The 56,875-nt window shown below is 66.8% G+C and carries 60 protein-coding genes, 1 tRNA gene and 1 other RNA gene; 18 read left to right on the top strand and 44 right to left on the bottom strand.

The genetic code is table 11. The features are described 5' to 3' along the window. Nucleotides 1-184 precede the first annotated feature (184 nt). The 8 genes from NV2_RS08845 to NV2_RS08810 all read right to left on the bottom strand — a co-directional run bounded on the left by NV2_RS08845 (nt 185) and on the right by NV2_RS08810 (nt 9,929). Nucleotides 185-1,819 carry an SMP-30/gluconolactonase/LRE family protein gene (locus NV2_RS08845; protein WP_067871061.1) on the bottom strand — a complete coding sequence of 545 codons (1,635 nt, stop codon included), beginning with the start codon at nt 1,817-1,819 and terminating at the stop codon, nt 185-187. Nucleotides 1,820-1,970: 151 nt separating this feature from the next. Then, entirely contained in the window at nt 1,971-2,381 is a 411-nt protein-coding gene (locus NV2_RS08840; protein WP_067871060.1) for a Zn-ribbon domain-containing OB-fold protein, read from the bottom strand. Further along, on the bottom strand, nt 2,378-3,511 hold the full coding sequence (locus tag NV2_RS08835) for a thiolase family protein (RefSeq protein WP_067871059.1): 1,134 nt from the start codon (nt 3,509-3,511) through the stop codon (nt 2,378-2,380). Before NV2_RS08835 ends, NV2_RS08840 begins: the two co-directional genes overlap by 4 nt. Then, a complete protein-coding gene (locus NV2_RS08830; protein WP_067871058.1) occupies nt 3,508-4,491 on the bottom strand; it encodes an alcohol dehydrogenase catalytic domain-containing protein in 984 nt (327 codons plus the stop codon). Before NV2_RS08830 ends, NV2_RS08835 begins: the two co-directional genes overlap by 4 nt. A 284-nt stretch (nt 4,492-4,775) precedes the next feature. Continuing rightward, entirely contained in the window at nt 4,776-5,696 is a 921-nt protein-coding gene (locus NV2_RS08825; protein WP_067871057.1) for a TIGR03620 family F420-dependent LLM class oxidoreductase, read from the bottom strand. A gap of 327 nt (nt 5,697-6,023) precedes the next feature. Further along, a complete protein-coding gene (locus NV2_RS08820; RefSeq protein WP_168436134.1) occupies nt 6,024-7,355 on the bottom strand; it encodes an MmgE/PrpD family protein in 1,332 nt (443 codons plus the stop codon). Between the two features lies 1 nt (nt 7,356). Beyond that, a complete protein-coding gene (locus tag NV2_RS08815; RefSeq protein WP_245662514.1) occupies nt 7,357-8,706 on the bottom strand; it encodes an MFS transporter in 1,350 nt (449 codons plus the stop codon). 428 nt (nt 8,707-9,134) lie between these two features. Further along, nucleotides 9,135-9,929 carry a sulfite exporter TauE/SafE family protein gene (locus NV2_RS08810; protein WP_157102824.1) on the bottom strand — a complete coding sequence of 265 codons (795 nt, stop codon included), beginning with the start codon at nt 9,927-9,929 and terminating at the stop codon, nt 9,135-9,137. A 90-nt stretch (nt 9,930-10,019) separates the two neighbouring features. Here NV2_RS08810 and NV2_RS08805 point away from each other — a divergent pair, with 90 nt between their 5' ends. Further along, complete coding sequence (locus NV2_RS08805; RefSeq protein WP_067871053.1) at nt 10,020-10,778, top strand: AraC family transcriptional regulator; 759 nt, start codon at nt 10,020-10,022, stop codon at nt 10,776-10,778. A 435-nt stretch (nt 10,779-11,213) separates the two neighbouring features. Here the strand turns inward: NV2_RS08805 and NV2_RS08800 are convergent. After that, nucleotides 11,214-11,286, bottom strand: a tRNA-Ala gene (locus tag NV2_RS08800). A 123-nt stretch (nt 11,287-11,409) separates the two neighbouring features. Here NV2_RS08800 and NV2_RS08795 point away from each other — a divergent pair. Together NV2_RS08795 and NV2_RS08790 are read left to right on the top strand one after the other, a co-directional pair. Next, the gene (locus NV2_RS08795; RefSeq protein ID WP_067871052.1) at nt 11,410-12,051 is read left to right on the top strand and encodes a hypothetical protein; all 642 of its coding nucleotides are present in this window, start codon (nt 11,410-11,412) and stop codon (nt 12,049-12,051) included. A gap of 92 nt (nt 12,052-12,143) precedes the next feature. Beyond that, the gene (locus NV2_RS08790) at nt 12,144-12,326 is read left to right on the top strand and encodes a hypothetical protein (protein WP_067871051.1); all 183 of its coding nucleotides are present in this window, start codon (nt 12,144-12,146) and stop codon (nt 12,324-12,326) included. A gap of 112 nt (nt 12,327-12,438) precedes the next feature. Here NV2_RS08790 and NV2_RS08785 read toward each other — a convergent pair whose 3' ends face one another. The 5 genes from NV2_RS08785 to NV2_RS08765 all read right to left on the bottom strand — a co-directional run bounded on the left by NV2_RS08785 (nt 12,439) and on the right by NV2_RS08765 (nt 18,715). Beyond that, a complete protein-coding gene (locus NV2_RS08785) occupies nt 12,439-13,140 on the bottom strand; it encodes a DsbA family protein (RefSeq protein WP_067871050.1) in 702 nt (233 codons plus the stop codon). A gap of 81 nt (nt 13,141-13,221) precedes the next feature. Beyond that, nucleotides 13,222-14,436 carry an MFS transporter gene (locus NV2_RS08780; RefSeq protein WP_067871049.1) on the bottom strand — a complete coding sequence of 405 codons (1,215 nt, stop codon included), beginning with the start codon at nt 14,434-14,436 and terminating at the stop codon, nt 13,222-13,224. A gap of 13 nt (nt 14,437-14,449) precedes the next feature. Continuing rightward, nucleotides 14,450-16,108 (bottom strand): phosphoglucomutase (alpha-D-glucose-1,6-bisphosphate-dependent), encoded by a 1,659-nt coding sequence (pgm, locus tag NV2_RS08775; RefSeq protein ID WP_067871201.1) that lies wholly within the window; start codon nt 16,106-16,108, stop codon nt 14,450-14,452. Between the two features lie 47 nt (nt 16,109-16,155). Beyond that, nucleotides 16,156-16,560, bottom strand: a complete 405-nt coding sequence (locus NV2_RS08770; protein ID WP_084474189.1) for a DUF190 domain-containing protein — start codon at nt 16,558-16,560, stop codon at nt 16,156-16,158. A 637-nt stretch (nt 16,561-17,197) separates the two neighbouring features. Continuing rightward, complete coding sequence (locus NV2_RS08765; RefSeq protein WP_067871048.1) at nt 17,198-18,715, bottom strand: DHA2 family efflux MFS transporter permease subunit; 1,518 nt, start codon at nt 18,713-18,715, stop codon at nt 17,198-17,200. 129 nt (nt 18,716-18,844) lie between these two features. Here NV2_RS08765 and NV2_RS08760 point away from each other — a divergent pair, with 129 nt between their 5' ends. Beyond that, nucleotides 18,845-19,519 (top strand): TetR/AcrR family transcriptional regulator, encoded by a 675-nt coding sequence (locus NV2_RS08760; protein ID WP_067871047.1) that lies wholly within the window; start codon nt 18,845-18,847, stop codon nt 19,517-19,519. Nucleotides 19,520-19,658: 139 nt separating this feature from the next. Beyond that, the gene (locus tag NV2_RS08755; RefSeq protein WP_067871046.1) at nt 19,659-20,957 is read left to right on the top strand and encodes a D-arabinono-1,4-lactone oxidase; all 1,299 of its coding nucleotides are present in this window, start codon (nt 19,659-19,661) and stop codon (nt 20,955-20,957) included. 81 nt (nt 20,958-21,038) lie between these two features. On the opposite strand, the gene NV2_RS08750 is transcribed toward NV2_RS08755, so the two are convergent. The 10 genes from NV2_RS08750 to NV2_RS08705 all read right to left on the bottom strand — a co-directional run bounded on the left by NV2_RS08750 (nt 21,039) and on the right by NV2_RS08705 (nt 26,171). Beyond that, entirely contained in the window at nt 21,039-21,617 is a 579-nt protein-coding gene (locus NV2_RS08750; RefSeq protein ID WP_067871045.1) for an Asp23/Gls24 family envelope stress response protein, read from the bottom strand. A 136-nt stretch (nt 21,618-21,753) separates the two neighbouring features. Then, complete coding sequence (locus NV2_RS08745) at nt 21,754-22,314, bottom strand: DUF6286 domain-containing protein (protein WP_067871044.1); 561 nt, start codon at nt 22,312-22,314, stop codon at nt 21,754-21,756. Continuing rightward, the gene (locus tag NV2_RS08740) at nt 22,311-22,661 is read right to left on the bottom strand and encodes a hypothetical protein (protein ID WP_084474187.1); all 351 of its coding nucleotides are present in this window, start codon (nt 22,659-22,661) and stop codon (nt 22,311-22,313) included. The genes NV2_RS08745 and NV2_RS08740 overlap by 4 nt, the downstream gene beginning before the upstream one ends. Then, nucleotides 22,658-22,846, bottom strand: a complete 189-nt coding sequence (locus tag NV2_RS08735) for a hypothetical protein (protein ID WP_067871043.1) — start codon at nt 22,844-22,846, stop codon at nt 22,658-22,660. The genes NV2_RS08740 and NV2_RS08735 overlap by 4 nt, the downstream gene beginning before the upstream one ends. 1 nt (nt 22,847) lies before the next feature. Beyond that, a complete protein-coding gene (locus NV2_RS08730; protein ID WP_067871042.1) occupies nt 22,848-23,366 on the bottom strand; it encodes an Asp23/Gls24 family envelope stress response protein in 519 nt (172 codons plus the stop codon). A 16-nt stretch (nt 23,367-23,382) separates the two neighbouring features. After that, nucleotides 23,383-23,733 carry a hypothetical protein gene (locus NV2_RS08725; protein WP_067871041.1) on the bottom strand — a complete coding sequence of 117 codons (351 nt, stop codon included), beginning with the start codon at nt 23,731-23,733 and terminating at the stop codon, nt 23,383-23,385. After that, entirely contained in the window at nt 23,730-24,107 is a 378-nt protein-coding gene (locus NV2_RS08720; RefSeq protein ID WP_067871040.1) for an Asp23/Gls24 family envelope stress response protein, read from the bottom strand. The genes NV2_RS08725 and NV2_RS08720 overlap by 4 nt, the downstream gene beginning before the upstream one ends. Continuing rightward, the gene (locus NV2_RS08715) at nt 24,104-24,685 is read right to left on the bottom strand and encodes an Asp23/Gls24 family envelope stress response protein (protein WP_067871039.1); all 582 of its coding nucleotides are present in this window, start codon (nt 24,683-24,685) and stop codon (nt 24,104-24,106) included. Before NV2_RS08715 ends, NV2_RS08720 begins: the two co-directional genes overlap by 4 nt. Continuing rightward, on the bottom strand, nt 24,667-25,221 hold the full coding sequence (locus NV2_RS08710) for an RNA polymerase sigma factor (RefSeq protein ID WP_067871198.1): 555 nt from the start codon (nt 25,219-25,221) through the stop codon (nt 24,667-24,669). The genes NV2_RS08715 and NV2_RS08710 overlap by 19 nt, the downstream gene beginning before the upstream one ends. Nucleotides 25,222-25,349: 128 nt before the next feature. Further along, nucleotides 25,350-26,171, bottom strand: a complete 822-nt coding sequence (locus NV2_RS08705) for a helix-turn-helix domain-containing protein (RefSeq protein WP_067871038.1) — start codon at nt 26,169-26,171, stop codon at nt 25,350-25,352. 101 nt (nt 26,172-26,272) lie between these two features. Here NV2_RS08705 and NV2_RS08700 point away from each other — a divergent pair, with 101 nt between their 5' ends. Continuing rightward, nucleotides 26,273-26,812 carry a YceI family protein gene (locus NV2_RS08700; RefSeq protein WP_067871037.1) on the top strand — a complete coding sequence of 180 codons (540 nt, stop codon included), beginning with the start codon at nt 26,273-26,275 and terminating at the stop codon, nt 26,810-26,812. A gap of 109 nt (nt 26,813-26,921) precedes the next feature. On the opposite strand, the gene NV2_RS08695 is transcribed toward NV2_RS08700, so the two are convergent. Then, complete coding sequence (locus NV2_RS08695) at nt 26,922-27,797, bottom strand: helix-turn-helix transcriptional regulator (RefSeq protein ID WP_067871036.1); 876 nt, start codon at nt 27,795-27,797, stop codon at nt 26,922-26,924. A 57-nt stretch (nt 27,798-27,854) separates the two neighbouring features. Between NV2_RS08695 and NV2_RS08690 the strand changes: the two genes are divergently transcribed. From NV2_RS08690 to NV2_RS08680, 3 genes are all read left to right on the top strand, one after another. Next, entirely contained in the window at nt 27,855-29,531 is a 1,677-nt protein-coding gene (locus NV2_RS08690; RefSeq protein WP_067871035.1) for an AMP-binding protein, read from the top strand. Beyond that, complete coding sequence (locus tag NV2_RS08685; RefSeq protein WP_067871034.1) at nt 29,528-31,234, top strand: AMP-binding protein; 1,707 nt, start codon at nt 29,528-29,530, stop codon at nt 31,232-31,234. The genes NV2_RS08690 and NV2_RS08685 overlap by 4 nt, the downstream gene beginning before the upstream one ends. A 314-nt stretch (nt 31,235-31,548) precedes the next feature. Then, on the top strand, nt 31,549-31,740 hold the full coding sequence (locus tag NV2_RS08680; protein ID WP_084474185.1) for a hypothetical protein: 192 nt from the start codon (nt 31,549-31,551) through the stop codon (nt 31,738-31,740). 155 nt (nt 31,741-31,895) lie between these two features. Here NV2_RS08680 and NV2_RS08675 read toward each other — a convergent pair whose 3' ends face one another. Further along, complete coding sequence (locus NV2_RS08675) at nt 31,896-32,903, bottom strand: AraC family transcriptional regulator ligand-binding domain-containing protein (protein ID WP_067871032.1); 1,008 nt, start codon at nt 32,901-32,903, stop codon at nt 31,896-31,898. A gap of 238 nt (nt 32,904-33,141) precedes the next feature. Between NV2_RS08675 and NV2_RS08670 the strand changes: the two genes are divergently transcribed. Continuing rightward, nucleotides 33,142-33,522, top strand: a complete 381-nt coding sequence (locus NV2_RS08670; RefSeq protein ID WP_067871031.1) for a VOC family protein — start codon at nt 33,142-33,144, stop codon at nt 33,520-33,522. Between the two features lie 4 nt (nt 33,523-33,526). On the opposite strand, the gene NV2_RS08665 is transcribed toward NV2_RS08670, so the two are convergent. Further along, nucleotides 33,527-34,276, bottom strand: a complete 750-nt coding sequence (locus NV2_RS08665; RefSeq protein ID WP_245662513.1) for a helix-turn-helix domain-containing protein — start codon at nt 34,274-34,276, stop codon at nt 33,527-33,529. A gap of 89 nt (nt 34,277-34,365) precedes the next feature. On the opposite strand from NV2_RS08665, the gene mscL reads away from it, so the two are divergent. Further along, complete coding sequence (gene mscL / locus NV2_RS08660) at nt 34,366-34,896, top strand: large conductance mechanosensitive channel protein MscL (protein ID WP_307613315.1); 531 nt, start codon at nt 34,366-34,368, stop codon at nt 34,894-34,896. Here mscL and NV2_RS08655 read toward each other — a convergent pair whose 3' ends face one another. Then, entirely contained in the window at nt 34,897-35,472 is a 576-nt protein-coding gene (locus tag NV2_RS08655) for a TetR/AcrR family transcriptional regulator (RefSeq protein WP_067871197.1), read from the bottom strand. It lies immediately after the preceding gene. Between the two features lie 330 nt (nt 35,473-35,802). Here NV2_RS08655 and NV2_RS08650 point away from each other — a divergent pair, with 330 nt between their 5' ends. Next, nucleotides 35,803-36,564: a 3-hydroxyacyl-CoA dehydrogenase gene (locus NV2_RS08650; RefSeq protein WP_067871029.1), complete on the top strand. Its 762-nt coding sequence runs from the start codon at nt 35,803-35,805 to the stop codon at nt 36,562-36,564. Nucleotides 36,565-36,643: 79 nt separating this feature from the next. Here the strand turns inward: NV2_RS08650 and NV2_RS08645 are convergent, their stop codons facing one another. The 6 genes from NV2_RS08645 to NV2_RS31355 form a co-directional block, all read right to left on the bottom strand. Then, entirely contained in the window at nt 36,644-38,275 is a 1,632-nt protein-coding gene (locus NV2_RS08645) for an MDR family MFS transporter (protein ID WP_067871028.1), read from the bottom strand. Further along, a complete protein-coding gene (locus NV2_RS08640; protein ID WP_067871027.1) occupies nt 38,275-38,895 on the bottom strand; it encodes a TetR/AcrR family transcriptional regulator in 621 nt (206 codons plus the stop codon). The genes NV2_RS08645 and NV2_RS08640 overlap by 1 nt, the downstream gene beginning before the upstream one ends. Nucleotides 38,896-39,011: 116 nt before the next feature. Beyond that, on the bottom strand, nt 39,012-41,357 hold the full coding sequence (locus NV2_RS31710) for an MFS transporter (protein WP_168436133.1): 2,346 nt from the start codon (nt 41,355-41,357) through the stop codon (nt 39,012-39,014). A 261-nt stretch (nt 41,358-41,618) separates the two neighbouring features. After that, nucleotides 41,619-41,989: a transfer-messenger RNA gene (gene ssrA / locus NV2_RS08630) on the bottom strand. Between the two features lie 94 nt (nt 41,990-42,083). Then, complete coding sequence (gene smpB / locus NV2_RS08625) at nt 42,084-42,557, bottom strand: SsrA-binding protein SmpB (protein WP_067871196.1); 474 nt, start codon at nt 42,555-42,557, stop codon at nt 42,084-42,086. A gap of 165 nt (nt 42,558-42,722) precedes the next feature. Next, entirely contained in the window at nt 42,723-42,908 is a 186-nt protein-coding gene (locus NV2_RS31355) for a hypothetical protein (protein ID WP_157102809.1), read from the bottom strand. Between NV2_RS31355 and NV2_RS08620 the strand changes: the two genes are divergently transcribed. Next, nucleotides 42,901-43,266, top strand: coding sequence for a hypothetical protein (locus tag NV2_RS08620; protein ID WP_067871025.1), 366 nt, complete (start codon nt 42,901-42,903; stop codon nt 43,264-43,266). The genes NV2_RS31355 and NV2_RS08620 overlap by 8 nt on opposite strands. On the opposite strand, the gene NV2_RS08615 is transcribed toward NV2_RS08620, so the two are convergent. The 4 genes from NV2_RS08615 to NV2_RS08600 form a co-directional block, all read right to left on the bottom strand. Continuing rightward, nucleotides 43,267-43,509, bottom strand: a complete 243-nt coding sequence (locus tag NV2_RS08615; protein WP_067871024.1) for a WLR motif membrane protein — start codon at nt 43,507-43,509, stop codon at nt 43,267-43,269. A 15-nt stretch (nt 43,510-43,524) separates the two neighbouring features. After that, nucleotides 43,525-43,719, bottom strand: coding sequence for an Rv3103c transmembrane domain-containing protein (locus NV2_RS08610; protein WP_067871023.1), 195 nt, complete (start codon nt 43,717-43,719; stop codon nt 43,525-43,527). Between the two features lie 79 nt (nt 43,720-43,798). Continuing rightward, on the bottom strand, nt 43,799-45,841 hold the full coding sequence (gene recQ / locus NV2_RS08605; RefSeq protein WP_245662512.1) for a DNA helicase RecQ: 2,043 nt from the start codon (nt 45,839-45,841) through the stop codon (nt 43,799-43,801). A 160-nt stretch (nt 45,842-46,001) separates the two neighbouring features. Then, nucleotides 46,002-46,586, bottom strand: a complete 585-nt coding sequence (locus tag NV2_RS08600; protein ID WP_067871022.1) for a TetR/AcrR family transcriptional regulator — start codon at nt 46,584-46,586, stop codon at nt 46,002-46,004. Nucleotides 46,587-46,909: 323 nt separating this feature from the next. On the opposite strand from NV2_RS08600, the gene NV2_RS08595 reads away from it, so the two are divergent. Continuing rightward, a complete protein-coding gene (locus NV2_RS08595; RefSeq protein ID WP_067871195.1) occupies nt 46,910-47,788 on the top strand; it encodes an alpha/beta hydrolase in 879 nt (292 codons plus the stop codon). Nucleotides 47,789-47,816: 28 nt separating this feature from the next. Here the strand turns inward: NV2_RS08595 and ftsX are convergent, their stop codons facing one another. From ftsX to NV2_RS08570, 6 genes are all read right to left on the bottom strand, one after another. Beyond that, a complete protein-coding gene (gene ftsX, locus NV2_RS08590; protein ID WP_067871021.1) occupies nt 47,817-48,722 on the bottom strand; it encodes a permease-like cell division protein FtsX in 906 nt (301 codons plus the stop codon). After that, nucleotides 48,722-49,411, bottom strand: coding sequence for a cell division ATP-binding protein FtsE (gene ftsE / locus NV2_RS08585; RefSeq protein WP_067871020.1), 690 nt, complete (start codon nt 49,409-49,411; stop codon nt 48,722-48,724). The genes ftsX and ftsE overlap by 1 nt, the downstream gene beginning before the upstream one ends. Before the next feature lie 27 nt (nt 49,412-49,438). After that, nucleotides 49,439-49,597 (bottom strand): Rv3103c transmembrane domain-containing protein, encoded by a 159-nt coding sequence (locus NV2_RS31350; RefSeq protein ID WP_157102808.1) that lies wholly within the window; start codon nt 49,595-49,597, stop codon nt 49,439-49,441. Continuing rightward, on the bottom strand, nt 49,584-50,441 hold the full coding sequence (locus NV2_RS08580; RefSeq protein WP_067871019.1) for a mechanosensitive ion channel family protein: 858 nt from the start codon (nt 50,439-50,441) through the stop codon (nt 49,584-49,586). The genes NV2_RS31350 and NV2_RS08580 overlap by 14 nt, the downstream gene beginning before the upstream one ends. Nucleotides 50,442-50,600: 159 nt before the next feature. Then, nucleotides 50,601-51,713: a peptide chain release factor 2 gene (prfB, locus tag NV2_RS08575; RefSeq protein WP_067871018.1), complete on the bottom strand. Its 1,113-nt coding sequence runs from the start codon at nt 51,711-51,713 to the stop codon at nt 50,601-50,603. Between the two features lie 140 nt (nt 51,714-51,853). Next, entirely contained in the window at nt 51,854-52,711 is an 858-nt protein-coding gene (locus NV2_RS08570) for a helix-turn-helix domain-containing protein (protein WP_067871017.1), read from the bottom strand. Nucleotides 52,712-52,844: 133 nt separating this feature from the next. Here NV2_RS08570 and NV2_RS08565 point away from each other — a divergent pair, with 133 nt between their 5' ends. From NV2_RS08565 to NV2_RS08550, 4 genes are all read left to right on the top strand, one after another. Then, complete coding sequence (locus NV2_RS08565) at nt 52,845-53,432, top strand: NADPH-dependent FMN reductase (protein ID WP_067871016.1); 588 nt, start codon at nt 52,845-52,847, stop codon at nt 53,430-53,432. 189 nt (nt 53,433-53,621) lie between these two features. After that, a complete protein-coding gene (locus NV2_RS08560) occupies nt 53,622-54,431 on the top strand; it encodes an SDR family oxidoreductase (protein ID WP_067871015.1) in 810 nt (269 codons plus the stop codon). A gap of 67 nt (nt 54,432-54,498) precedes the next feature. Beyond that, nucleotides 54,499-55,284: a histidinol-phosphatase gene (gene hisN / locus NV2_RS08555; RefSeq protein ID WP_067871014.1), complete on the top strand. Its 786-nt coding sequence runs from the start codon at nt 54,499-54,501 to the stop codon at nt 55,282-55,284. Between the two features lie 189 nt (nt 55,285-55,473). Beyond that, nucleotides 55,474-56,856: an acyl-CoA dehydrogenase family protein gene (locus NV2_RS08550; RefSeq protein ID WP_067871013.1), complete on the top strand. Its 1,383-nt coding sequence runs from the start codon at nt 55,474-55,476 to the stop codon at nt 56,854-56,856. The last annotated feature ends 19 nt before the right edge of the window (nt 56,857-56,875 follow it).

Raw genomic sequence — 56,875 nt, 5'->3', positions numbered from 1 at the left:
CGATACGACGCAGGCCCCGGACCGCCGCCGGTTCCGCCCTTCGAGGGCCCACTCCCGCCAAGCATGTCGAATCGCAGTGCGGCGGTCTCCGAGCGGGTCGGCGCGATGCCGCTGAGAAGACCCGCACTCCCCTGTCCGGCGTCGCGCCCTGCGAAGGCGCAACACAACAAGCGGCTCGGCCTTCTCATACCCGGCGGAGAGCATAGACCGAGGTCTCCTTGTCGGCGGCAATGTACACGGTGCCGTCCGGGGTGACGGTCAGCCCCCCGGACCGCGGGTGCGGGGCGTCGAGATGTCCCACAGCCAGGCCCTCGACGAGAACGATCGGCCTGGTACTGCCAGGGTCGAGCCGGAGCACCCGCCCGCGGGCGTCGAGTACGACAGCCGCTCCGTCCGGTGCGATTGCGACACGGCGAGGTGCACCGAGGTCCGTGCCGACGACGGTGACGCCTCCGGCTTCGGGGTCGATGGCGAGCAAACGCCCCTCGGAAGCGTCGGTGACGAGGATCCGGCCGTCGCCGGCGACCGCGAGCCCGGTCGGGGTGCCGAGACCCGCTGCGATCGGTCGAGGCGCGGCGGCGCCGTCCACCCGGAGCAACCTGCCGTTCGAGGGCTCGGTCACGATCAGAGCTCCGTCGTCCAGCTCGATGGCGTGGCCTGGCTGCTGGAAGCCGGCCACCTGGCGCAGCGGATGACCGGTTCGGTCGAGGACCTGGATCGATCCGATCAGCGCAGAGGTTGCGACCAAATGGTCGCCGTGCACGCTGATCCCGGTAGGAAATTGGAGCTCCGAGGAGAGCCTACGCGCCAGCTCACGGACCTGCCCGGTCCTGGGGTCGACCACTCGCACAGCCGTGGCGTCGGCCACGAGCACGCCGTCCGGGCCTGCAGCGACGTCGGTGGGAAACGCCAGTGGGCTGCGTGTGATCACCTGCTGGGCACCGGTATCCAGGTCGACGTCGATCACGCTGCTGTCGGCCATGTTGCTGACGTAGGCATGATCGTTCGGCCCGATGACCATGTTGTCAGCGGCGGCCGGGACCGAGGTCACGGCCCGTTTCATGGCCGTTACGGGATCGACTCGGACAAGCTCGCCGGTGGCGCCGTCGAGGACGTACAACCGGTCCTCCGAGTCGAAGCGGACCGAGACCGGGTGCCGAAATCCGCTCACAACCGGTGTGGCAGCTCCGGTCTCGGGGTCGATTCGCGCGACGGTCTTGCTTGCGGAGAGTGGGGCATAGATCTGCCCGTCGGGACCGAAGGCGAATGCGTTCGGCTTGCCAGCATCCTCGGCGATGAGCCGTTTCGGCGACGCACCCGTGGGGTCTATCTCCCAAAGCCCGCTGCCGAGGTACGTCTGTCCGACGAAGAGCCGGACTCGCGCGCGGTCATAGGCAATGGAGTTTGCCCCGGGTAGGTCGTCCACGATAGTGCTTACGGTGCCGTCGGTTTCGCGGCGCCGTACAACACCGCCTGCGGGATCCGTCCAGATCAACTCCCCGGTCGGGGTGACGACGGCATCGTCGGACCTGCCGTCGGGCGAGCCGACCAACGGGGTGAAAGCACCGGTCGACGGGTCGATCTCGGTGATCGTCTCGCCTGCCAGGCTCGTGGCCACTAGCGTCCCGTCCGGACGAAGAGTGATCCCGTTGATGCTGTGCAGCGCGGTACCGGTGACGACCCGCTCCAGCCGGTAGCCCTCGGCTACCTTGGGACCGTCGTCCACGACGACCGAGCCCGGCCCGCTGGTCGAGCAGGCGGCAACCACGGCAGTGGTACCGATGATCAGGCCGGCTGCCAGGCGTTGTCGAGTGAGCATGTTCTGTCCTCTTTTTGTCTGACCAGCGGTCCAGCTGGGCGGCACTCACATAGCTGCCACCGGTTTCGGCTGGTATAGGGCTGGGGATTGTCTCGGCGAGCATCAGGGCCGTGGCTGTCGGGCGGGAGCACACGGTTTCCACCTGGGGAGTTCATCGCCGCAGCGTGACAGGTCGGAACCGAACCTCCGGTGCGCCATCGGGTCCGAATACGGGGGCTACCGAATCGCCGATCCGGAGGGTGTGCGGGTCCACGTCGACGATGTTGGTGACCATCCGAGGCCCCTCGGCCAGCTCGACTACCGCGACGGTGTACGGCGGCTGGGGAGCGGGCGGTGGCAAATAGGCCTTGTGGAATACGCAGAAGGACCAGATGGTGGCAAGGCCGCTTGCCCGCTCCCAGGTGAACGGCTCACCCGTATGACACTCGGGGCAGGATGACCGCGGCGGTAACTGCGCTCGCCGGCATACGGAGCATCGGGTGATTCGGATCTCGCCCACACGCAGGCCCTCGAGGTGGTATCGGATGCGAGCGGACAGGGGCTCGGGCAGCACGGTGGTCATAATTCCTTCCCGTAGATCACCGAGGTGACGATCGGCGCGGAGCAGACCCACTGGATCAGCGATGCGTCTGCGACCTGTCGTGGTCCGCACTCTCCGCGCAGCTGCCGGACTGCCTCGACGCTCAGCGCCCAGCCCTGCATGTAGCTCTCGGACAGATGCCCGCCCGATGTGTTGATCGGAAGCTCGCCGCCGAGGCCGATCCGACCTCCCTGAATGAATTCCCCGGACTCACCTGGTGCGCAATAGCCGAGGCCTTCCAGGGCGAACAGCACGTTGGGACTGAAGTTGTCGTAGATCATCAGGGCGTCCACATCGCGCTGGTCTCGCTCTGCGGCGGCCCAGGCGCGGGCGCCGACGGTCGACAGCGCACCGGCCCAGAAATCGTCCGGCGGGAAATCGGACTCGACGAGCTGCCCGGCCTGGGCGGCGCCGAGGACAAATACCGGAGGCCGGAGATGATCGGAGGCGGCCTCGGGGACCGTGAGAATCATGGCTGCCCCGCCATCGTTGATCAGGCAGTAATCGAGTAAGTGCAGAGGCTCCACCACGAACCGCGACGATCGGTATTCCTCCAGCGACACGGGCTTGCGCATCACCGCGTTCGGGTTCAGCGCGGCATGCTCGCGGAAGGTCATCGACACCGTGGCCAACTGCTCCTCGCTAGTCCCGTAGAGCGTGCGGTGGCGTTGCAGCATCATGGCGTAGAACGCCCCCGGCGAGGTCATCCCGTAGGGAGTGACGAGAGAGGCCGAGGTGCCATACGCCTCGCCTACGCCACCGCCGTAGGTGGCCCCGGCGGAGGCCCCGTCGTTGCCGTAGACGAGTGCGACAGTTCGGCATTGTCCCGTCGCGAGGGCGGCCAGCGCGGTGTGCACGGCCACTCCGGCCATCCGGCCCTCGGGTGGCAGGTGTGTCACCCACCGGGGCTGGATGCCGTGGTCGGCTGCGATCGCCTCGTAGTTGCTCACCCTGCTGGTGATCAGCCCGTCGATATGCCCGGGAGTGAGTCCGGCATCGTTCAAGGCCTCGCGTAGGGCCCAGCCGCCGAGATCGTCGGCGGTGCGTCCGGGCAGTTTGCCGAAGGGCGTCAGACCGACGCCGACGACGGCGGCACGGAGCGTGGCTGTCATATCGGGCCTCCTGCGGACGGAATGAGAACCGCGCGCCCGGTCACGCGGCGGTCGTCGAGGTCGCGGAACGCGCGGCCTACGTCGTCGAGCGAGTATCGGGCCACCAACGGGGTGACCCGGCCGGCCGCGACCATCGCAAGCGCTTCGGTGAATGTGGCCATCGAGGTGGAGCCGGACCCGGTGATCACCGCGTCCTTGGCGAAGAGGAAAGCGGGGTGCACTCGCAGTGGGGTCGGGCCGACCTGCCCGGTCAGGACATAGCGGCCGCGGTCGGCGAGGGCGCGGAAAGCTTGCCGGAAGATCTCTGGATGCCCCACGTTGTCGAGGACGATGTCGGCTCCGCGCCCGTCGGTGACGTCGAGGATCTCCTGCCAGGCGGTGTCCCCCGTCGTGATGACCTCGTCCGCACCGAGCTCTCGAAGCGATCCGGCCTTGCCCCCGTCGCCGGTCAGCGCGACCGGACGGGCACCGAGTGCCGCCGCGACCTGCACCCCGTGCAGGCCCAGTCCGCCGCCCGCGCCTGTGACCAGAACTGTCTCCCCTGGCAGCAACGCGGCACGGCTGCGCAGCGCCTGCAAACCGGTGCCGACTGCACAGGCAACCACCGACGCGGCGACGAGATCGACCTTGGGCGGCACGGCGAGCAGGGAGGTCTCGGGCAGCACAGCGTACTCGGCGTATCCGCCGTAGGTGAAAGTACGCTCCGGGCAGCGAAGCTCGTCACCGTCACGGCAGGATGAGCAGTGCCCGCAAGTTCCGAATTGCTTGCCGGCAACCCGGTCGCCGGGGACGAACCGGGTCACCCCGATACCGACATCCGCGACGATGCCGGAGATCTCGTGGCCCAGCACCGCGGGTAGCGGGATCTTCAGCAGGCCGACCCGGTCGGCCTGATCGTGACCGCAGACCCCACATGCGACTACCTGTACGAGCACCTGTCCCGGCCCCGGGACGGGCCGGGCGACCTCTATCAGGTCCAAAATCCCGGTCCCATCGGTACTACTCAGGACCGCGGCTCGCACCCGATTGCCTTCCCTGGATTGCCGACGGACCGAGCGGCAGGATCAAGTACTAGGCAGGAGGCGAAGGCCGCAGTTCTCAGACGCGCGCGTACGTCGTTCCGTCTGCTGCGGCACGGGCGTGCGACCAGGTCCTGCTCTCCCGTCGCATACCTCAGTGCTTCGGTGATGTGTCGGGAGATCTCGTGGGCATGGCAGGTCCGGAGGTGGGTATCCATCGTTGGTCCTTCGTTCGCGGGCAGCGGTCAGTCCTGGGCAACGGCGCGGATCAGATTCGGTGCGAGCTGTCGAAGCTGGGACAGGAGCCCGGCGGGCCCGGCTGCGGCACCGACGAGTGGGTGCACGGCCACGTGGTCAGCGCCCGCATCGAGGTGTGCGCGAACCCGCGCAACCACCGTGTCCGCGTCTCCCCAGGCCACCAGGTCATCGATCATGCGGTCGCTTCCGGAACTCGCGAGGTCGGCCTGGGTGTAGCCGATCGCTTCCAGGTGTGCCACGTAGTTGCGCAGCCGCAATCTGCTGGCGACGTGTGCCCGCGCGATCCCGCGAGCCACCACAGGATCCGGGTCGACGACAACGGCCTGCTCCGGAACGAGGAACGCGCCCGTACCGAGCCGCTCACGCACCGCAGCGGTGTGCGATGGCGGCACGAAAAATGTGTGCACCCCGTCGGCGCGGTCGCGACCCAGCTCCTGCATGCGTGGTCGCAGCGCAGCGAGCACCGTCGGCACCATAGCCTCCGACACCGGACCCCGGTAGGGCCGGGTATCGAGCACGTCGAGGTATTCGCGTAGCGCGGTGAACGGGCGGTCGTGCCCCTGCCCACGCCCGGCCTCGGCATGGCTCGCGCCCAGGCCGAGCACGAACCGACCCGGGTAGGCCTCGCCGAGGGTTTGGGCGGCGCAGTCTGCGGCAACGGCGTCCCTGCCCCAGATGGTGGCGATACCGGTTGCGACGACGAGGCGCTCCGTGGCTGCGAGCAGGAGGCCCGCATGAGTGAAGACCTCCTTGTGCGCAGGCGACTCACCGATCCAGAGGGCGCCGTACCCGAGCCTCTCGATCGTCCGCGCAGCATCGCGGGCCTGGTCGGCCGAGATCTCCGCCAACGCCGCGAGCCAGACGCCGACGGGCCCGACCCGGGCCGCCAGCTCCCGACCACCCGTCATGACCGCGCCGGTCCGAACTCGGGCCGCGCCACACCATAGGCGACCTCACTGGACGACACGGCGACCGCACCGACGATTTCCGGGTCGTCAGGGCCGACCCACGTAATGGTCAGCCGCGGACCGCTGTCGAGGCGGGCCTGCACAACCACACAGGGCACGTCGTCACCCGCGACGACGGAACCGCTACAGGTTGCACCGGTTCCGCAACCGATCTGAGTTGAATCTGAGGAGTGCACGTTGAGGTCCTTCCTGACTGGAGGAGCAGCGTCCGCTGGCCCACACCAGACGCAACAACCTGTTGGTTCAAACAACATACTGCCTATATAGCTAGGTCAAATAGCCTATGAGGTCACGGGCAGTCCACTCACTACTACGGCCGAGCAGCCGGATGACTTTCTCGGACACGTCGTCTCCGAGCTCCGCGCCGGCATGCATGCGAAATTTGTCGAGAACGCTCGCAGGTGCGAGGTCCACTCGATCAGCACTGACCGCCCAGGCCCGCCCACCATCGATTTGCAGTAGCTCCACCCGCGCGTCCAGACGAGATGGATACGTTCGGTCGTAGCCGGGGTCGACCACCACCCGAGTCCGCGCGGCAAGTGCAGCGAGCCGGCTATCGATCGTCCCCTCGTACCGGCGCGGCTCGAGCCGCCCGTCGACCAGCGCGGCAGCTACCGCGAACTGAAGGCTCATCTGGCGTGAGATCGACGTATCGAGCGAATCCGGATTATCGCAGCCCGGATACGTTGCAGCCGCGGACGAGGTGTAAACCGTCACCCCGATGACGGTGGCAGGTTCGATACAGCGGATGTGCAACTGCACCGCAGCGTCGATTGCAGCCTGGGTGAACGCGCAGGACGGGTGGGACTTGAAGAATGACCGTTCGATCGCCAGCCGGTCCGCCGCGATAGCGGGCCCGAGCACCCTGTCGGCTGCCCCAGCGAATGCGCGACGGAGACCAAACGGCCCATCGACAGCGCCGGCCGCCCCGGAGGCGCCGGCACGCGCCAGCAACACCGCGACGATCCCGTCCCGGGCCGCCGCCGCCGGCTGGAAGTAGACCTCGGTCGTTCCGTCTTGCGCCCACGCGCAAACACCGGAGGAGAAGCTGGCGGCAATACCGATAGCGTGCGCCGTCTTCGAGCGATCCAGCCCGTACAGGTACGCCGCGGCAGCGACAGCACCGAACGGCCCGAAAACACTGCTCGCCCGCCAACCTCGCGCGACGAACTCCGCTGTCATCGTGCTCGTTGCCACCTGCGCAATCGCCTCGTATCCAAGCACCACAGCCCGCAGTACGTCCGCCCCGGACGCGTCGACGAGTTCACCGACACCCAACGCAGCCGGAACCACAACGGTCCCGGGATGAACCCGACTTTCTGCGTGTGTGTCCTCATACAGCAGCGAATGACATCCGACCGAGTTGGCAAAGACCGCATCGACGAGTCCGCGACGTGTTCCGCCGCTGGCCCACACGCTGCTACCACCCGCACCTCCCACGTCTGCGACGGCCCGCGCCTGCGCAACCCACGGCATCCTCCGGCCGCCATAGACGCAGGCCAGAGCGTCGAGCACGCAAATACCCGCCCGTTCGAGGTGCGAATCCGACAGCTGTGGAACGAGAGCCTCGAGCTGCCCGGCCAAATCGTCGAGGTACACCTCAGACCCCCTCTGCCGCACGGTCGGACAGGACGGCTGTGGACATTCGGTCAGCGAGCAGCACCGTCGGCCGCCGGCGGCGGACCGCCAACGCCGCAACCAGGCTGAGCACCGCGCCGAGCATTACGAAGAAGGCCGGCGCGCGCTCGTCGCCCGTTGTTTCGATGAGGAATTGACTGATGTAAAGGGCAGGCCCGCCCAATAATGCGGCAGCCAAGGCGAACCCGACCGCGAAGATCGTGCCGCGCACCTCGGCAGGCAGGATCTCGATATATGTCGCCGGAGCCACCGACGTATACAGAGCCGGCAGAATGCCCAGTGCCACCGTCATCAGCGTGAGTTCTGGCACGCTCCTAGCCGAGGAGAGGCCGACGAAAAGTGGGTATACGACCACGATCATCGCGCCGGAAAGCCCCAGGAGCATCGGCCACCGGCCCACCCGATCAGCGATAGGCCCACCGACCGCGACCAACACAACGGCAACCGCGATGCTGATTGCCGTTGCGAGTGTGGCCTGCCCGTGCGTAAAGCCCAGCTCGATGATGTAGGACTGCGCATAGGTGAAGGCGACGTAATAGCCGATCTGCTGGAATGCCGCGACCCCGAAGACCAGTATGATCAAATTCCAGTGTCGGACAAAGGCTTTCTTCGCAGGTGAGGACGGGACCTCGCCGGCCTTCGCCATCGCCTGGAACTCCGGCGACTCTTCGAGCCGGGTACGAATATAGATGCCGAACAAGCCCATCGGCAGCGCGAGCAGAAACGGAATCCGCCAGCCCCACGCGGTCATCGCCTCATCGGAGAGAACGGTGTTGAGCATCAGGATCACGCCCGCCGCCAGCAGCAAGCTGACCACGCTGCCGAGCTGGACGCGACTGGTCATCGCGCCGCGTCGGTTCTGCGGGGTGAACTCGGCGGCGTAGACCATGGCAGTGCTGTACTCGCCTCCAGCCGCCAAACCCTGCAACAGGCGCATGAGGACGAGCAGGGCCGGGGCCCAGACCCCGATCGAGTCGACCGTGGGCAACAACCCGATCATCGTGGTCGCACCCGTAACCAGAACGAGTGTGCCGAGCAGTGAGGTGCGCCGACCGAAACGGTCGGCGATTGTGCCGAACAGCAAGGAACCGAGCGGCCGCACAAGAAATGCGACGCCGAAGACTGCGAACGTGGACAGAAGCGCAACGCCGGGCTGCGTGTTCGGAAAGAAGAGCTTCGCCAGGACGACGGCCAGAAACCCGTAGACGGCGTAGTCGTAGGTCTCGATTGTATTGCCTGCGGCGGCAGCCCACGTGACCCGTCGCATCGTTCGTGCGGATGGGAGGGGGGATTCAAAGTACTCAGTGGACATCGGTGGCTCCCGAGTTGGCAGTGACGAAAGACCTGACCGGCAGCGACATCCGCGGCCTTCGACCGGGGACGACTGACAGATATACGCGGCAAAGACAGCGAGTCCACCGCGCGCCTTCCTGAAACCACCCTCGTCGACGGAGCGTGATCCAGGTCTCACCGAAGTTACAGACATCACCCTGTCGAGTCAAGCGTCACTTTGTCGACTTGAATGATGAGTGTGCGACTACTGAAGCCACAGAGCGCCAAGCCAGCGAAGCCCATACCTGCCTGTATCGCTTTCTGCGGATAGACGGCTCCCGCGCGGAGACCGCACAGAAGCCTGTCACGCAGCTCAGCCAGCAGACGATGGAAGGCCAGGCGCTCGACGCCATGGTCGAGGCCCGGGGTGGGCCTGCTCACTTTGAATGGGCATGGGCCCATCGCTGCTCAGGTCAGCGGGAGGAGCATTGCCGTCAGCACGACGGCGAGCATGCCGACATAGAACCAGGCGTGTACCCGGTCAGGGATGCTCGGAGGGCGGCGGCGAAGCACTACGATGACCGGGATCGCCCCTGCCAGAAGGAACGCTGCGGCGCCGAGATCGACGATCCCGACCGCGAACACCGCACCGTGGATGTCCGCCGCGTGGCGGGCGGCGAGGAACACGACGGCGGCGGGGATGCCGATCGCGAGGGTCAGCGGGTTCGCGAGCGCTGCGGCCTGACCCATCGGGAGACCGGCGCGGCGCAGAAGCGGGACGGTCATCACACTGCCGCCGACGCCGAGGAAGGACGCGATCGCGCCGATCGGCGCGCCGAGTGTGGTGGGGATCGCGGGCCGTGGGACATCTTCGTGAACGGTGCCGGCAGAGCGGAGGAATCCAGGGCGGGCGAGAACGTCGACGATTGTGACCGCAATATAGATCACGAAACCCCAGGAACTCACTTCTGCTGGGACCGCCAGTGCGAGCGCGGCACCGAGGAGCCCACCGATGGCGAGCAGACCCAGGATCGGGCCCCGGCTCCGGAGACGAGCGAGGATCGGACGGGGTGTGGCGGCGGTGGCGACCGCTGCGTTGACGACCATGACGATCGCCGACGTTGCCACTGCCACCGTGCCTACGGTGGGACCGATAGCGGCATCGGCCCAGACGATCACGGGGACGGTGACGAACCCGCCACCGAAGCCGAACAGCACCGTGGTCAGGCCGGTGAGGACGCCGATAAGAACAAGCACAAGAATATTCACTGAACCCATCCCAGCGAACAGGCACGTCACGAGCATTCGATTGCCCGGCTCAAAGCATCGAGTTTCAGCCAGTAACCTGAATCTGTGCGGAACATGACGCTCGCGGAGGTCGATGCACTGCCAGTCGCCGTGTTGCCGATCGCCACCGGCTATCCACCGGGCCACCTGCTGGTCTGGCACGAGCACCGTCGTGCGCAGTTCCTCTACGCAGCGACGGGAACGATGCTGGTCGAGACCGACCACGGCGCATGGACCGTTCCCGGCGAGCGAGCGGTGCTGATCCCGCCGGCCACGCGGCATCAGGTGCGGATGCTCGACGTGGAGACGAACAGCCTCTACATCGCCCCCGCAGCCGTTCCATGGTGGCCAGACGAATGCAGGGTCGTCGAGGTCGGAGCCCTTCTGCGGGAGCTGCTGCTGGCCGCGGCCGACATCGACCCCCGCAGCGGACTGGGCGACCGTGACGGGGTGCTGCTGGAGATGATCCTGCACGAGCTGTCCCGGCTCGCAGAAGTACCCCTGCACATCCCGATCCCGCAAGCGGCGCCCTTCGCCCAATTGTGCCGCCACTACCTCGCGGACCCTGATCTCGCCGTCGGTAACGCTGAATGGGCACGTGACGCCGAGATGAGCGAACGGACCTTCACCCGCCGGTTTCGTGAAGAGAGCGGGATGAGCCCCGCCGCATGGCGCGCCCGCGCCCGGCTCCTCGCCGCCGTACCGCTCCTGCGCCACCAGAGCGTCACCGAGGTTGCCGGACGGCTCGGCTATGCCACACCGGCCGCGTTCTCCTACGCCTTCACCCGCATCTTCCATACGGCGCCGTCGCAGTTTCACGAATAAGCGCGGCGGGATTCCGCTGCCCCGCCGATCATGGCGGGCGTCTCACAGTCCGACACCGAGCGCGACCGCGACGTGTGTCTCCTCGGGCACCAGGTGGTAGAAGGCCCAAACTCCGACATCGCGGGACAGTAGGCGGTGACCCCGCAAGCCCCAGGAGAAGGAAACCGAGGAAGGAGAACCGCCCTATCCCTGGCTGGCCGGTCACGCCTGATACGAAGGCGCACTACAGACGGCTGGCGCACCTACCCGACCTACCACAATGACTCCTGGTCCCGGACCTACACCGGATCAGGTCACACTTTTCACTGGGCACCAGGATGACGGCAGTACCATCGTCGATACCATTTCGGGACCAAACCGGGGGGTAAACCGGGGTTTGGTCAAACAAAACAGGTCAGGCCCGGTACTAAACCGGGCCTGACCTGGGATTTCAAGTGGAGCTAAGGGGACTCGAACCCCTGACCCCCACACTGCCAGTGTGGTGCGCTACCAGCTGCGCCATAGCCCCAGATTCTTGCTCCCGGGGTGTTCCCCGCTTGCTTGAAAGAAGTTACACCACCGGCGTGAGAGAAACCAAATCGCCTGGGCGAACCGGTGGTGGAACACACGTTCGAACGGTATAGTCGAACGCATGTTCGATGGTGGAGAGCTGCAGACGATGAGCCATGAGGTGCTGGTCGATGCGCTGCGGCGGGCACACGGTGCGGCGGCATTCGCGCAGGCGGCCGAGGTGCGGGCGGTGCGGGAGCTGTATCGCCGCCACCTGGACGGGTGCCCCGCCGGCGGTGCCGAAACCGGGGTGGGGATGCCGACGGAGATGTCGGTGGCGGTAGTTGCGGAGGAACGCGCCGCGGCCGAGATCTCGAACGCGGTGCAGATGTCCGAACAGCGCGCGGCCACCTTGATCGACATCGGGTTGGCGCTGGATTCGCTGCCCGGCACCCGTGATGCCTTCGGCGACGGGAAGCTGGATCTGGCGCGGGTTCACGTGATCGTCGAGCAGGTGCGCGGGCTGCCCGGCGAACTGCTCGCCGAACTCGAACCGCCGCTGGTGGAGGCGGCCGTTCGAACCACCCCTGCAGGGTTGCGCCGGACGGCCCAGCGCTGGCTGGCCGGACGCAGCACCACCGAGAGCGACCGGCGCCGTGAACAACATGACGACTATCGCGATGTCCGTCGCCCGACCACACCGCTGCCGCGACGAGTGCGCCGGCGCGGCAGCCCCCTCACCGCAGCAGCCGACAGCACCTGCGGCCGAACCACATTCGAATAGCTCGAGCAGACAGCGCCCAGCGATCGGAGGATGCCACGAACACCACGGCCTGCCAGGAACGCCCACCCGCACCGACGATCATCGATGCGAGTGTGGAACGACAACGGATCGCCGCGCTCGAACAGTTGCAGCTCCGGCTCGAATCCGAACTCGACCGCACCACGGCCGGCGCCGGCTACGCCGCCATGGCAGGGCAACTCCGCGACACCGTGAACGCCATCGCCGATGCGCGCAACCGCATCTACGAAGTACTACTCGGCGACGAACCGGACTGAACCCCTGCCACCGAAGCCGGTGCCGGTGCCGGTGCCGGTGCCGGTGCCGAACACAACTCCGGCCCGGGCGGTTGGGGATACCGCCCGGGCCGGACATCAGGAGAGAGCTCGCTCAACCGGCGAGCTGAGTGACCCAATCCTGATTCTGCACATCCACATTCTTGCCACCGTCGAGCACGGTCGGCGTCTGTGCCTGGCCGACCGCATCCTTCAAGGCGGTCATCGACGCCTGCGCGTGATTACGCGCGGAATCCACCCGCTCCCCCTTGGCAATACACTGCTGAACCTCGTCGGGGGCGCCGGAATCCTTCGCGATCGCCGCCAATTCGTCGTTGCTCAGGCTGCCGTCACCCTCGCTGGGCTGCTTGCTGGTGAACAGCGCCATATGGAATTTCGAGAACACCGGCCCGTCGCCGGCGTCGGCCACACATTCCATCGCCCCGATCGCGCGCGTCGAATAGTCCTTGGTGCCGGATTTGGGGTCCAGGAAATTCACGAATCTGTAGCGGACCGCGAGCTTGCCCTCGTCGAGTTGCTTGGAGATCTGCTGTCCGTAGTAATGCTCGAGCACACCACAGGACGGGCACATGGGATCTTCGAAGACGTCGATGGTCTTCGGCGCGGAGATCTTGCCGAGAACGATCGCGCCGTCGGAATCGAGTAATGCCTCCACCTCCGAATTGTGCGCGGCACCGTAGTTCTCGTCCTGCACGGTCAATTCGTCGTTGCTGCCCGAACGCACGACGAAAACCACGATTACCGCGATGACCACCAGCGCCACCGCACCCAGCGCATATGTGGTGCGGCTGGACATCGGCTTCGGAGTGTATTTCGATCCGGAGGAATTCACGGGCTCCACTCTGCCAAAACCCGGCCGCCACCGGTATCCGGACCGTCAGGTCGACGCAACGGAGGGCAGATGCCGCCGCAACGGTTCCCGGACCACTGTCCACCCCGCAGCGGCTACCACCAGCAGCGCGCCGGTCACTGCCAGGGCGAAACCGAAGGACACCTGCTGCGCCACCCATCCCACCACGATCGGTCCGAGCACCGTGCCGAGATCGGCGGCCATCTGATATCCGGCCAGCACCGGACCGCCTCGTGCCGTGGGTCCGATGACATCGGCCACCGCCGCCTGCTGTGCCGGGGTGAACATCCCCGATCCGAGGCCCGCGACGAACGAGGCAACCAGTAGCCACACCAGGTTCGGGGCCAACCCCAGCACGATGGTGCCGGTCGCACACACCAGGGTGCCCGCGATCAGGAACGGCTTGCGTCCGATCCGGTCCGACAACCGACCGGAGACGAACAGGACCGCGGCATTGCCGCCGGCGAAGACGGTCAGCGCGACGCCCGCCACACCGGGCGCTTCGTCCAGGACATCCACGACCAGCAGCGGGACCAGCGCCATTCGCACCCCGAAAACGGCCGCCCCGTTGGCGAAATTCGACCACAGCACCGCCCGATACACCGGATCGGCGAAGGCCTGCCCGAAACTCACGGTCGGCACCTCCGCGACCACGTCGGGCTCGGCGAGCTGCGACCCGCGCAACTTCCAGAACACCACCACACTGGCCGCCAGCAACGCCACCGCGTAGATGGCGAACGGTGCGCGCAGGCCCAGCCCGGTCAACGCACCGCCGAGCAGCGGGCCCATCAGGGAACCGATCAGGAAACTGGTCGACCACAAGCCGGACACCCGGCCGCGTTGTCCGTTGGGTGACAGGCGGATCACCAGTCCCAGCGAGGACACCGTGAACATCGTCGATCCGATGCCGCCCAGAGAGCGCAGCACGATCAGCTGCCAGTAACTCTGCGCGAACGCACAGGCGCCGGTCGACAGGGCCACGATCAGCAGCCCGGTCAGATACAGCGACCGCTCCCCCAGCCGTTGCACCAGCCGGCCACTCACCGGAGCGAACAACAATCGCATCAGCGCGAAGCTGCTGACAATGGCCGAGGCGGCCGCGACGCCGACGCCGAAACTGCGTGCGTACTGCGGCAATGCCGGTGCAACCAAACCGAACCCGAGCGCAATGATGAATGCCGCGCCGATCAGCACCCAGATCTCGGCGGGCAGCCGGGAACCGGCGCCGTTACCCTCGTTCACGTCGTGTTCGCGGTCAGTCGCCTGCCGCAGACTCCTCTACTCCCAGCGCCTGTCCGACGACTTCCTCTGCCGCAGCCTGCACTCGGGCGAGATGTTCGGGTCCTTCGAACGATTCGGCGTAGATCTTGTATTTGTCTTCGGTGCCCGAGGGGCGCGCCGCGAACCAGGCGTTCTCGGTGGTGACCTTCACCCCACCCAGCGCGGCACCGTTACCGGCGGCCCGGGTCTGCACCGAGCGCACCGGCTCACCGGCGATCTCGGTGGCGGTGATGTCCTCGGGTGTGAGCGCGGCGAGCAGTCGTTTCTGTTCAGCGGTCGCGGCGGCGTCGATGCGCGCATAGGCGGGACTGCCGTATCGCTTCTCGATCTCCGCATAGCGGGCCGACGGGGTCTGACCGGTGACCGCGCAGATCTCGGCAGCCAGCAATGCCAGCAGCATGCCGTCCTTGTCGGTGGTCCACACCGTGCCGTCGTGGCGCAGGAACGAGGCTCCGGCGCTCTCCTCGCCGCCGAAGGCCAGCGAGCCGCTGAACAGACCGGGCACGAACCATTTGAATCCGACCGGTACCTCATGCGTCTGGCGGCCCAGTACGCCCACGACTCGATCGATCATCGCGGAGGTCACCGCGGTGGTGCCGATCTTGCTCAGCGCGTCCCAGCCCATCCGGTTGGCGATCAGATATTCGATCGCCACCGCCAGAAAGTGGTTCGGATTCATCAAACCGGCATCCGGGGTCACGATGCCGTGGCGATCGGCGTCGGCGTCGTTTCCGGTGGAGATGTCGTAGTCGTCGCGGATCGCCACCAACGAGGCCATCGCATAACGCGAGGACGGATCCATCCGGATCTTGCCGTCGCTGTCGAGCGTCATGAACCGCCAGGTGGGGTCGACGAACGGGTTGACGACCTCGAGTTCCAGGTCGTAACGCTGGCCGATCTCCTCCCAGTAATCGACACTGGCGCCACCCATCGGATCCGCGCCGAGCCGGATGCCGGCACCGCGAATCGCGTCGAGGTTCAGCACATTCGGCAAGTCCGCGATGTACTGGTCGAGATAGTCGTAGCGCTGCACGCCGGTGGCGAGCGCGTGCTGCAGGGTGGTGCGCTTGATCTCGGACAGGCCGCCGCGCAGCAGTTCGTTGGCGCGCTCGGCGATGGCACTGGTAGCCACCGTATCGGCGGGCCCACCGTGCGGCGGATTGTATTTGATGCCACCGTCACGCGGCGGATTGTGCGAGGGAGTGATCACAATGCCGTCGGCCTGGTGCCTGGTCCCGCCTTGATTGTGACGCAGCACAGCATGACTCAGGGCCGGGGTGGGCGTGTAGCGGCCCCGGCTGTCGATCACCGCGGTGACGTCGTTGGCTGCCAGCACCTCCAGCGCGGTGGTCCACGCCGGCTCGGACAGCGCATGGGTATCGCGGGCCAGATAGACCGGGCCGGTGATACCGCGCGTGGCCCGGTACTCCACGATCGCCTGGGTGACGGCGAGGATATGCGCCTCGTTGAAGGCACAGTCCAGGCTGGAACCGCGATGACCGGAGGTGCCGAAGACCACCTGATGCGCCGGTTCGGACGGGTCGGGAATACGGCTGTAGTAGGCGGTGACCAGGTGTGGCAGATCTTCCAGATCGCCGGCCCGCGCCGGCCGCCCGGCTCGATCGTGGGCCACGGTGGGACCTCCCTTTTTCGTCACCTGCGCCCGGCTCGTCATCACGATCACGGCGACACCCCGCGGCCGGACTCCCAGATTTGCACCGCGGACAGTGCGACGGTGCCGGTTTCGAAGAGTTCGGCGTTGGCCACCACGAAATCACGCAGCCGCTGCGAATCGTCGACGATCATGACCATGACGGGCAGGTTCTCGGCCAGGTCCAGCATGCGGGTGGTGTGGATGCGGGAGGTGGCGCCGTAGCCTTCCACACCGCGCCACACACCGGCGCCGGCCAGACCGGCATCGCGGGCACGCCGCACGATCTCGTGGTAGCGCGGGCGATGATCGTAGTGATCGTCCTCACCCAGCAGGACGGTCAACCGGGCCGCGGACCGCCAGCGCGGATCCGGCTGCCAGGCATCGGCTTCGGTGACGATCCGCAGTGCCGGGTCGTCCGATGCTTCGCTCATCGCCTGCCCCCTGTCGTCGTGCCGTACCAGTTGTCCGTTCTGCCGCGACGCGCAAATTCACCGCTGTGCGCTCGAACGTTCGAGCGCCACTCCTGATCCGTGCATTCTAGAGCCTCGCCCGAGCGGCAGGAGTAAGGGCTGCATGCGCCACAGAGAGTTGTCCAGACTATCGGATTCACTTGCGACGAGCAAAGTCTCGTGCGAGTGGCTCGTGCCGACTCCCGTACTTCCGCTACCGCAGCGCCGGTTCGCGAACCCACCTGGTGCACCTCCCTGCCGACCGAATGCGTGGAGCCATGCTAACTGTCAGCGATCATGTGGCGCTCGGTGTCCACCCGGCGACAGCCACCGGTACCAGCTATCACCTCGCGACCGGCCGATGTTCGCCCGGGCGAGTTCCCGCTGGCCGTCGCCGCGCGCCGAGGTGACCGGTAGCCCGCTGCCGTTCGACGTGCAGCAATGGTGGACACGGCCCCTCCATAGCCAGGTCAACTAGCTGACGATTTGCTCTCATGCCCGGTCAGCCCCACGAATCCAACCCGTGAACGGCTCCGGACACGACGGTGCCCCCGGACTCGTGAATCCGGGGGCACCGTGTCGTCGGAACGGATGGGTCGTTCACCCATCGTCCGTGGGCTCAGTGCGCCAGCACCGGCTCACCCTCGGCCGGAGCCGGCACGGTGTTGGGCATCAGGATCGCTGCGACCACGGCACCGACCACGAAGATCGCGGTGGCCCACCAGAAGGTAGTGGTGTAGCTCTTGATCACCGCTTCGGCCGCCGCCAGCTGACTGGGCCCGTGATCGGACATGTAGTTCGCGGCCGCGGAGGACGCGATGGTGCTCAGCAGCGCGGTGCCGATCGAACCACCGACCTGCTGGCTGGTGTTGACCATCGCCGAGGCCACACCCGCATCCTCGTGATTCACCCCGGCGGTCGAACCTTGGAAAGCGGTCGACATGGCGCCACCGAGACCGAGACCGAGCAGGATCAGCGCCGGCAGGATGTGGGTGGCGTAGCCCGTGTCGAGCCCGATCTGCGTCAGCCACGCCATACCGATCGCCGCGATGAGGAACCCACCGGCCACGGTGACCTTCGGCCCGATCTTCGGCAGCAGCAACGGCGGCACCGTGGTCGAGGAGACGACCATGCCGGCCACCATCGGCAGGAAGGCCACGCCGGTCAGGATCGGCGAGTACTTCATGGTCAGCTGCATGTAGTAGGTGAGGAACAAGAAGATCGCGAACATGCCGATGCCCATCACGAACACCGTGATGTAGGAGGTGCCGCGGGTGCGGTCCAGCACCACGCGCAGTGGCAGCAGCGGATTGGCCGAGCGCATCTGGATGGCGACGAACACGCCGAGCAGCACCAGGCCACCGATGAGGAAGGCCAGGGTCACCCCGCTGGTCCAGCTGTGCGATTCGGCGTGCGAGAAGCCGTAGACGATGCCGAACAGGGCGACACTGACCACGACGGTGCCCGGGATGTCGAGCTTGGGGCGGTGCTCCGCGGTGTGCTTGGCCAGCAGCAGCACGGCACCGACGAGTGCCACGGCGGCGAAGATCAGGTTGACGTACATCACCCAGCGCCACGAGGCCCATTCGGTGAGAGCCCCACCGAGCAGCAGACCGAGAGCGCCACCCGCACCGGCGACGGCACCGAAGATGCCGAAGGCCTTCGCCCGCTCGGACGGTTCGGTGAAGGTCACCGTCAGCAGCGACAGCGCTGCCGGGGCGAGCAGGGCACCGAAGACACCCTGGGCGATACGTGCGGCGACCAGCATTTCGAAACCGTTGGCCGCGCCACCGACAGCCGACGCGACGGCGAAGCCGATCAGGCCGACGATGAAGGTGGTCCGGCGCCCGAAGAGGTCACTGAGGCGGCCGCCCAGCAGTAGCAGGCTGCCGAAGGCCAGCGCGTATCCGGTCACCACCCACTGGCGGTCGCCGTCGGAGAAGACGAGGTCGCGCTGGGCCTCGGGTAGTGCGATGTTCACCACGGTCGCGTCCAGCACGACCATCAGCTGGGCGACGGCGAGCACACCGAGCACCCACCAGCGCATGGCATGTGAGCCACGCCGGCCTGCCGAGCCGGACGACTGCCCAGCAGGCGGGCCCGACCGGCTCTTGTCGAGATCGATCGCGGATGTCATGAGTTTCCTTAGTCCTGCGACGGGTTGAAAGAAGATAAGCGGAGAAGGTTCCTCCGCTTGCAAGAAGAAGCTACCACGATAACGGAGACACCGCCTCCGGTTAATCCCGGAAGGAGTTACCATCGAGGTGTGAAACCCGCCACGACCGCCCCCGCACCGCGGCGCTTACGCGCCGATGCCGCCCGCAATCATCAGCGGATCCTGCGGGCCGCGCGTGAGCTGTTCGCCGAGCGCGGCCTGGAGGTCACCCTCGACGACGTCGCCGAGGCGGCCGGGGTCGGCGTCGGCACCGTCTATCGCCGTTTCTCGAACAAACAGGAACTGATCGGCGAAGTCTTCGACCAGACCGTCACCGATATGGCCGAGGCGACCGAGGCGGCCTACGCCGACCCCGACACCTGGCACGGGGTACGCCGACTGTTCGAGTGGTCCTGCGAACATATGGCGACCAACCGCGGCTTCGGCGAAGTGATGCTCGAACTGCCGGATGCCATGGAGCGATTCGCGTCGGTCCGCGACCGGATCAAGCCGATGGTGACCCGTTTGATCGACAAGGCCGTCACCGAGGGTGTGTTGCGCCCGGAGATTTCCGGGTCGGATTTCTTCGCGATGATCAACATGGTCGAGGCGATCGCCAGCTTCGCCAGGCCGGTGAACCCGCAGCTCTGGCGGCGCTACATGTGCCTCGTACTGGACGGCGCGCGGGCCGACCGGGTCCCCCGGGTACCCCTGACGGTCCCCCCTCTGAACGACGACGATGTGGACCAAGCGAAAGCTGCGGTATTCGCCTGCCGCAAAAGATAATTCGCGCTCGCCCCGGATCACCCGTCAACGGTATAGCTGAATCCCCGACATACGGAACCGACCGGCCGGGTGTGATCGGACACGTTCACCCCTGAGAGAGGCCTGGCGCACACCTCTGGCATCCCCTAAAGTTGGACGCATGACCAATTCGTGGGTGAACTGGGCCGGCGATCAACGATGCGCGCCGGCCACCTACGCCGCCCCGCGCTCGCGCGACGACATCGCCGAACTACTGACCCGGGCCGCGAGCGCGGGCCACACGGTGCGCGTCGCCGGAGCCGGCCATTCGTTCACCGACACGGTGCTCACCGACGGAACACTGCTGCAGTTGTCCGGCCTGAACCGAATCCTGCGGGTGGACCGGGACAGCGGACTGGTCCGCGTCGAGGGCGGGGCCACCCTCAACGAGCTGAGCACCGCACTGCACCCGTTGGGCCTGGCCTTCCCGAATCTCGGCGACATCGACGTGCAGTCGATCGCCGGAGCCACCGCCACCGCCACCCACGGCACCGGCGCGACATTCCAGAACATCTCCGCCGCACTGCAATCGGTGGAACTGATGCTCGCCGACGGCAGCACCGTCGAACTCGACGAAGCCACCGACCCCGACGGGTGGCGTGCCGCCCGGGTCAATCTCGGCGCCCTCGGCATCGTGACCGCCGTAACCCTGCAACTGGTGCCGTCCTTCGTACTGGAAGGCATCGAACGGCCGGTGCCGGTCGAAGAAGTTCTCCGCGATCTCGACGAATTCGTCGACGGCAACGAACATTTCGAGTTCTACATGTTCGCGCACAGCCCGCTGGCGATGACCAAGCGCAACAACAGCGTGGACGTCCCCGAACAACCCCGGGCCAAACCGGTGGACTGGTTCGCCGATATCGCCATGTCCAACCACGCCTTCGACGCACTCTGCCGGCTGACCCGGCGCCGGCCCGCAGTGATCCCCTGGGTGCACCGCGGCGCCGCCTACGCCGGCAGCTATCGCCGCCAGGTCGACCGCTCCTACCGAGTCTTCGCCTCCCCCAGGCTGTTTCGTTTCACGGAGATGGAGTACGCGATTCCGCGGGCACACGCGGCCGAAGCAATCCGGGAAATCAAGGCCGTAGGACAGCGCTTCGATTCACCGATGCCGACCGAGGTGCGGTTCGTCGCACCCGACGACGCGTTCCTGTCCCCCGCAGGCGGGCGCGACACCTGCTACATCGCCGTCCACCAGTACCGCGGCATGGACTACGAACCGTATTTCCGTGCGTGCGAAGCAGTCTTCGACCGCTACGACGGCCGCCCACACTGGGGTAAGCGGCACTTCCAGACCGCCGAGACATTGCGCGAACGGTACCCCGAATGGGATCGCTTCCAGGCAGTCCGGCAACGACTGGACCCCGGGGGACGCTTCAGCAACGACTACATCGACCGGGTACTCGGCCCCACGGGCTGAGCTGATCCGCACGGGACAGCCCCGCTGCGCCCGGCCCGTGCGGTCCTGTTTCGCCCCGGTCCTGTCGCGCGCCCGACAACGCTATTTCGCACGGGCCGTACGGCCACGGTCGGCCAACCGCAACTCCAGCGACACCGGAATGGTCTCCACCTGCAGCGCACGGCACAGCCGCCGCACCGCCTCGTCCAGGATGCGGCGCCGCAACGCGGTCAGATCGACATCGGGTTCGGCGGTGACCACCAGGGTGAGTTCGGGCGCGCGCCCCGGGCCCGACAGATTCGCCTGCGCCGAACGCACCCCCTCGTACGATTCGATCTCGGTGCGCACCGGCCGGGCCGCCACCTGCGAATCCAACACCGTCTCACCCTCATTGCCGACCGTGCCGACATGCCAGCGCATCCGGCTCGGCATCCGGACGAACTGCGCAGCCATCCACCGCAATGCCGCCAGCGCGACGACCACCGCACCCACGACCACCACCACGAATACCCACGGCTGCGGCTCCGCCGTGCCGGGCACCAGCGAATCGTCCGGATCGACCCAGCCCAGCGCGCCCGCATACGCGGCGATCACGTACGCCCCGGCCAGCATCAACACCAGTCCGAGCAGCCCGAGCAGGAACCGATTCAGCCGCGCCGGACGATTGGCAGACCTGCTCACAGTGCCTCCAGTGATCGGCGGGACACCCGCACCCGGTCGGCACAGCAAGCCGCTGCGCGATTATCACTCACAGTGCCCGGTGAAATGCGGGACACCCGCACCCGGTCGGCACAGCAAGCCGCTGCACGATTATCACTCACAGTGCCTCCTTCTCCGCCTCGGCTGGGGGTGGTTGGTGGGCGGCTCGCAGTCGGGTGCTCACCGGTGGTGCGGATTGCGGGGCGATGCGGGACAGGCGTTCGCTGACCGCGGCGTCGACGGTCTGCTCCAGATCGGCGTGGTCGGGGTGGGCAGCTCTGCCCTGCACCCGAATCTGCTTGCGGGTGCGGCGAACTCGCGCCGACTCCAGACCTGCGACCGAGACCGCCGCATCCTGCAGGGCGCCGTCGAGGCTGCGCCGGGCGATTCCCGCGTCCATCCCCTCCTCCGGGGTCAACGCCACCACCACCCGGCGTCCCGGCGCCACCGCCGCCACGAACAGCACCACCCCGATCACCGCAGCGACGATTCCCGCACCCAGTACCCAATAGCTGTGCCACGTGGTGTCGTGCAACCGCGTGGCGATGCTGTCGTAGGAGACGAACTCCTTCGAATGGGCCAGGTTCTGGATCAGCGAAACCGCCACTCCGACACAGACGACCAGCACCACCAGCGCGACGACCACCGCCGGCACGATCCGGCGCGGCCGGCGGTTCATCGCAGCCCCCGCACCGCCGCCGGGTCGACCAGTTCCGCCACATCGATATCCACGCGTGGCACCACCAGCCCGGACAGTTCATGGGTACGTCGCATCAGATGTTCGCGGCAGGCATCGGTCACCGCACCCACCGGCATCGGATATTCCACCGGGAGCCGCACTTTCAGGACCGCGGTCTCCTCGGTGACCCGTGCGGAGACTTCCGGGTCGGCGGCCACTCCGTCCACCTCACCCGCGGCCCGCGCCGCGAGCCGCCGCACCGCTCGTTCGGAAATTGTGGTGCGGCCGCGGAATTCGGCTGCCGTCGGCACCGGCGTCGCCGCCATCGTGGACGCTCCGGCACTCATTTACGGCCCCGGTCCTGCGCGGAGCGGAGCAGACCGGACAGATCGACATGCCCGTCCAGCCAGCGCCCGATCACCAGCCCCAGCGCACCGAAGATGAGCACCACCGCGAAGGCGCCGATCCCCCCGAACGCTGCCGCGAAGCCGAGGGACAGACCGAAGATCAGGCAAATGGTGGTCGCGTTCATCTCACTGCACCCGGTCGCGGGTCGGCTGCTGTTCCTCGTCCTCTTCGATGAAGACGTCGTTGACGTTGATATTCACTTCGACCACCTCGAGCCCGGTCATCTGCTCGATCGCGGTGATGACATTGCGGCGCACCGCGCGCGCCAGTTCGGCGATCGATACCCCGTACTCGACGACGAGCTCCAGATCCACGGCCGTCTGCGTTTCGCCGACCTCGACCGAAACCCCCTGTCCCACACTGGCGGAAGCGCCGGGAATCCGATCTCGGAAGGCACCGAATGCACGGGTGGCGTTACCACCGAGATTGTGCACACCGCGCACCTCCCGGGCCGCCAGTCCGGCGATCTTCTGGACCACCGCATCGGCGATGGTGGTGGTGCCCTGGTCGGTGACCAGGGAGCTGGAGGACCTGGATGCGGTGTCGCCGCCGCGGGGGCGGGCCGAAGCAGCAGAAGCCGACGAGCTCCCGGTGCCCTTCCCGGCATCGGCGGTGTCGCTGGTCTTGTCGGTTGTGCTGGTCATAACTACCTCCCGATATCTAGTGACTGTCGAATGCTTGGTTGTCGAACGCGTCCGGCTCCAGATCGGTGACCACCAGCCGCAGCCGCGCGGCCGACCATCGGGTGGAGCTCAGTACCTCGTGCACCGACTCGGCGAGACGCTCCAGCAGTGGCGGCAGCGGCAACGCCGAGGACGTGACCCGGACCTCGACGGTCTCGCTGCCCAGATCCACCGCCGAGTGCGGTCCCAACCGAGGTACCCAGCCGGGAATCTCCACACCCGCCGGGACCGCCGGATGCAGTCCCGGCACCGATTCGATCGCCGCGACCACGGCGTCGACGACGGCACCGGTCGCATCGGGCCCGGTCGGGTCGGGGCCCGACGTCATTGCGGTCCCGGCGCGATATCCAGCACGGTCACCGATACCGCATCGACGCACATCCCGGTCTGTTCCTCGACCACCCGCACCACCTCCTGCTGCACCGCCTGCCCGACCTCGCCGGCGTTGGCGCCGGCTGCGACCGACAGGTCGACCTGTACCTTCAACCATCCACCGCTGTGGCGAACGCGCACGCCCGCCGAAGGCGCGGTGTCGGTGTTGCCCCAGCGCAACCCGGTCCGGACCAGGTGGCCGAGCACACCGAGCACACCGGGCTCCAGCCGGATGACCCCGGGAACCGAGGCCGCCGCATGAGCCGCTACTGCTCCGATTACCGCATCTTCGGCGATATATTCCGTTCGCACCGGAACTGCCGAGTTCACGAGTCCTCCTGATAGACGTCGACCACGGCGATATCGAGTCGCTCGAGCCGCAGCCCGGTACGGGCCGCCGCTGCCGCGCACACCCGCTCCCGGACCAGCGGCACGACGTGTTCGACGGCCCCGTCACCGTGGCGCACCGCGAGGGCCATGGATACCGCGACGGTCCGGGCACCGTCGGCACCGGGACCGTGGTCGTCGATCGCACAGGCGCGGGCGCGGACACCGGTCACCGTGTCGGCGGCATAACGCAGGATCACCGCGACGGCGTGGTCGCTGACTTCGATCGAACCCGGATGCGGGGTCGGCAGCTCGAGCATGTTCCCGCGGCGAACCTCCGCACGCACCGCGGACATGATCCGGGCGAACATCGTCGGTGGCGGCCGGTCCGCCTCCTCGACCAGCTCCCGGGTCGCCGCCCGCACCACGAGCAGGCTCTCCCGCGCGGCCGCACAGTGCGGACATTCCGCCTCGTGCTCGTCGAGGACATCGGCCGGGGTATCCAGCCGCTCCCAGATCTCGTCTACGCTGCGCCCGCACGGCAGCAGGTACTCGCTGTCGGTTACTTCGTCGGGCGCCACGGCGTCATCACCTCCGCCAGCCGGATGCGGGCCCGCATGACGAGCCCCGCGACCGCGGCCGGGTCGATGCCGAGGACGGCCGCGGTCTCCTCGGTGGACCGTCCGTGCACCTCCCGCAACAGCCAGCCGGCCCGCTGCTCGGGGGTCAAGCGCTGCAGGGCAGAGTTCAGGACCGCCGCGGCCCGCTCGTCGGCTGCCGCCGCGGAGTCTGCTGCCGCGTCCTGTGCGGCACCCGCCGGCACGGATTCGGCGTGGCGAGTTGTCAGGCACCGCGTGATCGCGGTCCGATACAGCCACGCCGCGAAGGCATTGTCGTCGGGTAGTCGGGCGATCCGGCGCCAGACGGTGAGGAACACCTCCCGGGTGGCGTCCTCGGCGTCGACCGCGCTGCCGAGCATGCGCGACATCAGCCCGAATATCGCCCCCTGATAGCGCATCACCAACTGCTCGTAGGCCCGGACATCGCCGTCACGCGCCCTCCCGGCGAGGGTCGCATCGTCCAGCGCTGCCTCGGGTGCCGTCGCCGACTCGGTCATCGACACCTCCTCCGCTGCTCGAATCCGGTACACCGGCGGGCGGGACTTCTCGTTGGATTATGCGCGCTCGCCCGCTTCCCGGTCGCGGTCCCAGGCAGTCGTGTCCGATTCCGAGCCGGATCGCCGGTCTACTCGCCGACCACCCGCAGCGCGGGGATACTCGCCGATCGCCGATCGACCAGCCATACCTGCACCGATTGATCGACCGCGGGGCTGAGTGTCTCGATCTCCACCTCGACTTCGCCGCGCCGTGGATGCGCGAGGTGCAGTGCGCCGGAACGAAACGCGGTGACGCGATGCTCACCCCAGCGGCAGGAGAACTCCGGAATCTCCTGCAGCCGCCGGACCAGCGCGTCGAGCCCGGAGTCCTCGGGCCACTCACCCCGCGCCGCACGCAGTGCCGACACCATCATCTCCGCGGCCACCGGCCAATCGTGCCAGTACTGCGGGGCCTGCGAATGAGCGAAGAAGTAGGTGGCCAGATTGTGTTCGGCAACCTCGTCGAACAACCCGAGCGGTGCCGCGAAATCCTGCCACGCCGGATTCCAGGCCAGCACGTCCAGCCAGCGGCCGGTGACGAAGGCCGGGGTCGGGTGCATGGCGTCCAGCACCGCCTGCACGGTATCGGTGACCTGCTCACGCGCCTGCCCGGAGGACGGGCATTCGCGCGCCTGTTCCGCTCCGATCGCGAGCCGGCCGAAATGGTGGCGTTCGACCTCGGTGAGACGCAACGCCTCCGCCAGCGCGCCCAGTACCGCCATGGACGGATTGGTGTCGCGGCCCTGTTCCAGGCGTGCGAGGTAGTCCACACTGACCCCGGCCAGCGCCGCAACCTCCTCGCGTCGCAGCCCCGGGGTACGTCGGCGCCGGCCGACGGGCAACCCGACTTCCTCGGGTTGCAGTCGCGCCCGCCGGGCGATGAGAAATTCGCCAAATTCCGACCGTGCCACGCCACCATCCTGTCGCTTCCGGGGCTTGTCAGCCACGCCCTGCCAGTACCAGGATAACCACGGTGTGGCTAAGCGGACCACGGTCCGGAACTGTGGATGCCATGACGACTTCCGAGCAGACTTCCCTCGCAACCGGCGCCTGGGCGCTGGATACCGCCCACTCGTCGGTCAACTTCACCGTGCGCCACCTGGGCATCTCCAAGGTCCGCGGCCGGTTCAACAGCTTCGAGACCAGCTTCGTGGTCGACGCTGCGGGTGCCGCGGTCATCGAGGCCACCATCCATCTCGACTCGTTCGACACCGGTAACTCCCAGCGCGACGAGCACGTCCGCAGCGCCGAGTTGCTGAATGTGCAGGACCGGCCCACCCTGCACTTCAAGGCCCTCGAGCCGGTGCGCGTCGCCGCGGACTTCGAGATCACCGGCGAGGTCACTCTCGGTGGCGTCACCAAGCCGGTCACCCTCGATGTCGAATGGGGCGGCGTACAGCCGTTCCAGGACGGCTCCCGCCATGCCGGATTCAGCGCTACCGGCAGCATCAAGCGCAGCGAATTCGACGTCGCGCCGGCACTGCCGACCGCCATGCTCAGCGACAAGATCGCGATCGAACTGGATATCCAGCTCGTCGAGCCCCAGTCCTGAGTTTCCGATCAGTACCCGATGCCGGTCCGCTCCCCGGACCGGCATTCGCATATCTCCGGCCGCCCCTGTCCGTTCCGGCGGTACCTCTCGAGCGCGAAGCGGCCGGGCCTCAGGGCAGCAGACCCGCACGTCGCGCCCAGACCACCGCCTCGTGGCGGGTGTGCGCACCGAGTTTCGTCATCGCGCTCCGCAGGTAGCTCTTCACCGTTTCCGGTCGTAGCGACAGCCGCCGTGCCACCTCGCTGTTGGTACAGCCCAGCGCCACGTAGGACAGCACGTCCAGTTCCCGAGGCGCCAGTGCGGGCGCCGGCTCGGAGCCGGGCTCACCGGTTTCCGCGCCGCCCATCATCTGCACCAGCGTGTCCGACACCGCCCGCAACCGCTGCCGAGCCTCGCCGTCGGCCAGTGTCTGCGCGATCCCGCGGACCTCTGCGTGCAGGTCACGAAGCTGTTCTGTGACAGACGAATCCGGTTGTGCGGCTGCCGCATCCGGTGTGCTCGCGGTGCGCAGCGCCAGGCGGCGATCCACTTCGTCGCGCACCGCCAGTTCCTCCGCCAAGCGCCGCCCGGCCCGCAACACCAGATCACCGACCCGGTCACCGATGACCCCCGGATCCCGGCTGGCCACGTAGAGCACCGCGCGCGAGGCACCGGCGACCACCACCGGCACGCCGACGACCGCGCGCAACCCTTCCATCGACACCGGACCGTCGTAGTGATGTGTGATGGTGACCGCGGCGCGATAGTCGGCCACCGAGGTCGGGCGCCGACTCGCGACCGCGGCGCCACCCACCCCCGAGGTGGGCGACACCAGCAGCCCGCGCATCGCGACCGTGCGGGTTCCGAAGAACTCACTCAGCGTCAGCAGGCCGCCGCGCACCTCACCACCGAATACCACCGGCATCCCCGACTCGGCCGCGACCTGCCGCAACTGTGCCCGCAACGCATCGACGTCGCGGGGGCGGAGCAGATCTGCGGCTGTCATCGCGGTACCCCTTTCCGGGGGTGGTGTGGATGAAAGTGTGACGTGAATCCTATAGGCGTGAGTACCAGTACGAGCCGGGTCCGGCCGGCCAGTTATGCACACGGAACAAGCGACGTGCCGCTGCTGGGCGACACGATCGGGGCGAACCTCGATCGCACAGTGGCACGCCATGGTGAACGCGACGCACTCGTCGACCGGGGTAGCGGCGTGCGCTGGAGCTATCGCGAATTCGCCGCTGAGGTCGACGCGGTCGCACTGGGATTGCTCGATGCGGGAATCAGCACCGGCGACCGGGTCGGAATCTGGTCACCCAATCGTGCCGAATGGATTCTGACCCAATTCGCGACGGCCAAGATCGGCGCCGTACTGGTGAATATCAACCCGGCATACCGCAGCGAGGAACTGCGCTATGTACTCACCCAGGCCGGTATCCGGATGCTGATCGCGGCCCGGGAATTCAAGACGTCGAACTACGCCGAGATCATCGAGCGGGTCCGGCCCGAGTGCCCGGGACTGGAGCAGGTACTGCTGTTCGACACCGAGGCCTGGGACGCGCTGGTGCGCACCGGCCGCACCGGCGATGCCGACCGGCTGGCCGCGATCGGGGCCGGGCTGTCCGCCGACGATCCGATCAATATCCAATACACCTCGGGCACAACCGGTTTCCCCAAGGGCGCCACACTGTCGCACCACAATATCCTCAACAACGGATACTTCGTCGGCGAGCTGTGCGGGTACACCGAAGCCGACCGGATCTGTATTCCGGTGCCGTTCTACCACTGCTTCGGGATGGTCATGGGTAATCTCGCCGCCACCAGCCACGGCGCCGCGATGATCGTGCCGGCACCGGCCTTCGATCCACGGGCGACCCTGGCGGCGGTGGCCGAGGAGCGGTGCACCTCGCTCTACGGCGTACCGACCATGTTCATCGCCGAACTGGCCGAGCCGGATTTCGACAGCTACGACCTGTCCAGTCTGCGCACCGGCATCATGGCCGGATCCCCCTGTCCGGTCGAGGTGATGAAGCAGGTGATCGAGCGGATGGGCATGACCGAGGTATCGATCTGCTACGGCATGACCGAAACGTCGCCGGTCTCGACCCAGACTCGGCGGGAGGACACCATCGTCCAGCGCACCGCCACCGTCGGCCGGGTGGGCCCGCATGTCGAGATCAAGATCGTCGATCCCGGCACGGGGCTCACGGTGCCGCGCGGCGAACCCGGCGAACTGTGCACCCGGGGCTACTCGGTGATGCTCGGTTACTGGAACGATCCGGAACGGACCTCGGAGGCGATCGACACGGCCCGGTGGATGCACACCGGCGATCTGGCCACCATGGACGACGACGGATACGTCGCGATCACCGGCCGTATCAAGGACATGGTGATCCGCGGCGGCGAGAACATCTACCCGCGCGAGATCGAGGAATTCCTCTACACCCATCCCGATATCCTGGACGCGCAGGTGGTGGGCATCCCCGACCCCAGGTACGGCGAGGAACTGGTGGCGTGGATCCGGATGCGCGAGGGCGCACCGGAATTGGACAACGACGCGGTGGCACAGTTCTGCGCCGGGCGACTGGCCCACTACAAGGTGCCGCGCTACGTGCACATTGTCGAAGAATTTCCGATGACCGTCACCGGCAAGGTGCGCAAGATAGATATCCGCTCCGCCTCGATACGCCTGTTCGGCATGCCCGAGCGTGAGCAGAACCGGACAGGAGAGCGGGCATGACATCCAATACCGAGCGTTACCGCGCGGCACGCGACCGGCTCGTCGAGCTCGCCACCGACTACGACACCGCAGTGCGTACCTTCGAATGGCCCCGACTGACCGGTGAATTCAATTGGGCTGTCGACTGGTTCGACGTCATCGCCCGAGGCAACGACCGCACGGCGCTGTGGATCGTCGAGGAGGACGGCAGCGAGCTACGGGTGAGTTTCGACGAAATGGCCCGGCGCTCGGACCGGGTCGCGACCTGGCTGGCCGAGATCGGTGTGCGCCGTGGCGACCGGGTGATCCTCATGCTCGGTAACCAGGTCGAGCTCTGGGAGTCGATGCTGGCGGTCGCGAAACTGGGTGCGGTCGTCATGCCGACCACGGCAGCGCTGGGCGCCGCCGACCTGACCGACCGGATCGCCAGGGGCGCAGTAGGTTTCGTGATAACCAACGCCCCGGACACGGCGAAGTTCGCGGAGGTGCCCGGCGAGTACCGTCGCATCGCGGTCGGCGGCCCGGTCGAGGACTGGTACGACTACGCCGATGCGGACGCGGTCGAATCCGCCGGCCCGTTTCCCGCCGTGACCCGGGTCGACGACGAGCTGCTGGTGTACTTCACCTCCGGCACCACGAGCAAGCCGAAAATGGTGCAGCACAACCAGATCAGCTATCCCGTCGGACATCTGAGCACCATGTACTGGATCGGAGTGCGCCCCGGCGACGTCCACCTGGCGATCAGCGCCCCGGGCTGGGCGAAACACGCGTGGAGCTGTTTCTTCGCGCCGTGGATCGCGGAGGCGACCATCTTCGTCTACAACTACGGTCGATTCGACGCCGCCGCGCTGCTCGCACAGCTGCACCGAGCCGAGGTGGCGACCTTCTGCGCGCCGCCGACAGTGTGGCGGATGCTCATCCAAGCCGATCTCGGCGATCGTCCCCCCGCCCTGCGCGAGATCCTCGGCGCGGGCGAGCCGCTCAACCCGGATGTGATCGCGCAGGTGGAACGCGCCTGGGGCCTGACCATCCGGGACGGTTTCGGCCAGACCGAGACCACCCTGCAGATCGCGAACACCCCAGGTCAGCCGGTCAAGGCGGGTTCGATGGGCCGCCCGATGCCGGGCGTGCCGGTGGTACTGGTGGATCCCGTCACCGGCACACCCGCCGACGAGGGCGAGATCTGCCTGGAACTGAGCGCGCATCCGGTGAATCTGATGAGCGGCTACCTGCAGGACCCGAAGCGGAATGCAGCGGTGATGTCCGGTGGCTATTACCACACCGGAGATGTGGCGGCCCGCGACGAAGACGGATACATCACCTACATCGGACGCACCGACGATGTGTTCAAGTCCTCCGACTACAAGGTTTCGCCGTTCGAGCTCGAGAGCGTTCTGATCGAGCATCCGGCTGTCGTCGAGGCCGCTGTGGTGCCGCAGCCCGACGACACCCGCCTCGCGGTGCCGAAGGCATATGTGGCGCTGGCCGCCGGCTGGCATCCCGACGACACGACCGCCACAGCCATCCTCGAATACGCCCGGGATCATCTCGCGCCGTATCTGCGGGTGCGCCGGATCGAGTTCGCCGACCTCCCGAAAACGATCTCCGGCAAGATCCGCCGAGTCGAGCTGCGCCGGCAGGAGGAGGACGCTCATGCCGCCGGGTCTGTCCGGACCGGCGAGTTCCGCTACGAAGACCTGTTCGACAGAACTGCCGGACAGTGATCGCTGCGGTATTGCGACGGGATTGCCGGAGGCGAACCGGGGTACTCCCGATATGGAATCGACAGCCACAACCACCAGCGGGCACGCCGGACGATAAGTCGTGTTTTCACCAGTTCCGATGAAACACTGGACCGCAACGCAGTCTCGACTACAACCTTGCGCCCCAAGGCCTTGCGTACCGCAAGAGTTTGAAAATGGCACATTTGCCGCGACATGGCGCGTTCGGCGCTGGCCCAGGAGTGACAGGGTGACAAGACTGACAAAGTACGCGCAGCGCGGACCGGATGTGTACCTACCATCGATGGGAGATCACTGTGTTGGACACTTTCGAAACCGCTACCCAGTACGTCATTGCCGAATTGGAGGCCAAGGGCACCGCGACACGTGAGGACTTCGATGTGTCCGCTATCGTCGCCACCTCGCATGCGATCACCGAGGGCTGGGATTTCCAGGTACTGGATCGGCACACGTTCTGGAGCATTGCGGCCAGCAACCTGCGGGCCTGACAGGCCCACGGGAGCGGTACGGCGGCATCCGCTCGATCACCAACTCCGGCGTGCACCAGCGGTCCACACCGCGGTCGGTGATCGAGCGGATCATCGCCTGCGCTACCCCGTGCAGCCGACGACAGATGGATCCTGTGCGCGTGAACTCGGTGAAACTAGGCCTGACAGCCCGCCGGACCAGCGGCCCGACTGTGCGCCACCATCGACCACCGGCGTGCTGCACGGCGCATCGATCCCGCATCCGCGTAGCCCAGCAAGGCAGCCTGACGCTCCCGGCTCAGCGGCCCGGCCGCTGCCGCACGCGCCTGCCGGGCCCGGTCGAGTTCGCGACGCCAGGTGGTACCCGACTCGGCCAGCCGGCGCTGCAGGGTGCGGGGGCTGAGCGCGAGACGCCGCGCCACCTGCTCGAGCGATACCTCACCGTCGGCGAACAGGTCTGCCAGTGCCCGCGCCACCCGTTCCGGCCAGACCGAGATCAGCGGCGGAGGCGGCGGCAGCGCGGCCGCCAGTGGTTGCAACACCTCCGCCAGCACCGGATCAGCACTGGTCAGCGGGAGATCCATATCGGCGGACCGGAAGGTGACGGCGTCCATATCAGCGCCGAATTCCAGCGTCGCGGCGCCGAATACCTCGGTGAAGACCGCGGTCGTGCGGGGCGCGGCCTGACGCAGGGTGACCCGGATCGGATCCAGCGACTCGGTCACCACCCGGCGAGCCCGGGTCAGCACCGCGACCAGGCCCCACAGCTGGACCAGGTCCCGGCCACGCCCACCACCCTCGATCATGTCCAGATACAGGGTGGTCTCGTTCTCGTTCTCCGGCACCAGTTCGAAACGGTGATTCGTGGTCACGGCACTGACGTACGGGCCACACGTGGCCAACCCGGCACCCACCGTCGGCGCACTGGCGAACAGATAGTCGTAGAGCCGAGTGGCCGCCAGCTGGTACCGGCCGGCGATGTGCAGAGCGACATCCGGATCGCCGAGTTCGATCTCGCCGATCTCCCACAACCTGGAGAAATGGTGCGCCGGCACATGGACCCCTTCGCCGGCGAGTGTCCACTCCGGCAGGCCACATTCCCGCAGAAGTTGGTCACGATCGATCCCAGCAGCAACCATCTGCGAGATCACGAAGCGGTGCAGCATTGTCTGATCTGTAGTCATATCCCTCCTGCCCTCGATCGCGTCCCCGAACACGTTGTGACAAACGCTAATCAATTTCCCCTGCATTGCGAATGAAATTGCAGATGATTGTGGCGGGTGGCACGTCCATACCCCTGGACCGATCCCGGTCACGAGCACTTCGATTCCGAATTGTGACAAAGGCGGGAGAGGCTCCGGATTAACGCGAGCGTCCGATTCGTACAAGACCACACCTGCGACACCTGCCTACTGTTGCGTCATGGCACCTCAACTCGACGCAATCGGCGTGGTCGTCTCCGATCTGTCCGCCGCACTCACCTTCTATCGGCGACTGGGCCTGGAATTCGGCGAAATCCTCGGCGGCGGACATGTGGAAGCCGCGCTGCCGGGCGGATTTCGATTCATGCTCGACAGCGAGGCCGAAGTCGGGCCCGATCGGCAGTGGAACGGCCCGGCGGGACGGATCGGACTGGCCTTCGGTTGCAGCTCACCGGCCGAAGTCGACTCGATGTTCGACGAGCTGGTGGCGGCCGGATATCACGGCGAGAGCAAGCCCTTCGATGCCGTATGGGGCCAGCGCTACGCCACCGTGCACGATCCGGACGGCAACGGAGTCGACCTCTACGCGCCACTGAACTGAACCGCTACCCCGCGTTCGGCCCCCGGCAGGCGGTATCGCCGGCCGGACCGTGCGGGTCGAGCACCGCCCCGGGCGGGCGCCCGGTCAAGGCCCGGATCTCGCGCACCAGGTGGGATTGGTCCACATATCCGGCGGTGGCCGCCACGTCGGCCCAGCCGGTACCGGCACGCGCCAGGTCCAGGGCGTACTCCATCCGCAGAATGCGGGCCAGAGTTTTGGGGCCGTAGCCGAAGGCCGCCACCGACAGCCGGTGCAACCGGCGGGTCCCCAGGCCGAGCGCAGCAGCCGTCGCCGCCACCGAATCACCCGCCCGCAATCGCCGCACCACCTGCGCGGAGAGCGGGTCCGGCGGTGCGGCCGAGCGCGCGCAGCGGCGTGCGACCTCTTCCAGTCCGCGGGCCGGGTCCGGTGCGCCGGCAACGAGCTCGGTCATCGCCCGCGCCTGCGGTCCGTGCCAGACCTCGGATATCTCGGCTCGGCGATCGCGCAGTTCCTCCGCGCGCACCCCCAGCAGCGCGGGCGCCGTCCCGGGCGCGAAACGTATGCCGTAGACGGTCGTCGCGGTGCCGGTGCTGTGGTGAACGCGCGTATCAGGACCGGCCACCAGCAAGCGGCCGTCCAGCCACAGCAGGTCCATACATCCGTCGGGCAATACCGCAACCGGCCCGTCCACCACCTGCCGTCGCCACAGCACCGCGCCCGCCCGGACGTCCGTGCGGCGCTGTGCGTAGCTCGGCATGCGAGGAGGGGCCACAGCACGTATGTTAATTCGCGTTGATCGGCGCCACGATTTGCTGTCGGTTCGCTACCCGCCGCTAGACTGCTGGGCCGACAAGCTCAAATGTGTTCGGATCTGATCGTGAGGCGGATATGCTCAAGGGTTTCAAAGACTTCCTGATGCGCGGCAATGTGATCGAATTGGCCGTAGCGGTGGTGATGGGAACGGCGTTCACCGCCATCGTGACCTCGGTCACGAAGGGCATCGTAGAACCCTTGCTCGCGGTCGTCGGAAGCAACGGCGAGTTGGGCCTGGGCATTCAATTGATCTCCAGTAAGCCCGCCACATTCATCGCACTCGGACCGATCATCAGTGCCGGAATCAATTTCTTGATGGTTGCCGCCGTGCTCTATTTCGTACTCATTCTTCCGATGAACACGTTGCAGAAGCGCTTCGCCCGCAAGAAGGACATCGCGGCGGTACCCACCGAAACCGAATTGCTCCTCGAAATCCGCGATCTGCTCGCCGCCCAGAATGCTGCCCGCGGCGCCGAGACCGTTCCCTCCGCCACATCGATCGCCGCCGAAGCCATCACCGATCGCCGCACCGGATCGGAGCCGGTCGGCAACCACGAGCTGAGCCGAACCCGGTCCTAGCTACTGTTTTTCGGCGCCGGCGAACTCGATCGTCGCGACCATCTGCCGAGCCAGTTGTTCCGGATCGGTTCCGCCGAGCCCGGAATCAGCAAGGGCGCCTTGGCGCCACAGCGACGCGAACCCGTGTACCAGCGACCAGGCGGCCAATTCCGTCGCCGACCGCGATGCCTCCGGCACGTTCAATTGCGCTACCCCCGAACGCAGTTCCGCCCCGGAGGCAGCGTCGGCCGCGATCAGCTCCGGGTCATCGGTACGGAGCAGATCGGGCCGGAACATCACGTCGAAGTGCCCCGGGTACCGCGTCGCGAAGCGAATGTAGGCCACTGCCATCTCGCGAAAGTCGTCGTGCGCACCACGAAGCTCCTCGGCCAGCAGGCGATAACCCCGTATCGCTAGCGCGGTGAGCAGGCCCTGCCGATTGCCGAAGTGATGGGCGGGTGCGGCGTGGGAGACACCGGCGCGTTGCGCCAGGGCCCGCAGCGATATCGAGTCGACCCCCTCGGCGGCGATCTGCTCGGCTGCCGAGCTGAGCAGAGTCTCGCGCAGGTCTCCGTGGTGGTAGGCACTCTTGGTCACCTCATGATCGTGACGCAGACGCCACGGTCGCGTCCACCCACCGCGCGCGACGGTGAGACCGGCCGCCGATGCGGCGATTGGTGCGACCGCGGACAAAACTGTAACATGTTCTAGTGAAAGTCAGAGGACCGGACAGGGGCGAATTCAGCCGAACATAGCGATACACAAGGGTGCGGCAACAGAGTCACACCGAGACGTTGACCTGCCATAACCAGCAATCCACCACCTCTGTCGACACGGCCCCATGCAAGCCTCCGAAGCGAATCCATATTTACTTCCCCCTCGGTGGCCGACTATTCTGGCGCCGATACCGATCAGAGAGGACCTCGTATGCAGATCGACAATGCGGTCGCGGTAGTCACCGGCGGCGCATCCGGACTCGGCCTGGCCACCGTGAAGGAGCTGCACAGCAAGGGCGCGAAGGTGGTGATCATCGACCTGCCGTCCTCCAACGGCGCGGCGATCGCCGAGGAGCTCGGCGACGGAGTGGTCTTCGCGGCCACCGATGTCACCAACGAGGAGCAGGTGTCGGCCGCCCTCGACGCCGCCGCACAGCTGGGCACCCTGCGCATCGCGGTGAACTGCGCCGGCATCGGCAACGCGATCAAGACGGTGAGCAAGAAGGGCGCCTTCCCGCTCGCCGACTTCACCAAGGTCATCAACGTCAACCTGATCGGCACGTTCAACGTGATCCGGTTGGCCGCCGAGCGCATCGCCGCCACCGAACTCGACGGTGAGGAGCGCGGTGTCATCATCAACACCGCCTCGGTCGCGGCCTACGACGGCCAGATCGGCCAGGCCGCCTACTCCGCGTCCAAGGGTGGCATCGTCGGCATGACCCTGCCGATCGCGCGCGACCTGTCGAATGTGAACATCCGCGTGAACACCATCGCGCCCGGCCTGTTCCACACCCCGCTGTTCGCCACGCTGCCCGACGAGGCCATCAAGGCCCTCGGCGCACAGGTTCCGCACCCGGCGCGGCTGGGCGATCCCACCGAGTACGCGGCCCTGGCCCGCCACATCGTGGAGAACCCGATGCTCAACGGTGAGACCATCCGCCTCGACGGCGCGATCCGTATGGCTCCCCGCTGATCTCGTCCGCTTCCCGGTTTCGGTGAGAACCGGAAGGGCCCGGCTCCCCACGGAGCCGGGCCCTTCTCGTCTGTGCGGATCAGCCGCGCACCGGCTGCGGATCCGGCTCGTCGGCCGGGCCCGGCTGCGTGCCCTCGGCAGCCCCATCATCCTCCAGCACTGCTTCACCGCGCGCGATCATGCCCGCCTCGTCCGACAGTGTCAGATGCGGAATGAACAGCGCGAGCAGGAACGCGATCGCGGCACCGGGGATCAGATACCAGAAGCCCGGCACCAGTGCGTCGACGTACGCGCCGACGATCGCATCGTGCAGTGTCTCGGGCAGATTCTTCACCACCGAGGGCACCAGGCTGCTCGCGTCCAGATGTGCCGCCATCGCTTCGACGGGATGGCTGCGGAACACGTCGGTCAGGCCCTCGGTGAGCCGATTGGTGAAGATCGAACCGAACACCGCCACACCGATGGCGCCACCCATTTCCCGGAAATAGTTGTTGGCGCTGGTCGCGGTTCCGATCTGATCGGGCGACACCGCGTTCTGCACCACCAGCACGATGATCTGCATGATCAGGCCCAGACCGGCGCCCATCACGAACAGCATCGCCGAGACCAGCCACATCGAGCTCTGCGCATCCAGCATCGTCAGCCACAGCATCCCGGCGGCCATAACCAGCGCACCGAGCGGCGGGAACACCCGGTAGCGGCCGGTTTTGGTGATGATCGACATCGAGCCGATGAGCGTGATCATCATGCCGACCATCATCGGGATCAACAGCAGGCCCGAGACCGAGGCCGAAGCGCCGGTCGCCATCTGCAGATAAGTCGGGATGAATGCCAGTGCCGCGAACATCACCAGGCCAACGATCAGGCCGATCGCCGAGGTCAGAACGAAGGTGCGGTTGCGGAACAGCCACAGCGGCAGCATCGGCTCCGCCGCCCGCGCCTCCACCGCGATGAACGCGGCGATCACGAGCACCAGTGCGACGATCATGGAAATGATCACCGCCGAACCCCACGCGTACTGCTTGCCGCCCCAGTCGGTGATGAGAATCAGCAGCGCGGTGGCCGAGGACATCAGCACCACGCCCAGATAGTCGGGGCGAGTCTTGGGCCGATGGCTGGGCACGCTGAGGTATCGGAACGCGATGAACAGCGCCGCGATGCCGATCGGCACATTCAGCCAGAAGCACCACCGCCAGCTCAGCGAATCGGCGAAGAAGCCACCGAGCAACGGACCGGCCACCGAGGTGATACCGAAAATCGCGCCCATCGGGGCCATGTACTTACCGCGATCCTTGGCCGGCACCACATCGGCGATGATGGCCTGCGCCAGGATCATCAGGCCGCCACCGCCGACGCCCTGCAGTCCGCGGAAGACGACGAACTCCCAGAAGCCGGTCGAGGCCGCCGCACCCACCGAGGCTGCGGTGAATACCGCGATCGCGAACAGAAACAGCCATCGCCGCCCGAACATGTCACCGAACTTGCCGTAGATCGGCATCACGATGGTGGTGGCCAGCAGGTAGGAGGTGACCGTCCAGGCCATGTGGGACACCCCGCCGAGGTCGCCGACGATGGTCGGCATCGCGGTACCCACGATGGTCTGATCCAGACTGGCCAGGAACATCCCCGCGATCAGTGCGGAGAAGATGAGCCAGATTCTCTTCTGGGTCAATATGATCGGGGCCGGCGGCGATTCTGCCGTCGTGGTCATCAGGACTCCTCGGTGGGTTGTTGAAACAGCTGTGCGGCCAGCGCGCACTGTTCACGCAATGCCGTGGCCAATGGTTTGTCCGGATCGACGGTCAGCGCGGCGGCGGCACTCATGGTCAGCGTCGTCATCACGCGGGCCGTGAGCAGGGCGAACTCGTGGGAGACCGCGCCTCCCATGCGCCGGGTCAGCAGTTCGGTGAATGCCGCCTCCTGCCTGGCACCAGCGGCGATGAATCCGGCGAGCACCCTGGGCTCGGCCTCGACGATCTTGGTGATCAGCGAAATCGCTTCCCGCGCTTCGCCGTCCAGACCGGAGCCGTAGAGCAGTGCCAGATCGTCGATCAGGACGCCTGTGGGGCCGCCCGCCACGAATTGCCGCTGCGCCTGCGGAGTACCGATCTCCCCCACCGGCCCGACCACCGCGTCGAGTTTCGTCTCGTAGTAATTGAAGAACGTGCGCCCCGATACCCCGACCGCCGCCGCGATGTCGTCGACGGTCGTCGCGTCCAGCCCTTTTTCCACAGTGAGTCTGCGCGCCGCCATGCACAGGTCGAGCCGGGTGCGGCGCTTCTTCTGCTCACGCAGGCCGAGTGGCGGTTCGTCGTCGGAGCTTGCAGACACCACGAAAAACTAGCACAAACTGAAATATTTCAGGAACTGCAATATTGCGCGAATCACCGTCGCGCGACATTGTGCGCCGGCCCACTGCACTCGGGCTGCAGGCAGCCCGCGCGCGCCTACTGCCGCGCGTAGGCCGGAACCGGCGGTGCCGCAACCGGATTGCGCCGGGTGAGAAACGCGGTGGTGAGAGCGCACACCAGCAGGACCGCAGCGGCTGTCAGTGCCGCCGCACGCAGGGCGGCCATCAGGTCACCGTCTCCGGAACCGTCTACCACGACCCCGGAAACGGAACTCAGCGCCACGTTGACCACAACGGCTCCGATCGTGGATCCGACATTGCGCATCGTCAGGTAGATTCCCCCGCCCGTACCGGCATGTTCAGCCGGGACGGTATCGGTCGCGAGTGCCGCGAGCGGCCCCCACAGGCAGGCCGAGACCACACCGAGGACCATACCGAACAGCACGACCAGTAAAGGCGAGTCGTACGCGCCCATCGACACCGCCAGCCCGACGAGGGCTGCGGCAGCCGTCACGAAACCGATGGCGGGAAAGACAGCCGGAGGGGTCCGATCGGCAGCATTGCCGAGAATCGGTGCCAGCACAGCAGTGACCAGGGCACCGGGCACCAGCAGGAGCGCGGTCGTCGTCGGGGCGAATCCCTGCACCACCTCCCGATGCAGCACCAACACGGTCAGCGCGATACCCAGCGCAGCCGTCGCGGCCAGGGTAAGCACACTCGCGATCCACCAGTTGCGATCGCGCAGAGCGGCTTTCGGCAGCAGCGTGCCGCCGGATGCACGCGCCTGCAGGAACAGGAACAGTGCGAACACCGCGAGGCCGACGATCGCTCCGGGGCCGCAGATCGTCCAGCCCTGTTCCACGCCCCGTCCGAGGCTCCAGACCAGCACCAGCACCCCCGCACCGGCGAGCAGTACACCGACCGGATCAGCCGGCGGCCGCAGCTTCGGCAGTGCCGGGACCATGGCCGCGGCCGAGACGATCATGATCAACCCGAACGGCAGGGCGAGCAGGAAGAGCGGGCGCCAACCGAAACTGTCGACCAGCACGGCGCCGACGACCCGGGCCAGTAGCACCGCGGCGGCCCCGCAGCCGCCCCACAATCCCAGCGCCGCACCACGTCTGCCCGGCGGCAGCAGGCGCAGGATGACCGCCATGGTCTGCGGAATGATCAGGGCCGTGCCCAGACCCTGCACCGCGGTGCCCGCGATCGCCACGTGGATGCCGGGTGCGACCACACAGACCAGCGAACCGAGCATGAACAATCCCACGCCCACCAGATAGATATTCCTGGGCCCGAAACGTTCACCGAGCCACCCGGTGACCACCAGCGGAACCGTCATACACAGCACGCCGATCTCGGAGAACCAGGCCACGTCGGAGGCATGGGCGGCAAAACCGGACATCATGGACGGCAACGCGCTGGAGATCGAGAGCGGCACCAACAGCGCGAACAGGAATCCGACCGCCATCGCCACCGTCGCGGGCCACGGATTGGGCAGCGGCCCCGTGGCGGGCGGGGCCGGCCAACCGGCCGGGCCGAACGGGGCCGCCGGTGCGCCCCAGCCGGGATGCGGGGACATCGGTGGATACGGCTGCGGCGCGGCGTAGGCCGGTGCAGACGCCGCCTGCAGTGCCGCGGCGGCGAATTCGCCGGCACTGCCGAAACGTTCGGCCGGATTCTTCGCCATCGCCCGGGCGATCACGGCGTGCAGTGGTGGTGACACGTCCGGACGCGGCAACGGGGGCACCGGCATGGCCAGGTGTCCCGCGACCACCTGCCCCGGATCGGTGGCCGCGAACGGAGCTCTGCCGCTCAGCAGCGCGAACAAGGTACAGGCCAGCGAGTACTGGTCGGAGCGATGATCGACCGGCACCCCGGAGAGTTGTTCCGGCGACGCGTACGCCAGTGTCGCGGTGAAGGTTCCAGTGGAGGTCAGCTGGGTGTTGGCGGTCAGCAACCGCGCGATCCCGAAATCGGTCAATACCGCACGCTCGGCCCGCCCCGCCTCCGCGGAGGTCAAGAGAATGTTGGCCGGCTTCACATCCCGGTGCAGCACACCTCGGCTGTGCGCGTAGTCCAATGCCGCCGCGATATCTGCGACGATCCGTACCGCCCGCTCGACGCTCATCGTCGCCGGGTCCAACCGGCCGGCATCGACGCCTTCGACGAATTGCATTGCCAGCCAGGGCTGCCCGCCCTCCACCCCGCGGTCGTGCACCGACACGATTCCCGGATGGTCCAGCCGCGCAACGATATCGGCCTCCCGGTCGAAGCGCGCCCGCAGCTCCGGATCACCCGAGACATCGTGATTCAGCAGTTTGATCGCCACCACCCGCGGCAACCGCGGATGCCGGGCGCGGTACACCGACCCCATTCCCCCCTGCCCCAGTACACCTTCGATGGCGTACCCGGCCAGCATCCCACCCTGGGAAAAATCCATGCCTGCCCCCCGACCTCATTTATTACCGCGGCAGACCCGATCGGCCCGCCGGATGGGTCGATAATAGGCGTGCCACGCCTCACGGTCGAGCCCCGGCAGCGCGGCGCAGGGGCGTCATCTGCAGGTCGTTGCGGCGACCATGGGAAGACACCGGGACCGCCGGCCGAAACGGATGCCGCCCACAATCCGCCCGAAAACAAGAAACAGCGGACTCCGTCGGCACGAAAAAGCCCCTCACCTGGGGCTCAGGTGAGGGGCCTCGAGTGGAGCTGCCGGGAATTGAACCCGGGTCCTCCGCCGCTTCTTCAGGGCTTCTCCGTGTGCAGTTCGCTATGCCTCTACTCGGATCTCCCAGTCACGCGAACGAGCCGAGATGACGATCCCAGTCGCTGTTGGATGTCCCGTACGACTCCGCGACCGAGCCGGACGGTAAAGCTCTCTAGCTGATGCCAGTACCCGGGCCGAGAGCAAACCCGGACTGACAGACACGCTCTACTGCTTAGGCAGCGAGAGCGTAGTCGCGCTGATTGGAATCGGCGCTTATATGGTTGCAGCGACGCTCACGGTGGTCTCCTGCCTGCACCGACACGCTTCCCCTGAATCGACGTACGCAGTCGAAACCGATCAGCCCCGTAGTCATCGATCCAGATGAACACCCGGCTGGTAGGCCGGGCCCTTCATACTAACATCATCGCGGCACCGGGCATTCCCGGCCGCAACCACGATTCAGCGCATGCCCTTGATCCGCCGGCCGAGCTCGCGAGTCACCTCACGTTCGGCGGTGCGGCGGGCCAGATCGTGCCGTTTGTCGTAGTCCTGCTTACCCTTGGCCAGCGCCAGCTCGACCTTCACCTTCCCGTCGGAGAAGTACATCGACAGCGGGACCAGGGTCAGTGAACTCTCCTTGGTCTTGCCGGTGAGTTTGTCGATCTCGCGACGGTGCAGCAGCAACTTGCGGGTGCGGCGTGGGGAATGGTTGGTCCAGGTGCCGTGACCGTACTCGGGAATGTGCAGGCCACGTAGCCATACCTCGCCGTCGTCGATGCTGGCATAGGCGTCCACCAGCGACGCTTTTCCTTCTCGCAGGCTCTTCACCTCGGTCCCGACCAGCGCGATCCCTGCCTCATAGGTGTCGAGGATCGTGTAGTTGTGCCGCGCCTTGCGGTTGGTCGCGACGGCCTTACGCCCCTTCTCCTTCATGTCACCCTTCTCGTTAACCCCGCGCAACTCGACGGTCGTCGGCAGCTCGCGGTCGTTTCGACGAGCATACGGACTTCGTCCGTCCACACTGCCGCTCGTCGGTTCTACACTCCGCACGAACATAAGTGAAACGAATATTGCTGGCGGAAAATGCTGTGAATTCAGTCACTTCAGGTTTAGCGGGATCGAGCCACGCAAACTCACCGCGACGCGCATACCAGCGATCTTGCGGCGATACTGCGACACGACACCCGGCGAACCCCCACCCGAGGGAACGGTTTCGGTCACGATCTTGATCGTTTTCAGCCAAACTGGCTGTGTGACAAAGGTACCCAGATTCAGAGTGAGCACCGGCTCGGATCGTGTACTCGACGACCCGACCGACGCGCAACTCCACAGCCTCCTGACAGAAATCGACTATCGCGAACCTCACCTGGTTCTCGAACGGACCGGATCGTCCGGCTCCGCGCACTATCTCCGCGTTCGGATGGATCAGCGCATCGATCCCAACGACGGCCGCGGCTACATCGTCGAATACGGCGGTGGACCGGGCATGCAGTTCCGCGCCAGCGTCCGTGACAACGCTCGCTGGGGCACTCCGCACTCCCCCGCCCTGGATACGGTGGCGACAACGGTCCGGGATTGGGCCTTCCAGCGTTACGGCTGGCACGACACCATGATGTGGGAGCGGGTCGGCGCCGAACGCTGATCAGCCGCCGGGACGCACGTTCAGATACAGGACGAACAACCCGATCCACGCGGCCGACCACGCCAACGTGGACAGCCGCGGTCGGCCCAGTCGGCGAGCGCCCGCACCCTGGTGCGGGCGCAGCCACCCGACCTCGACGGAGTCACGCAGCTCACGACGACCTCCAAGGCCCGCAGCGTCGGGCGGGTCCCCGCCCGAATCCGCAGACCCATCCGCGCCGTCGTCGTGCTGATCCTGCGACATAGCGGCACGTTACCGCTATCCGCCCGGCCGCACCGCCAGATACAAGGCGAACGCGGCAATCCATATCATCACCAGGACCGCCGTCGACCCCCGCAGCCCGGAACCGGGCCGGGAGGTCCACCATCGCATCCTGCCGCGGCGCACCGCCGAACCGCTGAGTGCACGCACCTCGATCGGGCGTACTTCGGGCACGTCCACACCTTTGGTCATGGCGACATGGTTACCCGGACCGAATCGCCCGATAAACCGGGATCGGGTGTTCGTCTCGCCACGTCACCGGCGCGTCGGTTCAGTACCCGTCGTCCGGCGGTGGCTCGAAATCCAGGTCCGGTGCTTCCCACTCACCGCCACCGGCCGCCGGAGCGGACGTCGTGGTCCGGCGTTCACGCGCGGCGGCGGTACCGGTTTTCGCCCGAGCCGTGCCCTGGTTGCGAGTGGTGTCATCGGGAATCCGCGACATCGACCCGCCCGCCGGCTGCGCCTGCGCACCCGCGGGTTCCTGCGCATCGTCGGAGAGTACTGCCAGCACCCCGTCACCGTATTTGGCCAGCTTGTTCTCGCCGATACCGCTGATCGAACCGAGTTCGGACAGCGACGCGGGCGCGCGACCCGCGATCTCGCGCAGCGTGGCGTCGTGAAATACGACGTAGGCCGGGACGCCCTGTTCCTTGGCGACCGAGGCACGCCAGGCGCGCAGCTGCTCGAACAGGCCGGTGGCCGCCGGGGAGAGGTCGGCCGCGGCGAGCCGCGACGCCTTCGACTTGGCTGCCTTCGCCGCGCGGGGTGCTTTCACACGCTCCGGTTCGCGGCGCATCATCACCTTGCCCTGTTTGAACAGCACGTCCTCGCTGGCCTCGGTGAGGGTGAGCACGCCGTATTCACCATGCACCGCGAGCAGGCCCTGGGCCAGCAGCTGACGGATCACACCGCGCCATTCGGTATCGCGCAGATCGGCGCCGACACCGAAGACCTTGAGCTCGTTGTGCTTGTGCTGCAGCACTTTCGGATTCGACTTTCCGAGCAGGATGTCGACGATGTGTCCGGCGCCGAAACTCTGACCGCGCTCGCGCCGCAACCGCAGCACCGTCGAGAGCACCTTCTGCGCGGCGACGGTACCGTCCCAGGACTCCGGCGGATTCAGGCAGGTATCGCAGTTGCCGCAGGTGTCGCCGGACTGGCCGAAGTAGTTGAGCAACTGCCCACGCCGGCACCGCACCGTCTCGCACAGGGCCAGCATGGCGTCCAGATGCAGCTGCAACTGCCGCCGATGCGCGGCGTCACCGTCGGAGGAATCGATCATCTTCCGTTGCTGCACGACGTCGTTGAGCCCGTAGACCATCCAGGCGGTGGAGGGCAGGCCGTCACGCCCGGCACGTCCGGTCTCCTGGTAGTACCCCTCCACCGACTTCGGCAGGTCCAGATGAGCCACGAACCGCACATCCGGTTTGTCGATCCCCATGCCGAAGGCGATGGTGGCGACGACGACGAGCCCGTCCTCACGCAGGAATCGCGACTGATTGGTGGCACGGGTACGCGCATCCAGCCCGGCGTGGTACGGCACCGCGGCTACTCCGTTGGCACACAGGAAATCCGCGGTGCGTTCCACCGAGTTACGCGACAGGCAATAGACGATGCCCGCCTCACCGGGATGCTCGGCACGGATGAATGCCAGCAGCTGCTGATCGGCGCGATTCTTCGGCTCGATCCGGTACTGGATGTTCGGCCGGTCGAAGCCCGCGACGAAATGTTTCGCCACGGTGAGATCCAGCCGCTCGGCGATCTCACGCCGGGTGGCCTCGGTGGCCGTAGCCGTCAATGCGATCCGCGGAACATCGGGCCAGCGCTCGTGCAGCACCGACAGCGCGAGGTAGTCCGGCCGGAAATCGTGGCCCCACTGGGATACGCAGTGCGCCTCGTCGATGGCGAACACCGACACCGCTCCCCGGTCGAGCAGCTGTGCGGTGGACTCGAGCTTCAACCGTTCCGGAGCCAGGTACAGCACATCCAGCTCACCGGCGAGGAATTGCGCCTCGACCGTGCGCCGCTCGTCCGGAAACTGAGTCGAGTTGAGGAATCCCGCCCGCACCCCGAGCGCGGTGAGCGCATCCACCTGATCCTGCATGAGCGCGATGAGCGGTGAGATCACCACACCGACCCCCGGACGGACCAGCGCCGGAATCTGGTAGCACAGCGACTTACCACCACCGGTGGGCATCAGCACCAAGGCATCGCCCCCGGAAATCACCTGCTCGACGATCTCCTGCTGTAATCCCCGGAAACTGTCGTACCCGAACACACGTTGCAGAACCTGCTGTGCTGCATCATTTTCCATAGTCGCCGTGGCAGAATCGGCCGTTTCGAGCGTCTCCGGGGGATTCACGCCAGCCATCCTACGGACGGGCCCCGACGGAGACGATCCCTCACCCACAGCCGCACCCCGTATCACCTCCGGACGGCGCCAGGCCGCACATCCCACCGGAACCGGCGACTACTCAGGCGCCGTCGGCGGCGGGTATCGCACGCTCGACTGCCGTGCGAACCAGTTCTTCGGCCCGCGCCTCGGTGAACACGCCGGGCAGGGTGAGACGTTCCAGAATGAGCCAGTTCAGGGCAAGGAACAGCAGCACGACGGTGTTCTCGTCACCAGGCATCCCGTTGTCCACGTGGTTACGGATGTTGAAGTCGAGATCGGCTCGGACCCGCTCGGTGAGCAGTGCCTGCAACTCGGGTCGACGGGTGGCCTCCAGCCGGAGTTCGAGCAGTGCGAGATAGCCGGTGCGGAACCGGGTGACGCGCCCGACGACCTCGGTCATCAGTTCGGTGACGGTCTCGCGGGAACGCGGTCCCTGCAGTTTCGCCATGACCGATTCATCGGGGACCAGACGCTCGTAATACCGATGACCTGTCTGAACGAGCAGGTCGTCGCGGTTGGCGAAATAGTTGGAGGCCGTACCCGCCGGCACCCCGGCCTCCTTGTCCACTGCGCGAAACGTCAGGCCACGAGCCCCTTCCTGGGCCAGGACCTCGATCGATGCGTCCAGCAATGCGTGCCGGCGTTGGGGATTCGTACGGACCACTTGACACCACTCCATATGTAGTACTACGGTTCAAATCACTCCATTCAGAGTACTACACCACAAGCGGTATGAGCCGGTCGACTCCCCTGCCATCCGCTCACACTCGAAAGGCCGGCTCACTGTGCGAAAGCCACGCGGCACCTTCCCCGTTCCGAACAACCAGCGACGTCGCGCGGCCCGTCCGGCGCCGCCACGCACGGCAATCGCCGCGAAGGGAACGCACCGCCACAGCAGGCGCGGCGCCCGATAGCACTCGCCGGGGAAACTTCGGCCACCGACCACCAGTACGACCGGTGCGCGACAGCACCACAGAAGAGGACGACATGCCTGATGTGAAGATCTGGAGTGAAGAGTTCGGCACCGCCGGGGACACGCCGATCCTGTTGATCATGGGGTCGATGTCGCAGGGCATCTTGTGGCCGGAGGAATTCGTCGACCGCCTGGTCCGCGGCGGTCGGCGGGTGGTCCGCTACGACCACCGCGACACCGGAATGTCGGACACCGTCGACTTCGCCACCCAGCCCTACACCTGGGAAGACATCAAGGACGACGTGTACCGCGTGCTGGACGCGCATGGCCTGGAAAGCGCCCACCTGGTCGGCCATTCGGCGGGCGGTCTGCTCGCCCAGCTCGTCGCGGTGGAGCGGCCGGAACGGGTGCGCTCACTGACCGTCATCGGCTCCTCGCCGCTCGGCGGTGGTGAAGGTCAGGTCATCATGCGCGCTCTACTGGGGCAGGCCCAACCTGCGGGGAGCCTGCCCGAACCGGCACCCGAGTTCGTCGACTTCTACCGCGAACTCATCCCCGCGGCGCCCCCGGAGGACCGCCAGGCCCGCATCGACGCCATGGTCGCCGAGCAGCGCCTGCTCCACGGCACCGGGCTGCCGTTCGACGAGATAGCGGCACACGAACTGCAGGAACGAATCCACGACCGAGCCCGCGATATCTCGGCCGTGGCGAACCACCGAATGGCAGCAGCCGCCCGGCCCGATTTCGAACCGGTCGGCGTACTGCACCGGGTGCGCACACCCACCCTGGTCGTCGAAGGCACTCACGAGCCCGCCAAACCCGGCCACGGAGCGATGATCGCCGACCGGATCCCGGATGCACACCTGATGATCGTGACCGGAATGGGCCACACCCTCCCACCGGACGTACACGAGGAACTTGCCACTGCGGTCCTCGCGCACACAGCGGAGTGAGGGACGGCGCCGCCCGTCAGTAGGTGCGTTACTCGCGCACGTAGTACCGCAATGTGCCGTAGGCGGTCAGCGCCGCGAAGACGATACCCACCGGCACCACCGTCATCGCGACCATGGCGATGTCGTCGCCGGTGATGCGCGGAAAGACCTTCGAGGCGAACAGATCGCCCAGCGCCTTGTCGATGACCAGGGGCCGGGCGATCACCAGGCCGACCACCGCCAGCACCGAACCGGCCAGCGCCGCGACCACCGCCTCCAGGAGGAACGGCAGCTGGGTGTACCACCGGGTGGCACCGACCAGGCGCATGATGCCGACCTCTTCACGGCGGGTGAAGGCCGCGATCTGCACCATGTTCGCGATCAGCAGCAGAGCAGCCAGCGCCTGCAGCACCGCGAGGCCGAAGGCGGCGTTGCGCAGACCGTCGAACAGGCTCACCAGCCGGTCGACGATGTCCTTGTCGTTGCGCACGAATCCGACACCCGGTTTGCCCTGGAAATCCTGGAAGATCCGCGGGTACTCCCCCGCGTCGGCCATCTTGACCCGCAGCGACGCCGGAAGCGGCGTCTCGCTGACGTACTTGGCCAGCTCCGGCTGATCCTTGAAGGTCTTCTCCTTGGCCTCGCGGACGGCTTCCGCGCGGTTGAGGAACTGCACCGATTCGACGCCGGGTTCGTCCTTGAGCGCCGACATCAGGGCCTTGCAGGTGTCCTGCGAGCAGTCCGGGTCATTGGCCGAGATGTCCTCGGTGAGGTAGAGCCGCACCTCGAGCCGGTCCAGGAAGTAGGTCTCGGTCTTGTCCGCCATCCGGACCGCGAGCATGCCGCCGCCGAGCATGGCCAGCGACACCGCGGTGGTGAGGATCATCGCGACGGTCATGGTGACATTGCGGCGCAGACCGTTGAAGACCTCGCCGAACAGGAAGCTCGCGCGCATTACCGGCCCACCCCGTACACGCCGGTGGCCTCGTCGCGAACCAGCCGGCCGCGGTCGAGTTCGACGACCCGGCGGCGCATCGCGTCCACGATGTGGTTGTCGTGGGTGGCCATCAGCACCGTGGTGCCGGTGCGGTTGATTCGTTCCAGCAGCGTCATGATGTCCTGACTGGTGTCGGGGTCCAGATTGCCGGTGGGTTCGTCGGCCAGCAGCACCAGGGGCCGGTTCACGAACGCGCGGGCCAGTGCCACCCGCTGTTGCTCGCCACCGGACAGTTCGGTGGGCAGCCGGTCCGCTTTACCGGACAACCCCACCAGGTCCAGTGCCTCCGGCACCGCGCGATCGATGAACCTGCGATTCTTGCCGATCACCTCGAGCGCGAACGCCACGTTCTGTTCGACGGTCTTCTGTTGCAGCAGCCGGAAGTCCTGGAAGACGCAGCCGATCCGCTGACGGAGCTTGGGCACCCGCCGCCCCGGCAGCCGGTCCACCCGGAAATCGGCGACATGCACCTCACCGGCCGACGGTTTGACCTCTTTCAGCAGCAACTGCATGAACGTCGATTTGCCCGACCCGGACGGTCCGATAATGAACACGAACTCGCCCTTGTCGACTTCCACCGAAACATTGTCCAGTGCGGGTCGCGTCGAGGTTTTATACGACTTGGTGACGTTCCGCAGAGTGATCACGATTTGCCAGTGTAGCCAGGAAAGCCGTCAGTGACCGTGATCGGATGTCAGCGATGCTTTGGAAACGGTATCGGCGATCTTGGTGAAACCCGTCTGTTCCGTGGTCGGCGGTTTCACGAATACGTACAGAACCAGGGTGGCGACCCACACACTGAGCAGGACCGCCGTCGATTTACGCGTTTTCACTCAAACCCTCCCGGCGCAGCGCGGCGGCTACTCGCACACGCAGCTCACGTCCGACATCGAATTGCTTGCCCGGCAGGGTGCGCGCCACCATGCGGATGTTCATCTGGTCGACGGTGAGGTCTTCCAAGCCCATGACGGTCGGCTCGTCCAGCAGCAGCGTCTTCAGCCGGCGATCCTGGAACGCCTTGGCCCCCACTTCGTGCAGGATCTCGTTGACCTTGGTGATGTCGGCGGTCACGGGTACCGGGACGTCGATCGCGGCACGTGCCCAATCCTTGGACAAATTGGTCACTTTCACGATCTGACCGTTCGGGACGATGATCACTTCACCGTCCGGATTGCGCAGCGTGGTGATGCGCAGCGTGACATCCTCCACAGTGCCCTCGGCGGGTACCGACTGCCCGGTAACCGAGATCTGCACCACGTCACCGAATCCGTACTGTCGCTCGGTGATCAGGAAGAATCCGGCAAGCAGATCCTGCACGATGCGCTGCGCGCCGAAACCCAGCGCGGCGCCGAGCACCGCGGCGGGCGCGACCAGGCCGCTGAGCTGAAAGCCCAGGCGCTTGAGAACTTCCAGTGCCACCAGGAAGTAGACGATGGACAGCACCACCCAGGTGATGACCTGCGCCAGCGCGTGCCGATGCTTGGCCGCCTCGGTGCGTACCAGCGAATCACTGCTCTGGAAGCCGGAATCGATGCGGCGGGTGATCCGGTTGCGTACGAACGTCGCGAGCCGGCTGAACAGCATGGCGCCGATGATCAGCAGCACGACCTCGAGACCGCTGCCGCGCAGCCAATTCGTGAAATCGGCGCCCGTACCGGCCGCGAGATCCGCCGTCATCGGTACATCCCTTCCGGTCCGGAGCACGTACCGACACAAGTCATCTCAGCGACCGACCACACGGCACACAGACTACTACGCTACCGCCGGAAAGCGACATCGTGATAGTCCCGTGATAGGCGAAAAAGCGCTGCCGGAGTAGCGCACTATTCGCCCGTATCACGCATCTTGGCGCATCCGCCAGCGGATTCCCTCTTCGATGAAACCGTCGATATCACCATCGAGAACGGTGGACGGATTGTTCACCTCGAAGTTCGTGCGCAGATCCTTCACCATCTGATACGGGTGCAGCACGTAGGAGCGCATCTGGTTACCCCAGGAAGCGCCCTCGTTGGTCTTGAGCGCATCCATCTGGGCGCGCTCCTCCTGGCGCTTGCGCTCCAGCAGTTTGGCCTGCAGCACCCGCATCGCCGAGATCTTGTTCTGCAGCTGCGACTTCTCGTTCTGACAAGTGACGACGATGCCGGTCGGGACGTGTGTCAGACGTACCGCCGAATCGGTGGTGTTGACGCTCTGCCCACCGGGCCCGGACGAACGGTAGACGTCGACGCGGACCTCGTTCTCCGGGATGTCGATGTGGTCGGTGGTCTCGACCACGGGCAGCACCTCGACCTCGGCGAAGGAGGTCTGGCGGCGCCCCTGGTTGTCGAACGGACTGATCCGCACCAGCCGATGCGTCCCCATCTCCACCGACAGCGTGCCGTAGGCGTAGGGCACCTTCACCGCGAAGGTGGCGCTCTTGATGCCCGCCTCCTCGGCGTAGGAGGTGTCGTAGATCTCGACCGGGTACTTGTGCCGCTCGGCCCAGCGCACATACATACGCATCAGCATCTGGGCCCAGTCGGCGGCGTCCACGCCGCCGGCACCGGAGCGGATGTTGACCAGCGCTTCGCGCTTGTCGTACTCCCCCGACAGCAGCGTGCGGACCTCCATCGCCTCCACATCGGCGTGCAGCGTGGCGCGGTCGGCGTCGGCATCGGCGAGTGCGGCCGTGCGGGCCTCACCCTCTTCTTCTTCGGCCAGCTCGTAGAGCACCGGCAGATCGTCGAGCCGCTGCCGCAGCTCGGTGACCCGGCGCAACTCTCCCTGCGCATGCGACAGCTCGCTGGTGACCTGCTGGGCGTGTTCCTGGTTGTTCCAGAGCTCCGGGTCGGCGGCCTGGTGTTCGAGTTCATCGATGCGCCGGCGTAGCTCGTCGACGTCGAGTACCGACTCGACAGTCTTCAACGTGGTGTCGAGTTCGGCGAGATCAGCGGAAACGTCAGGATGCACGGTGCCCCAATCTACCGGTCGTGCGGTAGCGGGTGAAATGCGGCGATCGGCGCCGCCGGAGGGCCTCGACGTCCCCGCAGTGTGAACCCGGTCCACCTGCCCGCCACCGGTCGGCCGGCGGACCACCGGCCTCCGGTCGCTCAGCCCGATACCGCTCGCAATCCACCCGGCCGCCGCCCGAGCAACCCGTCGAGCGCGGCGGACGTCGCCTGGTCGGCAGGCAGCAGAACCTGAATGTATTGATCGTCGTCGGCGGACAGGTCCAGACGCTCGTAGGCCAGCCGCAGCGGCCCCGCTTCCGGATGTTCCATCCGGTCGATGCCACTGCTGTCGGGCAAGCCCGCGATCTCGGCCACCCGGCGAGTGAATTCCTCGCCGACCAGCAGTGCCAGCTCATCGACCAGGACGGCGATCGTGGGATCGGAACGGAACGGCCCGGCCTTCAACGTGGCCACCGCCAGGTCGGCGCGCTGCTCCCAGTCGGGATAGATCGTTCGCGCACGGGGGTCGGTGAACAGCCAGCGCGGGTAGGAGGCGGGCACGCCGTCGTCGAACAGGCCGGTGCCACCGACCAGCGCCTGGTACCCGTCGGTGCAGCTCAAGACCTCGCCCAGGCGATTGAAGAGGGCGGCCGGGCCGGGCGCCAGCCGGTCGAGGACGACTTGGACCGCAGGCCGAACCACGCGGTTCGGCTGGGCTCCGCCGGTACAGCTGAATCCCGGGTCCGCCGATTTCACCAGTCGGTGCAGTTGCACCCGCTCGCTCGGGCTCAGCCGCAGAGCGTCCGCGAGTGCGCTCAGCACACCGGCGGACGGGTGCCGATCGCGCCCCTGTTCGAGTCGGATCAGATATTCCACACTGACCCCGGCGAGAGTGGCCAGTTCGGCGCGGCGCAGTCCGGGCGTACGCCGACGCGTCCCGGACGGCAGGCCGACCGCTACGGGCGTCACGGCTTCGCGTCGGGTGCGCAGAAACAGGCCGAGCTCGTTGTCGCTCACGAATCGACGGTAGCAACGCAATACGCCCGGAGGGTGTCCCTGTCGCTACCACCCTCGCAGCGGGCTCCCTGCGAGTGCGCAGGCCAGGCAGAGTTCCGCACAGCGATAGCCGTGACTTCGAAGGAGCTATGGAATGTCCAGCAACACACTGCGTCTCACCGTCGTCGTCGCCAGCGTCCGGGAAGGCCGGTTCGGGCCGGTGGTGGGCGACTGGTTCGCCGAACAGGCCCGCCGGCACGAAGGCTTCGAGGTCGATCTGATCGACTTGGCCGAGGCCGAGTTGCCCGTGGCGCTGCCGGCGACACCTTTGCGGATGGACCCCGATCCGCTGCGCCCGGCCGGGATGGCCGAGCTGACCGCGAGCCTGGCCGCCGCCGATGCGATCGTCGTCGTCACTCCGGATATCAACAACAGCTATCCGGCCTCGATCAAGACCGCGATCGACTGGCATTACACCGAGTGGAGCCGTAAAGCGGTCGGTTTCGTCGGCTACAGCGGTGCCGGCGGCGGACTCAATGCCATCGCCCACTTGCGGCAGGTATTCGCCGAACTCGACGCCCACACGGTGCGTGACTACGTATCCTTCCCGCGCTACTACCAACTGTTCGATGCCGACGGACGTCTGACGGACCCCGCCGTTCACGAGGCTGCGGCTGCCGGCATGCTCGACCAATTGCATTGGTGGGCTGTAGCCCTGACTGCCGCACGGACCGCGGCCTGAGTCGTCCGGCGTGGGAACTTGCCCGCGGGCAGCGGCAGGGTGCACGGCACAGGACGCCCGGACCAGCGCGGTGGGCAGCGCGCACCGGCGCCCGCTCAGTGGTTCGGTGCGCCCCGACCGGCGCGCGGACAACTAGTCTCGGCATCGACTATCCGATTCATAGTTCTTCCAGCCGAAACAGGAGGGCCGATGGGGACCATCGCCGTAACAGGTAGCGCGTCGGGCATCGGCGCCGCTGTCGCCGCGCATCTGGAGAAGGAAGGCCACCGGATCATCGGTGTCGATCTGCACAATGCCGAGGTGAATGCGGATCTGGGGACCGCGGAGGGCCGGGCCAACGCGATCGCGGAGATCGCGCGGATCAGCAACGGACGCCTGGACGGCTTTCTGCCGTTCGCCGGTGTGGCCGCGGCCACCGGACGGCCCGGCGGCCTGCTGGTCTCGGTGAACTATTTCGGCGCCATCGGCCTGCTCGAAGGCCTGCGGCCGCTGCTTAAGGCAGCGGGTTCCGCCTCGGTGGTGCTGGTGTCGTCGAACTCCACCACCACTCAGCCGATGTGGCCTGCGGAGCTGGCCGACGCCTGCCTGGCCGGCGACGAGGAGCGGGCCCGCGGTGTCGCGGAGACCTTCGGCGATCGCGCCGCCATCCTGGCCTATCCGGCCACCAAAGCGGCCCTGGCCTGGTATGCCCGGACCAAGTGCGCGGACTACATCGCCGACGGAATCCGCCTCAACGCCATCGCGCCGGGCATCATCGACACTCCGATGACGCAGGAGGGCAGCAAGGACGCGCTCACCGGTGAGGGGATGAAGCAGTTCCTCGCGATGACCCCGATCGGCCGGGCCGGGCGCCCCGAGGAGATCGCCGAACTCGCGGCGTTCCTGCTGTCGGACAAATCCGCTTTCTGTGTCGGATCGATCATGTTCTGCGACGGCGGCACCGACGCGACACTGCGCGGGAAGGACTGGCCGTCGATATGGAATCCGCAGCAGCAGTAGGGCTGCGATCGCTGCGCCGGGACCGGCCACAGCGGCCCGTGACGGCCGCGACCTCTAAGGTTGCCCTGTGAACGAGCATGCCGGCGATCTGGAACTTGCCCTGCGGTTGGCCGATGAGGCCGATGCGATCACTCGGGCGCGCTTCGGCGCCCTGGACCTGAAGGTCGACAGCAAACCGGATCTGACCCCGGTCTCGGATGCGGATCTGGCGGTCGAACGGGCGCTGCGGGAGACACTGATCGAACGCCGGCCCAATGATGCGGTGCTGGGCGAGGAATTCGGCGGTGCGGCCGAATTCACCGGCCGGCAGTGGGTGATCGATCCGATCGACGGCACCAAGAACTTCGTGCGCGGGGTTCCGGTCTGGGCGACTCTGATCGCCCTGCTGCAGGACGGTGTACCGGTGGCCGGGGTGGTCAGTGCGCCCGCACTGTCACGACGCTGGTGGGCCGCGACGGGTTCGGGCGCGTGGGCCAGCTTCGAGGCAGGCGCGGCGAAGCAGATCGCGGTCTCCGCGGTGAGCGGGTTGAACTCGGCCAGCCTCGCCATCTCCAGTCTGTCCGGCTGGCGGGACCTCGGCCTGCGCGATCAGTTGATCGACCTGACCGATCAGGTGTGGCGTACCCGCGGCTACGGCGACTTCTTCTCCTACTGCCTGCTCGCCGAGGGCGCGGTGGATATCGCGACCGAGCCGGAGGTCTCGCTCTGGGATCTGGCCGCGCTGGATGTGCTGGTCCGCGAGGCGGGTGGGCGCTTCACCGCGCTGGACGGCACCCCCGGCCCGCATCACGGCAGCGCGGTCGCAACCAACGGACTGCTGCACGATTCGGTCCTGCGCACCCTGCGCCGCTGACACACCACGCGACGCCGCAGTCACCTTCGGGTGAATGCGGCGTCGCCGTCTTCCGGGTCTTCTGGGATCGAGATCACGGTGAGATCCGCGGATTCTCGACTACTTTCTTACTCCAGAGTAAGATAGACTTACTCGAAAGTAAGATCTGGGACCGATCACCCGAACCCCCACCCGAGAAGACTGGTGACTATGAGCACTCGAGACACCGCAACGAAGCGTCCGGATTCCGCTGTCGGCCTCAACCCGGTCAAGCGCGACTGGATGGGCGCGGCCATGCGGGTCATGACGAGCATTACCGGTTCCGAGTTGGCCGAGAAGTACAACTTGCGCAAGCCCATCGAACGTCTCACCTACGAGGGCACCAAGACCGGCTTCCGCACGCTCGGCGCCGCGACCCGCGCATTCGGTAAGGCCTCCGGCGGCAACAAGCCGAAGCGGCTGCCTGCCAACGAAACCCGCAGCAAGGGCTACTTCGACCTCACCCCCACCGACGAGCAGCAGATGATCGTCGAGACGGTGCGCGAATTCGCCGGTGAGATCCTGCGCCCGGCCGCCTTCGACGCCGACGGAGCCGCCGCCGCACCCAAGGATCTGCTCGAGCGCGCCGCCGAACTCGGCATCACGCTGATCAACGTGCCCGAGGAACTCGAGGGCGCGGCCGGCGAACGCGGCGCGGTCACCAACTCACTGGTCGCCGAGGCCCTCGCGCACGGCGACATGGGTTTGGCGCTGCCGATCCTGGCGCCCTCCGGCGTCGCGGTCGCGCTGTCGCAATGGGGTTCGGACGCGCAACAGCAGACCTACCTCCCCGCCTACACCGGCGAGAACGTGCCGCAGTCCTCGGTCGTCATCAGCGAACCGCGGGCACTGTTCGATCCGTTCGCCTTGCAGACCAAAGCCACCCGCTCCCCCAGCGGCTACCGGATCAACGGTGTCAAGAGCCTGGTGCCCGCCGCCGCCGATGCCGAGCTGTTCGTCGTCGGCGCCGAAATCGACGGCCGTCCCGCATTGTTCATCGTTGAATCGGACACCCCCGGTGTAGTGATCGAGGCCGATCCGAGCATGGGTCTGCGGGCGGCCGGTCTGGGGCGACTGATCCTCGACAATGTCGCGGTGCCCGCGGATGCCGTACTCGGCGACGGCGACGCCGCCCAGCGTGCCGAGGAATATGCCGATGCGGTGCGGCTGGCGCGCCTGGGCTGGTCCTCGCTGGCGGTCGGCACCGGCCAGGCCGTGCTGGACTACGTCAAGCCCTACGTCAAGGAGCGTGAGGCGTTCGGTGAGCCCATCGCACACCGGCAGGCGGTGGCGTTCATGGTCGCAAATATCGCCATCGAACTCGACAGTATGCGGCTCGTGACTCTGCGGGGTGCGTCACGCGCGGAGCAGGGACTGTCGTTCGCCCGCGAGGCGGCGCTGGCTCGCAAGCTGTCCACCGACAAGGGCATGCAGATCGGCCTGGACGGCGTGCAGCTGCTCGGCGGCCACGGCTTCACCAAGGAACACCCGGTCGAGCGCTGGTACCGCGATCTGCGGGCGATCGGCGTCGCCGAAGGTGTGGTGCTGGTCTGATCCGGGTCTTCCCGACCCT

Origin of the sequence: Nocardia vermiculata NBRC 100427 (assembly GCF_001613265.1) — a bacterium.
Lineage (GTDB): Bacteria > Actinomycetota > Actinomycetes > Mycobacteriales > Mycobacteriaceae > Nocardia > Nocardia vermiculata.
This window is presented reverse-complemented; position numbering and strand designations above follow the sequence as displayed.

What these genes read in the sequence shown, in the direction of transcription:
- NV2_RS08845 (WP_067871061.1), bottom strand. Translation starts at nt 1,819, where the DNA reads ATGCTCACTCGACAACGCCTGGCAGCCGGCCTGATCATCGGTACCACT.
- NV2_RS08840 (WP_067871060.1), bottom strand. Translation starts at nt 2,381, where the DNA reads ATGACCACCGTGCTGCCCGAGCCCCTGTCCGCTCGCATCCGATACCAC.
- NV2_RS08835 (WP_067871059.1), bottom strand. Translation starts at nt 3,511, where the DNA reads ATGACAGCCACGCTCCGTGCCGCCGTCGTCGGCGTCGGTCTGACGCCC.
- NV2_RS08825 (WP_067871057.1), bottom strand. Translation starts at nt 5,696, where the DNA reads ATGACGGGTGGTCGGGAGCTGGCGGCCCGGGTCGGGCCCGTCGGCGTC.
- NV2_RS08815 (WP_245662514.1), bottom strand. Translation starts at nt 8,706, where the DNA reads ATGTCCACTGAGTACTTTGAATCCCCCCTCCCATCCGCACGAACGATG.
- NV2_RS08795 (WP_067871052.1), top strand. Translation starts at nt 11,410, where the DNA reads ATGTTCGATGGTGGAGAGCTGCAGACGATGAGCCATGAGGTGCTGGTC.
- NV2_RS08785 (WP_067871050.1), bottom strand. Translation starts at nt 13,140, where the DNA reads ATGTCCAGCCGCACCACATATGCGCTGGGTGCGGTGGCGCTGGTGGTC.
- NV2_RS08770 (WP_084474189.1), bottom strand. Translation starts at nt 16,560, where the DNA reads ATGAGCGAAGCATCGGACGACCCGGCACTGCGGATCGTCACCGAAGCC.
- NV2_RS08765 (WP_067871048.1), bottom strand. Translation starts at nt 18,715, where the DNA reads ATGACATCCGCGATCGATCTCGACAAGAGCCGGTCGGGCCCGCCTGCT.
- NV2_RS08755 (WP_067871046.1), top strand. Translation starts at nt 19,659, where the DNA reads ATGACCAATTCGTGGGTGAACTGGGCCGGCGATCAACGATGCGCGCCG.
- NV2_RS08745 (WP_067871044.1), bottom strand. Translation starts at nt 22,314, where the DNA reads ATGAACCGCCGGCCGCGCCGGATCGTGCCGGCGGTGGTCGTCGCGCTG.
- NV2_RS08740 (WP_084474187.1), bottom strand. Translation starts at nt 22,661, where the DNA reads ATGAGTGCCGGAGCGTCCACGATGGCGGCGACGCCGGTGCCGACGGCA.
- NV2_RS08735 (WP_067871043.1), bottom strand. Translation starts at nt 22,846, where the DNA reads ATGAACGCGACCACCATTTGCCTGATCTTCGGTCTGTCCCTCGGCTTC.
- NV2_RS08730 (WP_067871042.1), bottom strand. Translation starts at nt 23,366, where the DNA reads ATGACCAGCACAACCGACAAGACCAGCGACACCGCCGATGCCGGGAAG.
- NV2_RS08725 (WP_067871041.1), bottom strand. Translation starts at nt 23,733, where the DNA reads ATGACGTCGGGCCCCGACCCGACCGGGCCCGATGCGACCGGTGCCGTC.
- NV2_RS08710 (WP_067871198.1), bottom strand. Translation starts at nt 25,221, where the DNA reads ATGACCGAGTCGGCGACGGCACCCGAGGCAGCGCTGGACGATGCGACC.
- NV2_RS08700 (WP_067871037.1), top strand. Translation starts at nt 26,273, where the DNA reads ATGACGACTTCCGAGCAGACTTCCCTCGCAACCGGCGCCTGGGCGCTG.
- NV2_RS08695 (WP_067871036.1), bottom strand. Translation starts at nt 27,797, where the DNA reads ATGACAGCCGCAGATCTGCTCCGCCCCCGCGACGTCGATGCGTTGCGG.
- NV2_RS08685 (WP_067871034.1), top strand. Translation starts at nt 29,528, where the DNA reads ATGACATCCAATACCGAGCGTTACCGCGCGGCACGCGACCGGCTCGTC.
- NV2_RS08675 (WP_067871032.1), bottom strand. Translation starts at nt 32,903, where the DNA reads ATGACTACAGATCAGACAATGCTGCACCGCTTCGTGATCTCGCAGATG.
- NV2_RS08670 (WP_067871031.1), top strand. Translation starts at nt 33,142, where the DNA reads ATGGCACCTCAACTCGACGCAATCGGCGTGGTCGTCTCCGATCTGTCC.
- NV2_RS08650 (WP_067871029.1), top strand. Translation starts at nt 35,803, where the DNA reads ATGCAGATCGACAATGCGGTCGCGGTAGTCACCGGCGGCGCATCCGGA.
- NV2_RS08645 (WP_067871028.1), bottom strand. Translation starts at nt 38,275, where the DNA reads ATGACCACGACGGCAGAATCGCCGCCGGCCCCGATCATATTGACCCAG.
- NV2_RS31710 (WP_168436133.1), bottom strand. Translation starts at nt 41,357, where the DNA reads ATGGATTTTTCCCAGGGTGGGATGCTGGCCGGGTACGCCATCGAAGGT.
- smpB (WP_067871196.1), bottom strand. Translation starts at nt 42,557, where the DNA reads ATGAAGGAGAAGGGGCGTAAGGCCGTCGCGACCAACCGCAAGGCGCGG.
- NV2_RS08615 (WP_067871024.1), bottom strand. Translation starts at nt 43,509, where the DNA reads ATGTCGCAGGATCAGCACGACGACGGCGCGGATGGGTCTGCGGATTCG.
- NV2_RS08610 (WP_067871023.1), bottom strand. Translation starts at nt 43,719, where the DNA reads ATGACCAAAGGTGTGGACGTGCCCGAAGTACGCCCGATCGAGGTGCGT.
- recQ (WP_245662512.1), bottom strand. Translation starts at nt 45,841, where the DNA reads ATGGAAAATGATGCAGCACAGCAGGTTCTGCAACGTGTGTTCGGGTAC.
- NV2_RS08595 (WP_067871195.1), top strand. Translation starts at nt 46,910, where the DNA reads ATGCCTGATGTGAAGATCTGGAGTGAAGAGTTCGGCACCGCCGGGGAC.
- ftsX (WP_067871021.1), bottom strand. Translation starts at nt 48,722, where the DNA reads ATGCGCGCGAGCTTCCTGTTCGGCGAGGTCTTCAACGGTCTGCGCCGC.
- NV2_RS08580 (WP_067871019.1), bottom strand. Translation starts at nt 50,441, where the DNA reads ATGACGGCGGATCTCGCGGCCGGTACGGGCGCCGATTTCACGAATTGG.
- NV2_RS08565 (WP_067871016.1), top strand. Translation starts at nt 52,845, where the DNA reads ATGTCCAGCAACACACTGCGTCTCACCGTCGTCGTCGCCAGCGTCCGG.
- NV2_RS08560 (WP_067871015.1), top strand. Translation starts at nt 53,622, where the DNA reads ATGGGGACCATCGCCGTAACAGGTAGCGCGTCGGGCATCGGCGCCGCT.
- NV2_RS08550 (WP_067871013.1), top strand. Translation starts at nt 55,474, where the DNA reads ATGAGCACTCGAGACACCGCAACGAAGCGTCCGGATTCCGCTGTCGGC.